Consider the following 41168-nt stretch of genomic DNA (forward strand, 5'->3'; position numbering starts at 1 on the left):
AAAGAGAAAAAAGCAAACAAGGAAACTTGAACCCTAACTTTGTCGCTCAGGCGTTGCGAAGCAACGTCTGAAGACAAAAGTAGGTCACATGCACTAATTTTTTTCTTCTTTTGATGCACTAATTTTATATATTCTAGCGCCTGAATAGTTTATGGACGAGGATATTATTGATTTTTGCAATTATCCTCGTAGATTTTTGAGCATTTATACGATGATAAAATTGATTTTTGCGATTATCCTCGTAGACTTTCGAGCGTTTGTACGATGATAAAATAGAATTTTGCAAATATCCTCGTACCTAAGCCCATTTCTATACGATGATATCTTTTATTTTTATATTTATCCTCGTTTCCAAATAAATTTAGCGTAAATTATAATAGAAAACTAATTCACTTATTTGTAGATTTCAAAATGTATTTAACATAACAATTAATGTATTTAGTATATAAGAATAATAAATAACAAGATTTATTCCTCCTTATATCTATATAATAAATCCCAACTAAAATATCCCTTTTTCTTTTCCTGACATCGGTGTTGGATAGTGTGTGTTCTTTAAATAAGCTTCATAAATAACTTTATTTTTTATAAAATACAAAAATATTTGACATCTCCATCTAATTATATTATTATATTTCCAACACAGAAAACACATTAAAAACATTGATAAGAAAAGTAGATTTTTGGAGACTGCACAGAGAGACTGCGTTTGGTGAAAGCAGGGGAGTTAAAGATTATCGAAAATGGTCTTTGAGTTGAATTTTCCGATATGTAGGAGATTTCGGGTTCACCCGTTATAGTGATAGAGTATGGAAGTACTTGAAGAGTGATTAATTGTGAGGTTAATCAGAATTAAGGTGGTAACACGGATTTTATATCTCGTCCTTTTATTGGGCGAGATTTTTTTATTTTAAATAAATAATTTGGAGGAGTTATGACATTTAGAGAGAGAATAGAAAAAATAGTAGATAGTAAATTGTGGAAATACCAAGACATTGCGTTAAAAATTCATGAAAAGCCAGAGGTTAGTAATTATGAATTTTTTGCTTGTGAGACATTGTCTAAGCAACTAGAAAATGAAGGTTTTGATGTGAAAGTTAATGTAGCGGGACATAGAACAGGGTTTGATGCGAGATATAGGTCAAAAAAGAGTGGTCCAGTAATCGTATTTTACGCAGAATATGATGCTTTAGCAGGACTTGGACATGGTTGTGGACACAATTTATTTGGTGCGACTTCATCACTAGCTGCAGTTGCACTTAAAGAAGTGATTGATGAAGTTGGTGGAGAAATCAGAGTTTATGGTACCCCTGGTGAAGAAGGTGGAGAGAATGGAAGTGCTAAAGGAAGCTTTGTTGATAACGGATTTTTTGATGATGTAGATTTTTCACTGGGAGTTCATCCAGGATGGAAACATACTGCAACATCGTCTTCTTTGGGCGTTGCGCCAGTTGATGTAGAATTTTTTGGAAAACCAGCGCATGCAGCGGCTGCACCAGAAGAAGGGATAAATGCCTTAGATGCGTTAATTTCAGTATATAACAATGTGAATGCATTGCGTCAACATTTACCATCTGATGTTAGAATACATGGGATTATAACTGACGGAGGACTTGCACCTAATATTGTACCCGAATATGCAAAGGCAAAATTTTATTTAAGAGCAGAATTTAAGCCTACATTAGATATGGTTTATGAAAAATTTGAAAATATAGTAAAAGCAGCTGCACTCGCAACTGGGTGTGAATATAAATTTGGGCTATATCAAAATCGTGTGGATAATAATATTCCTACACCTCTATTTGATGAAGTTTATGAGGAAGTTTTAAATTCTTATGGCCAAGAATTTACTCCGATAGATATTTACAAAGCTGTTGCTTCTTCAGATGTGGGAAATATTAGTCAAGTTGTCCCAGTAATTCAGCCACATATTTGTATTTCTGATGAAAAAATTATTGGACATACAGAAGGATTTAAGCAAGCTGCAAGAAGTGAAAAAGGGTTAAATTCAATTGGTTTTGGTGCTAAGGTGTTAGCTCAAACTGCATTGAAACTTATTCAAAATCCTGAAAGGCTTGAAGAAATTAAAAAGCAACATAGAGAGAATGTGTTAAGGCAAGGTGAAAAATGATTGAAATAAGAAATGTATCTAAAACTTTTAAGGTAAATAATAAAAATGTTGAAGCAGTAAAAAATGCAAACTTAACCATTAATAAAGGTGAGATTTTTGGATTTATTGGCTATAGTGGTGCGGGTAAATCAACAATTGTAAGATGTATAAATCTTTTAGAAAGACCCACAGAAGGATCTATATATTATGATGGCAAGGACATTACAAAACTATCAAAAAAAGATTTAAGATTGGTGAGAAAAGAGATTGGAATGATTTTCCAACATTTTAACCTTTTGAAATCCTTAAATGTGAGGGAGAATATTGCATTTAATTTAAAAAACTCTAATTTATCAAAAGAGGAAATAAATAGTAGAGTAGATGAATTGTTGCAACTAGTTGGCATTCCGGATAAGGCAAATTCTTATCCAGCTCAATTATCTGGTGGACAGAAACAAAGAGTTGCTATTGCAAGAGCACTTGCCAATAACCCGAAAGTTTTATTGTGTGATGAGGCGACATCAGCATTAGATCCGCAAACAACCACTCAAATACTTAAATTACTAAAAGAATTAAATCAAAAATTAGGATTAACTATAGTGATTATCACACATGAAATGCATGTAATCAAAAATATTTGCGATAGAGTTGCTGTTATGGAAAATGGAAAAATAGTTGAAATTGGTGAAGTTTTTGATATCTTTGCGAATGCTAATTCTCCTATTTCACAAGAATTTGTAAACTCAATTTCAAACCAAAATAAAATAATTGATTTAATTAAACAAGATCGTACTTTATTTGGAGCTGGAATGGATGATGAAATTTTACATTTAGATTTTGTGGGATCAAATACTAAAGATTCAATAATTTCAAATATTTCAAGAAAATTCAATATTGATTGCAATATAATTTTTGGAGATGTTGATGTGATCAAAAACAAAATATTGGGTAGAATGATAGTTTCTTTGAAAGGAGCAAACATTCAAGAAGCAAAGACATATCTGACTACACAAGGAATAAAATGGGAGGAAATTAGATGATTGAGACACTAAATAGATTCATTCCAAATTTAATAAAATATTCAGATGAATTTGTACAAAGCCTTATTGAAACGCTTTATATGCTATTTGTTTCAGGAATATTTGTCATAATAATCGGCTTATTAATAGGAATAGTGATGACTGTAACAAAAGAAAATAATATATTAGAAAATAAATTTATTTATAGGATTTTTGATACTATAATAAATATTTTTCGTTCCATTCCATTTGTAATTCTACTTACTGCCTTAATACCAGTAACTCAAAAAATTATGGGGACATTTATAGGGGTGAAAGGTTCAATTTTCCCGCTAATAGTTGGCGCGATTCCATTTTTTGTTAGACAGGTTGAACAGGCTCTGGCTGATGTAGATAAAGGTGTAATCGAAGCGGCAGAATCAATGGGACTATCATCATTACAAATAATATTTAGAGTTTATTTAAGAGAGAGCATTCCTCAATTAATAAGAGCAATTACTATAACAACAATAAGTCTTTTAGGTTTGACATCAATGGGTGGAGCCGTTGGTGGAGGAGGGATAGGTGCTTATGTTATTAGATATGGGCACAATAGAAGCTTCCATGATATAACCTATGTTTCAGTAATTGTAATCATAATTTTTGTAAGCATAATACAAAGTTTAGGTAACTATTTATCAAAAAAAACAAATCACGCATAAGGAGAAATATATGAAAAAATTATTATCAGTAGTATTAGCATTAGTTTTAACATTTAGTTTAGTTGCTTGTGGAAACAACAATTCAACAGACGATAAGAAAAATATTAAACTAGGTATAGTTGGCACAGATAGTCTAGTGTGGAAAAAGGTAGCAGAAAAAGTGAAAGACAAAGGAATAAATCTAGAGATAGTTTATTTTGATTCCTATCCATTACCAAATGCTGCCTTAAACTCAAAAGAAATAGATTTGAATGCATTTCAACATCACAGTTATTTAAATAAAGAAGTGGAACAATTTGGTTATGAAATAGAATCAGTAGCAGACACTGTATTTGCACCACTAGGAATATATTCATCAAAAATACAAAAAATTTCACAATTAAGTGAGGGACAAAAAGTAGCCATTCCTGATGATGTATCAAATGGTGGAAGAGCCTTAAAATTATTAGAAAAAGCAGGACTAATAAAAGTTAATCCAAAAGCAGGATTGTTCCCAACATTAAAAGATGTCCAAGAAAATCCTAAAAATCTAAAATTTATTGAATTGAGTGCGGCAAACATTCCTACAACATTAACTGAAAATGAAATAGCAGTGATAAATTCAGGAATCGCAACAGACAACGGCTTCACACCAACAAAAGATGCGCTAGTTTTAGAAGAAGCAATCGAAGGTGAAAATCCATACATCAATTTAATCGCGGCGAGAAAATCAGATAAAGATGCTGAATGGCTTAAAACAATACTTGAAGCATATCATACAAAAGAAGTTTATGACTTAATCATTGAAGACTCAAAAGGTGGCTCAATACCTGTATGGGAAGCAAAGTAAATAAAACAAAGTGCTGCTGCAAAACGACTATTAGAACGTTTTGCAGCAGCACTTTTCTATTTTTTAACTAAATATTCGTAATCATCTAATGTTTTTGGATTTATAACTTTAAAATCATTATCTTTATATTGATTATAATCAAATTCATTAATTTCATCTAATGCTAATTTATGAAAAGCATTAAAATATGGCCATTCATAATCCCCACCACAAAAAGTAGAATTTAGATAAGCTTCAGCTATTTCTATACCTAATTGTGGAGCTGTATAAAATCCTCCCATAGAAAGCATATTTACATCATTACCTTCAATTGCTCTAATTGCGGCAGAAACGTTATCGACATTCCCGGTTCTAACTCCTGGGCATTTACTGGCTGCAATTTGTATTCCCATTCCTGTACCACAAAAAATAAGAGCCCTTTCGAATTCACCTTCACTTATTAGTGAACCTGCTTTAAAACCAATTCTGTGGAATATTTCTCTTGGTTGTTCATTTTTATCTCTAATACCAACATCTGTAATTTTCCAGCCTTTATTTTTTAAATGTGCAACAATAGCCTCTTTAAGATCAAATCCTGAAAAATCAGCTGCAACAAGTAATTCTTTATCTTTTATTGTTTTCATTATTTTCTCCTTATTAAAATTCTATATCAATATTTAATTTTTCTAAGTGATTTTTCCATTTAGAAATTGGACATTTATCAGTAATAATATGGTCAATTTCTTTTAAATTTCTTATTTTGTACATGGATGTAATATTGAATTTTGTATGATCTGCAACTAAAAAAAGTTTAGAAGCTTGAGAAAGAATTTTACTCCTTAAATCAGCCTGTTCAATATTAGCATCTGTAATTGCATCAAAGTTTATTCCTCTACAAGAGATAAACGCTTTATCAAAATATAATCTATCTGCTTGTTCAATTGTTGTATTGCCAATAAATGAATTTGTTAAAACATCGAATTTACCTCCTAACATAATTAATTTTTTAAAATTTAATGATGAAGCGTAATTTAGTATTGCTAATGAATTGGATACAATTGTAATGTTTGAATCAACTGGAATAAACGTTACTATGTGATAAGCTGTTGTACTCGCATCTAAAAATACTACATCATCATTATTTATATATTTCACACATATTTTTGCCATGCTATCCTTATTCTCTTTAAATATATCTTTTCGAATTTCGATAGGTACTTCATTTTTTCGATTCGATATTAATTTAGCACCGCCATGTGTTCTAATAACCTTATTTTCTTTTTCGAGTAGGTTTAAATCTCTTCTTATCGTTTCATCTGTTACATTAAAGATTTCACTCAAATCTAAAACATTTACTTCTAAATGTGTTGATATTAATTCCATAATTTTTTCCTGTCTATCTTTGGGTGTCATTTTGTCTCCTTTATTAAAAAAAATTAACAATATATATTAACAAACAATTTCATATATTTTTTTCTCAAATTTAATCAACATTTATTATGTTGATTAACAAATAATTAATATAATGATTAAAGCTTAATTTTTGTTATATTTAGATAATTATAAATTCGTTACTTAGTAAATTCAACATACAACAATGCGATAATTTATTGATTATTTTTAATATCAACATTGAAAACGAAATCATATGTTGATATATTTATTATAACAATTAATACAAAATTGTAAAATTTTTCAGGAGGAAAAAATGAAAAAAAAGAGTGTAGAAAAAAATAAATGGTGGAAAAAACTTCCTCATACATATGTAATTTTATTTGCAATGATTGTACTATCTGCGATACTAACTTGGATATTGCCTGCTGGACAATTCGCAAGAGAAACTGTAGAAGGTTTGTCAAAACCGGTAGTTGTACCTGGTTCTTATGAGTCCTTACCACAAAGTGGAGTAGGACCTTGGGGAATATTTAAATCAATTCCTGTTGGTATGGTTGGTGCAAGTTCAATTATTTTCTTAATAATGATTTCAAGTGCAACATTTGGGATAATAAATCATACCGGTGCTCTTGAGTCTGGAATGGGTGTTTTATTATATAAAGTTGATAAAGCCGGCATTTCAAAAACAGCTGTTATTTGGGTTGTAACTTTTTTATTCTCAGCTTTAGGTATTATTGTTGGACCAGAAATACAAATACCGTTCACAATAATAGGAATTAATATAGCTTTAGGATTAGGATTTGATCCAATTGTAGGATTAGGAATGATAATGGGTGGTGGTTATGCAGGTTGGAATTTTAGTCCAATAAATGCATCTATTGTAGGAACAGCACATTCAATTACTGGATTGCCAGTTTTTTCAGGAATGGAATATAGATTTTTAACAGTATTTATTGCAACTGCAATTGTAGCAACAATCGTATCATTATATGCTAAAAGAATCTCTAAAGATCCTAAAAAGTCATTAGTATATGGTATGTCAACAGAAGGATTAGGAATGTCAAAAGACTTAAGTGAATATAAGCTTGAAGGCAAACATAAACTAGTTCTTTTAGTTTTAGTGGGAATATTTGCAGCAATAGTTTATGGTTCAAGTAAATTAGGATGGTATTTAGATGAAATGTCAGCTGTATTCTTAATAGGTGGATTAGTAGCTGGATTTGTTTATGGATTTAATGTTGATCAAATAATTGATTTATTTATTAAAGGTGTAAGTTCAGCTGCAAGTATTGCATTAATTTTAGGTATTGCTAGGGGGATTCAAGTTGTTTTAGAAAGTGGAATGATTATGGATACAATAATTAATACATTATCATCTCCATTACAAAATACAAGCCCAACAATAGGTGCAATATTAATGTCAATAATTACTGCAATTGTTCATTTCTTTATACCTTCTGGTAGTGGTTTGGCTGTTGCATTAATGCCAGTATTATCTCCACTTGGAACTATATTGAATATATCTCAACAAACTGTTGTATTAGCTTTCCAATTTGGCGCAACTATACCAAACTTTATTTTCCCTACAGTTGGAGCTACAATGGCAATGCTAGGTATAGCAAGAGTTCCTCTAGGTAGATGGATGAAAATTGCGTTAAAATTAACAGCTGCTATGTTTGTTATGGCATGGATATTAATTGCAGTAGCGGTAATGATAGGATATTAGAAAAATTGGAGAGATGAAATATGAAGAAACAATTAAAAGAAAATGTATGTGAAATTGCAAAAAAATCATATATAAACAAATTAGTTGCGGGAACAAGTGGAAATGTTAGTTACTACGATAGAGAAAAAAATAGAATGTTTATAACCCCAAGTAACGTGGATTATGAACTAATGAAACCGGAAGATATAGTAATATTAGATTTAGATGGAAATATTATTGAATCTGAATCTAATTTTAAACCTTCTTCAGAATGGAGAATGCATGCTGAAATCTATAAAAATAAAGAAGATATTAATTCTATAATTCACACTCATTCACCTAAAGCTACAAGTTTTGCTGTTGTTCATAAAGACATTCCTATAATTCTTGTTGAAATGATTCCTTTTATTGGAGGGGATATAAAAAGGGCGAAATTTTCTTTGCCAGGAACAGCAGAATTAGGAATAACAGCAGCAAAAGCTTTAGAGGATAGAAATGTTTGTTTATTAGAAAATCATGGTGTTGTAGCTGTTGGAAATAGTTTAGAGCAAGCATATATCAGAGCAGTTTATGCTGAAGATGCTGCTATCATTTATTTTAATGCATTACAAGTAGGAGAACCCGTTTTATTATCCGAAGAAACAAACAAAATTCTTTATGAAAAATATAAAAAATAGGATAAAAAGGTAGGTGAAATATGGAATTTGTCTTGCCAGCAATAAATAAATTCGGTAAAGATTCATATCAAGAAATATCAAATACTTTATTAAAAGAAAATAAGAAAAAAGGATTAATAATTACTACCAAAGATATATATGAATTAGGATTATTAAAAGATATATTGAATATTTTAGAAGAAAATCAAATTCAATATGAAATGTATACTGGAGTAGTACCAAATCCAACTATTAATAATGTTGAAGATTCTTCAAAATTATTTTTGGATAATAAATGTGACTTTATTATGGGAGTTGGCGGAGGTTCAGCAAATGATTGTGCAAAAGCAGTAGGTATATTAGTAAGTAACGGTGGAAATATTAAGGAATATGTAGGTTTTAATAAAAGTAGACATAAATCACCATTTCTTATTTGTGTAAATACTACAGCCGGAACAGCTAGTGAAATTTCTAGAGCGTTTTTAATAAATGATGAAGAAAATAAAGAAAAATTAATTTTTAAAGATATTAATGCTCTTCCAGATTTAAGTATTAACAACCCTGAAATAATGTTTGGTTTACCTAAAAAAATTACAGCTCAAACTGGTATGGATGCATTGACACATGCAATTGAAAGTTATATTTCAACTGGTGCATACACTCTTACTAAAGAATTTTCACTATCCGCAATAAAACTAATTTTTAATTCTTTAGAAAAAGTAATTGATGAGCCTAAAAATGAAAATCTTAGAAATGAAATGATTTATGCTCAATTTTTAGCTGGAATGGCTTTCTGTAATGCAGGTTTAGGCTTAGTACATGCTATGTCACATCAATTAAGTGCATTATATAATTTGCCACATGGTTTATCTAATGCAATATTATTACCTGAAGTTATGAGATTAAATAAAAAGACTTCAACTAAGGGATTTGCAGAGATCTATCAAAACATATTTTTAGATTCTTTTGAAGATGATGAAAAATCAGCTGATTTGTTAATAGAAAGGGTAGAAAATCTTTCTGATAAAGTAGGAACAAAAGTAAAATTATCCGATTTAGGAGTTTTAGAAGAAGATATTGATAAATTGATAGATATGACATTTAAAGATGGTAATCTACCAAGAAACCCATATCAACCAACTAAAGAAGATGTAAAAAATATTTTTAAGAAGGTAATGTAAAGTGGAATATATTGTAGAGTCTCCAAAAAATGAAGACATTATTAAGTTAAATAAAATAAGAACTGATGAAGATAATTATAGACAACTTCTTTCGCTTTCTTCAGAATCAATTATTGAGACGGAAAAGTATTTTTTTGATGATTCTAACAATAAAGAAAATATTATTTTAAGATGTGAAAATGAGGTTGTAGGTTATTGTCAACTAAGAAGAGACAAAGAAAAAAGAAGAAATCATAAAGCAACAATTTCAATTGCAATAGATTCTAATTTTCATAATAAGGGATGTGGTAATATTTTGTTAAAAAATATTATTTTTATAGCAAAAAATCAGTTAAGTTTAAGAAAAATATCATTAACTGTTTTGGAAAATAATGATAAAGCAATAGCTTTATATAAAAAAAATGGCTTCAAAATAGAGGGGCTTTTACTAAACGATACAATTGTAGATGGTGAATTGAAAAATGTATATATAATGGGTCTTCTATTATAAGCAAAATCATTTGGTTGTATAATTGGTTAAAAATATTAGTGAGTTATTTTCGTTAAGGAGGAATTAATGGAAATTAAAGAAAAAATATTAGATTATATTTTTGAAAATCTTGATATTTTTGAAAATAGAGAAAATGTTGAGATTAAAGAAGTTGGCGATGGAAATGTAAATTACATTTTTAGAGTTAAAGATGATAAAAAATCTGTTATTGTAAAATTTAGTGACGATTATATTAGAGGTTCAACAACAAGAAAGCTATCTTCAGCTAGAAGTAAAATTGAAACGGAAATTTTAAATTATCAGTGGAAATTATCAAATGGTTTAGTTCCTGAGATATATGATTATTCTGAAGAAAATAGTTTTATAATTATGGAAGACCTTTCAGATTATAAAGTTTTAAGAGAGTCGATAAAATTAAAAGAAATATATAAAGGATTTGGTAAAGAAGTAGCTAAATTTCTATATAATACATTATTTAAAACAACCGATTTAGTTATGAACATAAAAGAAAAGAAAGAAACTGTTGCTAGATTTGTAAATTATGATATGTGTGAAATCTCTGAAAGACTTGTTTTTACTGAACCTTACATGAATAATCAAGGGTTAAATTCATTCACAGGATCTAATAGAGACTTTATTGAACAAAATGTTGTAAATAATAAAAAGTTAATATTAGAAGTAGCAAAATTAAAATTACAATTTATGACTAACTCAGAATCAATGATTCATGGTGATTTACATTCTGGCTCTATTTTTATAAACAGTAATGGGATTAAAGTTTTCGACCCAGAATTTGCATTTTATGGACCAATGGGATATGACATTGGAAATATTTTAGCGAGTTTAATTATTTCATACAATGTTTCCTTTTTTGAAAATAATTATATTGAAAATGATTTTACAGAATGGCTTAAACAATCAATTTTAGAAATAGTTTCAGAATTTAAAAAGATATATAAAGAAAATTCATTGAATGATGTTAATACTTATATGTTTAAAAATGAAAAATTTTTAGAATACTATTTAAATAAGATACTTAGAGATACTGCGGGATATGCTGGTACTGAAATCATAAGAAGAACAGTAGGTGTAGCAAAAGTAATAGATATTGATAGAGTAAAAAATCATGATGGATATAAAGATGTAGAAAGAAAATTATTAAGTACCGGAATTGATTTAATTTTAAATTCTGATAAATATATTGATTCAGAAGTTTATAAAAAAATGTTAGAAATTTAATAGGAGTTTTAAATGGAAAGAATAGATCATGATCTTGCTTTTATGCTTAGATTTGAAAATGTAGCATGGTTTGAAAATGGTAAGGTTAAAATATTAGACCGTAGAATTTATCCAATGGAAGTAAAATATGTTGAATGTGAAACTCATGAAGAAGTAGTGAAAGCAATTCAAGATATGGTGACTCAAAGTGGTGGACCATATCTTGCTGCAACAATGGGAATGGTTTTAGCTGCTTATGAAACTAAGGTGAAAAATTTAAATAATTCAGAAACAAAAGAGTTTATGAAAAAAGCAGCAGATAAGATTGCCAATGCAAGACCTACAACTTCATCAAGAATGAGAAAAATAGTTGATAATGCATTGTCAACTATATCTGAATCTGATTGGGAAAATAAAGATGATTTAATTGGAAAATTCAGAGAATTTGCGATTTCAGAAGTTTCAAACAGGTATAAAAATATTGAAAAAATGGGAGATATTATTGCTGAAAAAGTTCCTAATAATGGTACTATAATGACACAATGTTTTGCTGAAACAGTTGTGGGAATGATTTGTAGAAAATTAAAAGAAAAAGGAAAAGATACAGTAAAATTTATTACTCCTGAAACTAGACCATACCTTCAAGGAGCGAGACTTACAGCAAGTGTTATAAAAGATATGGGATTTGATGTTCATGTAATTACAGATAATATGCCAGGCTATATATTAAAAAATAAAAAAGTAGACTTATTTACATCTGCATCTGATATGATTACGAAAGATGGTCATGTAATAAATAAAGTTGGAACTTTCCAAATAGCTGTATTATGTCATTATCATGGTATTCCATATTTTGTGACAGGAAATCCAAGTGAAGTACATGAATCGATAGATGATATTATTATTGAAGAGAGAGATGAAAATGATGTTTTATCACATTTAGGTAAGAAAGTAACCCTAGAAGGTGTTAGAGCATATTATCCTGCCTTTGATATAACTCCACCTCATCTAGTATCAGGAGTTGTAACTAACAAAGGGATGTATTCACCATATAATTTATCTGAATACTTTAAGGATTAATTGATTAAGAATTAAATTATTCTTTGTAAACAAACCCGCTGCAGCAAAACGAACTTAAGAACGTTTTGCTGCAGCGGTTTTTTACTTTCTTCCTTCCTATTTAAACTCTATGTTAAATCTATGTTAAATGTGTGTAAAATCCGTATTTTTAGCAATTTTTGCTATATAATAAGTTTAAGGTATATAAGGGAGGTTGTCATGAAGAAATATAGAATAATTTCACTTTTTTTGGCTTTCATTTTTTTTATTACTGCATGTGGTAAAGGTGAAAAAAAGACTAGCGAAGGGGCTCCTGATTTTACTACACAATCTGGGAGCGGGGATACACTTAAGATTGTATCAGGTTCTGAAAATAAGGTGTTGGAGCCGATAATTGAAGATTATGCAAAAAAGACTGGCAAAAAGATTGAAATGGATTATAAAGGTTCACTTGATATTATGAGGATGCTTCAGTCGAATGAAATTAAATATGACGCGGTTTGGCCTGCTTCCACAATTTGGTTAACAATGGGAGATACCAATCGTGTTCTTAAACATACGGAAACTACCTCAATCACACCGGTTATTTTTGGTATAAAAAAAACACTTGCTCAAGAATTGGGATTTGTTGGAAGAGATGATGTTAAATTGAAAGAGATTATAAATGCAATTGAAAATAATAAATTAAATTTCGCAATGACTTCAGCAACTCAATCAAACTCAGGGGCGAGTTCATATTTAGCTTTTTTAACGGCTTTAAGTAAAAGTCCTGAGAATGGGTTAACCTTAGAAGATTTAAAAGATGAGACACTGATTAAAAATATTAAAAGTTTACTTTCAGGAGTGAATAGGAGTTCGGGTTCATCAAATTGGCTAGTTGATTTATTTTTAATGGGCGATTATAATGCAATGGTAAATTATGAACAATTGATCATTCAAACTAATGTAGAATTGGAAAATCAAGGTAAAGAACCATTGTATGCGGTTTATCCGGTTGATGGATTATCAATAAGTGATTCACCATTAGCTTATATTAATAAAAATAATGAACAAAAAGAAAAAGATTTTTTAGAATTTCAAAAATATATTTTATCTGAGGAAGCTCAAACCAAAATTGAAAAAACTGGTAAAAGAGGCGCTTATTCTACAGTAAGTGAAAGTAGTAAAGAACTGTATAAGGCGGAATGGGGAATTAATCCAGATAAAATATTATCTCCAATTAGATTGCCTCAATCGGAGGTAATCACAGAAGCATTAAGCTTGTATCAAACAAGTTTTAAGAAACCGGCTTATACAATTTATGTGCTTGATTATTCTGGAAGTATGTCAGGAGACGGCGTAAAACAAATGCTTGAGGCATTAAAACAAGTTATGATTCCTGAAAATGCATCAAAAAATTTACTGTTGGGTACTTCAAAGGATAAGACAATATTGCTTCCATTCTCACATAAAACTTATCCAAAAGTTGAAAAAGAAGGGAATGATTTAACCGATTTATATAATAGTGCGATAGATACGCAGTTAGGTGGAGGAACAAGTTTATTTGAAGCGACAATCGATGCCTTAAAAATAGCTTCAAAAGAGAAAAAATTAAATAATTATACTCCTGCAATTGTTCTGTTAACTGATGGAATGGCTAACGGAAGTAAAAATATTAATGATTTAAAAGATGAGTATGGCAAATTAGGAATGGACATTCCAATATTTTCTATAAAATTTGGAAATGCAGTTGATGAGGAATTGGAGTCAATTGCAAACTTAACAAATTCAAGAATTTTTGACGGCACAAAAGATTTAATTGAAGCGTTTAGAGCGGTAAAGGGGTATAACTGATGAATAATAATGATGGAGCAAGATCAATTTTAAGTACGATAGTTTCTTCAATATTATTTTTGGTTACATTATTGTTATTTAAGTGGCATTTTTTAGTAAGTGCAGGATTGTCCATATTGACTTATTTTGGCGTATTACTTGTAACAGCTCCCATTAAAAAAATAGGGAATGTCTCAGTAGAAAAAATTGACCAAGGTGAAAGAATTAGTAGGATATATGAACAAGCTAATGAAAATATTAGACAAATAAATAAACAGCAAACATTAATAAATGACAAAGAGGTATTTGAGAAAATTGGAATGTTATCGGAAAAAGGAAGTAGTATAATGAACTATTTATCAAATAATTACAAGGCTATATCCGCATCTGAACATTTTCTAGAATATTATCTCGGCACTGCAAACAGGATAATAAAGAATTTCGCAGAAATGCAAAACACAAGTATTTCAGAATCTAAATCAAAACTTATTAGAAATGAAACTTTGGAATCATTAGACTATCTGCAAGATATTTTTACAAGACAGCTAGATAGTTATTATGAGGATAAAATATTAAGTTTAGAAATAGAATCTGACTTATTAGAGAAAACAGTAAAACTTGGAGGAGGTAGAGAATGAAGAAACAAAGGATTGGATTAATTTTACTACTCTCTGTAATAGTATTTGCTGGAATATATTTATTTATTCAAAACAATAAGAAACCTGGAGTAAAAATTGATGGACTAATTGGTGGAGAAAAAATTGGATTAGTGGAAAATGAAATATTTAAGGAAAATATTAAGAAAAATTATGGATTAACATTTGATTATAGAAAAGCAGGTTCTTTAGAAATGGTCCATGAAAACAACGAAAAATACGACTATCTATTTCCATCAAGTCAATTAGCTTTACAGCTGTATCAGAAAAATGGTGGTAAATACAGAAAACAAGATATTGTTTTTAATACTCCAATTGTTTTATATTCTAGAAAACCAGTTGTAGATAAGCTTGTCGAACAAAAAGTAGTTTCAAAACAAAATGATGTATATTATGTGGATATGCCAGCATTCGCAGAACTCTTAAAAAAAGGCACCAAATGGAGTGAGATAGGACTCAAAGATTTATATGGTCCAATGATCGTAGATACAACGGATCCAAATAAATCAAATTCAGGAAATATGTTTTTAGGTTTATTAGCGAATAGCTTGAATGGTGGAGAGGTTGTAAGAAAAAGCGATTTGGAGACAATTAAACCAATAATAAAAAATATATATCAACAAATTGGTATCATGCAATCTTCCTCATCTGACATGTTTAATCAATTTTTGAAGCAAGGAGTGGGAGCATATCCAATTATTGCTGGTTATGAAAATCAAATTCTAGAATTTTCAAAATTAGAGCCAGATATATATAAACAAATTAAGGAACAAATAATAGTTATGTATCCAAGTCCTACAGTTTGGTCCTCACATGTTTATATAGCTTTAACTGAAAAAGGAGAAATTGGTTTAGATTCTCTATTATCAAAAAATACGCAAGAAATTGCCTGGAAGGATCATGGATTTAGAACGATCGTTGCTGGAACAGAAAATAAAGGAGCTTTCGATGTACCGGGTGTACCAGAGAGCATATCAAAGGTAATGCCTATGCCGGACATAGACGTAATGAATGAATTAATGAACACACTTTTGGAGGAATAAAATGGCAGATTTAAAATTAGAAGATTTATTGAAAGAACAACCAAAAACTGAAACTAAAGAAATTTCAGAAAATGAAGCTAAGGAATTAGTTAAGCAAGAAATAAAACCACTTTCTCCTGAAGATAAGGAAAAAGTTGAAAAAATAAAAAACGAACTGGATTTAAGAGATTCATCTGCAGCTAACCTATTTGGTGTAAGTACACAAAATAGTATTGCTCAATTTTCAGATGAAATCCTTTCAAAAGTAAGAGCAAAGGATGCGGGTGAAACAGGTGAATTAATGACAGACCTACTTGTAAAAGTTAGAAATGTAAACTACGATGATGAAGGTGGAAATTTCTTATCAAAAATTTTCAATAGTGGAAAAAATAAAATAGAGAAATACATCGCTAGTTATGATGATTTATCTGGTCAAATAGATAGTATATCAGCTAAATTACAAAATGAACAAAAAGAGCTTATCAAACAAGTTCAACTATTTGATAGACTATATGAACAAAATCTAAATTACTACAATGATTTAGAAATATATATCATGGCGGGAAATGAAAAAATTGCAGATATGAGAGATAATCAAATCCCAAGATTATTAGAAGAAGCAAAAGCCTCTGATAATCCTATGGCATTACAAGTGGTAACAGACTTGCAGGACAATGTAAATAGATTTGAAAAGAAAGTTCACGACTTAAAAATTTCACAAACATTAGCGATGCAATCTGCACCTCAAATTAAACTAATTCAAAATAATGATCAACTTCTTGCAAATAAAATAACAGATGCAATAAATCACATTATTCCACTTTGGAAGTCACAAACAGTAATCGCTTTGGGACTTGCAAAACAAGAAGAAGTATTAAAAATGCAAAAAGCAATCTCCGATGCTACAAACGAAATGATTAGAGAAAATGCAAGAAAATTGAAGAAAACTACCATTGGAGTAAGAGAAGAAGCAGAAAGATCAACCGTGGATATTGAAACACTCGAAGAAGCAAATAAAGAATTAATAGAAGCAATAGAAGGTTCAATTGAGATATCCAAGAAAGCTCAAGAACAAAGAAAACAATCAGAAGAAAAAATGGTTCAAATCAAAACAGACCTAAAAACTGCACTAATGTCTGCTATGAATGAAGGCGTAAAATTATAATTAATATATAAAGGTTGCTGTCGTTACAGCAACTTTTTTATATGGTCGTTTTTATCTAAACATTATTGAAATGAAGAAACAAATTATAATTTACATGTCTAAACGGTCAAACTAAAAATACACATGTAGAAAAATATTGAAAATTACATGTGTAAAACGGAAAATGTGGAATGCACATGTAAATTTTTTTTGGGTCTACATGTGTGAATGGAAAAAGGTCTTTTACACATGTAAAATGGCTAAAAATCCTACATGTGTAAATTAAATATTTTAAAATAAGCATGTAAAAATGGTGATATAAAGTAATTTCCTGATTAAACCGAAAATCCCAAAAAAATCAGGAAAACCAATCAAAAAACTTTCCTGATTAAATCAACATTCCTAAAATAATCAGGAAAACCCGCTAAACCTAATAGATAAATTAATTTGTCATTAAAAACTTCCCCACATATATTAATTTTTATTTAGCTTTTGTATTTATCAACTAAAGTTGTATAATGAATATTGTATAAAATAATAAAATGAGATTTATTTATATTATTTAATTAAATAAGGAGAGATTATGAAAAGAGAAGAATTTAAAGATGTAACAGAAAGATTTTTAAGATATGTAAAAATAGATACACAATCCGATCCTGATAGTGAAACATTCCCAAGTACAGAAAAACAAAAGAATCTATTGAGATTATTGTTTGAAGAGTTGCAAGATATGGGTGTTGAATCAGAAATGGATGAAGTTAATGGATATGTTTATGGTAAAATACCTTCAAATATAGAAGATAAAAATGATCCTAGAAATCAAAAGACTATTGCCTTTATTTCTCATGTTGATACTTCTCCAGAAGTTTCTGGAAAAGATGTAAATCCACAAATTGTAAAGAATTATCAAGGTCAAGTAATTAAATTAAATGAAGATTTAGTATTAGATCCGGAAGAGTTTAGTTCATTAAAACAATTTATTGGTCAAGATTTAATCACAACAGATGGTAGTACTTTATTGGGTGCGGATGATAAATCTGGAGTTGCAGAAATTATGACAATGGTGTCATATTTTGTAAAACATCCTAAAGTGGAACATGGAAATATTGCCATTTGTTTTACTCCTGATGAAGAAATTGGAAAAGGGGTTGATAATATTGACTTAGATAAGTTGGGAGCTGATTTTGCTTATACTGTTGATGGCGGAGTGTTAGGAGAATTGGAGTATGAAAACTTTAATGCTGCAGGAGCAAAGATTGTAGTGAAAGGTAAATCTGTTCATCCTGGATCTGCAAAAGGATTAATGATAAATGCATCTGATATTGCTGCGGAATTTGCAAGTTTAATGCCTAAAGATCAAGTGCCACAAAATACTGAAGGATATGAAGGTTTTATCGCTCTTATGGGAATGTCTGGTAGTGTTGAAGAAGCTACTCTTACATATATAATTCGTGATCATAATATGAAAAAATTTGAAGCGAAGAAAAAATTAGTTGCCAATGCAGCTGAAAGATTAAATGAAACATATGGAAAAGATGTGGTAAAAGCAATAATTAAAGATTCCTATTATAATATGGAAGATAAAATTAAACCACATATGTTTTTAATTGAAAGAGCAAAAGAAGCGATGGAAGAGATGGATATTAAACCATTAATATCTCCAATTAGAGGTGGTACAGATGGTGCAAGACTGTCATTTATGGGATTACCAACTCCAAATATTTGTGCAGGTGGAGTTAATTTCCATGGAAAATATGAATATGTAAGCATTCAATCAATGGAAGCAATTTCTGAATTAATTACAAGAATTGCAATGAATGTATTTAAATAGATAAATTTTCTTATCTTAAAATAAACAAAAATTAAGCATTTTAGTGTATCATAAAGAATTTAATTTATGATATAATACCAATTATATGAGGTGAACATGATAATAAAAGTTGATAATTTTATTAGAAAAATGAATACAGAGTTAAAATCGAATATAGAAAAATTAGAATTTATTCCAAAACTTCAATTAGTTAGAATTGGAAATGATATTGGTGCAAAATCTTTTGAAAAATCTATTTTCAAAGAAGCGAAAAAAATCGGTATTGATGTTGATGTAAAGATATTTTACAAATGTGATAGTGAAAGTGAAATTATTGAGTTTATAGAACAGGTAAATGAAGATAACACTATAAATGGTATTTTATTATTTTTACCTATCGATAATAAATTTAATCAGAGAAAAATATTAAATACAATTTCTCCTAAAAAAGATGTAGATGGATTAAATATCAAATCATTGGCGAAATTATTTATAACTGATGAATACAGAAATGTACCAACTACTGCACTTTCAACATTAGAATTTCTACAATCTTTAACTAATCTAGAAGGTAAAGATGTTTTAGTTATCAATAGATCACTTATAATTGGTAAACCATTGTATTTTATGCTCTCAAATGAGAATGCAACTGTACAAATGGCGCACTCTAAAACCGCAGATATTTACGAAAAAATGGCTAATGCAGATATTATTATTTCCGCTATAGGTAAACCTAAATTTTTTAAAACTGAAAAGTTTAAAAAGGATGCAATAATTGTTGATTTAGGAGTATCCACTTTGGGTGGATTGCTATATGGAGATTTTGATTCATCAAATTATGAAAATTTAGATATTAAATATGTACCTTCAATTGGTGGGGTAGGAAAGATTAATTCAAATATGATATTAAAAAATACATATAGAAATGGAGTAGAAAATGACTGAAAATAAAAAAGTTGTTTTAAGTTTAGTGCAACCAACAGGTGATTTAACTATTGGAAATTACTTAGGTGCGATACAAAATTTTATTAAATTACAAGAGAAATATGAATGTTATATCGGTATAGCAGATTTGCATTCAATTACTGTGCCACAAGTACCTGCAGAATTGAGAAGAAGGACAAAAAGTGTTCTAGCAACATATATGGCGCTTGGACTTGATCCAGAAAAAGTTGCTTTATTTGTACAATCCCACAATCTAGACCATTTGAAACTATATTGGGTACTAAACACAATTTCATATATGGGTCAATTATCTAGAATGACACAATTTAAGGAAAAATCAGAAAAAAATGAAGAAAACAAAAATGCTGCATTATTTACATATCCAGTGTTAATGGCAGCAGACATTTTAGTTTATAATGCTGATTTTGTACCAGTTGGTATAGATCAAAAACAACACTTAGAGTTAACAAGAGATTTAGCAATAAGATTTAATAGTAGATATTCTGATACATTTAAAATCCCAGAACCTATAATCAATGAATCTACTAGAAAAATTATGTCATTAAAAAATCCTGAAAAGAAAATGAGTAAATCAGATGAAGATAAATCAGCATCAATTTTCTTATTAGATGATCCAAAGAGTGTAAAGAAAAAGATTATGTCAGCTGTTACTGATTCCTTTATGAACTTTGCATATACAGAAGACCAACCTGGATTAAAAAATTTAATTGATATACACTGTTCTTTCTCTGGAGAAAGCCCAGAAAGCATAGTAGAAAGATATAAAGGAAGAGGCTATGGAGAATTCAAGAAAGAATTAGCGGAAGTAGTTTCTACATTTATAGAAGAATTCCAAGAGAAATATAATGAAATACTTAAAGACGATGATAGACTTGAAAAGATTCTAGAAGAAGGATTACAAAAATCATTAAGAAAAACTAGAAGAATGATGGATAAAGTATATAGAAAAGTAGGATTTTTGCAATTAGGAAAATAATAATAAAAAAAGGAATGGCTATTTAAGTTCTATTCCTTTTTAATTTAAGGAGCAGATATGTTAACATATAAAATGATAGATAGAAATGATAAATATATTAGATATAAATATTTTCCGTATGGCAAAGATATAAAAGTTGCAGGGGGAATTATAAAAATAGATTTAATAAATAATCAATATATTATTGAAGAATTAGCTCAATTAGATAAACGTGAAGAATTCTCTGATGAAGAAATTATGCAAATGTTGGAATATATTAATTCTGAAAGGAAAAAGGGCGATTTCCCATTATTAACAAAAGAAGAGTTTATAGAAAAGAATTTAAATTATGTATTTTCTACTAAATTGGTTGAAGAAATATTTAAACAAATACAAAAAAATAATATTAAAGAAAAAGGTATACTTTTTTAAATAATACAGAAAATTAATAAAATCGAAGAAATTGTAATTATTTTGTAACAATTTGTTGAAATTTTAAGTAAAAAGTAATAATATAATTATTGCTGAATAATTTTTATAAATCTAATTTGAAGAGGTAAACATGAAAATAGAAAAAATATTAAAATCATTTTTAATGTTAGTGATAACAGCGAGTATTATATTTACAAGTTCATTTTACTCAATAGCTGCACAAACATATACTTTACACAATAGTGTTAAGACATATAAAACTGCAGATGAAGCTAAAAACAAGACAAATCCAGCAGGCACATATCCAGCTGGCGAATATTTCGTTTTTAGAGAGTATACTAATGGCATGATTAATATTTCAAAAGCTCCTAATCAAGCTGGAGCGTGGATTAATCCTTCTGATAATATTGATCAACCAAGTAATGTGGAAACAGATAAGATTCCAGAAATTTCAGCAACCGATTTTGAAAAAATTTCTTCAGAATATGCAGCAGGGATATTTACATTAAACTCAGAAACTAAAACGTATAAGACTTTTGAAGATGCTTTAGCTGAAGCAAATTCAAATGGTAAGTTAGTTTCAGGAAAATACTATATCTATGAATCTAGAGATGGTATGTTAAACATTTCAAATGTTAATGGACAAATGGGTCAATGGATAAATCCTGGCGAGGCTATGGTGGATGTAATAAAGTATTTAGAAAGAATTCAAATTGAAAGTCCAGAATTAAGGATTGAAAGTGAATTACGCGGGACAACATATTATTCAGTATTTGGCACTATTAAAGGGTATTCAACATCTCAAGATGCTTTAAGAAAAATTAATAGTGTAAAAACAGTTGAACCGGGAACTTACTATATTTATAAACATGCAGACAACATGCTAAATGTAACTACTGATATTAGTCAACCTGGTACTTGGATTAATCCGAGAGAAAATAATACTATGATTCGTATTAGACCAGAAGCTAATCCAACAGAATATGTAAATAAAGTTGGACCAGTCGCTCAAAAATTGACATCAAATAAAGATTTATATGCATCAGTAATGATCGCTCAATCAATGTTAGAATCAGGTTTTGGTACTTCACATTTATCAAGTGAAAAATTTAATAACTACTTTGGTATTAAAGGATATTTCAAAGAGCAAGCAGTTGCCATTCATACTTTTGAGTACACATCAAAAGGAGAATCATATTCAGTAATTGCACCATTCAAGAAATACAATTCAATTGATGAATCATTTGCAGATTATATTGACTTTTTAACTGGTTCAAACAATCCAGAATCTTGGAGATATAAATTATACTATGGAGTAAGAAAATCTCAAGCAAAAACATATAAGGATGCAGCAAACTACTTAACTGGTAGATATGCAACTTCACCAGAGTATGGTACTGTATTAATAAAACTTATTGATCAATATGATTTAACAAGATTTGATACTTATAATGGTGGAAATGAGCCAGAAGAACAAAGTGGTTGGAAGAAAATTGGTGATAAATGGTCATATATAGATGAATCTGGAAAACAAGTTATTTCATCATGGAAGAGAGTTCAATTATTAGATTCTAATAATATGCCAACTGGTGATTATAATTGGAAATACTTCAATGCAAAAGGTGAAAGTATTGACCAATTCTATAAAGAAAATGGTTTAGTTTGGTTATCTAAAGAAGGACCATATAATCCATATCACAAAGGCTGGTGGACAGATCCAAATAGTGGATATAAATATTTCTTCAGATTAACTTCAGGAACAAGAGTTTCTGGTAGACAATATGTAGATGGTGGCTGGATTTATTTCAGAGAAACTGGCTCATTAGCATTGGGATGGCAATATTATCAAGGTGCTTGGAGATACAATGACCCAGCAAATAATGGTAAAGAAGTTACTGGCACATGGAAATGGCTTCCAATTAAAGATAAAGAAGGCGTAAAAAACTGGAAATTCTTTAATTCAAAAGGTGAAAGCATGGATCAATCATATAGAGAAAATGGATATGTATGGCTTTCACAAAAAGGACCAGCTACAGAGTACCGTAGAGGATGGTGGTATAATCCACAAAATAAATCCAAATACTTCTTTAGATTAAAAACTGGAAGTATGGTAACTGGAAAACAATATATTGATGGTAACTGGAGATACTTCAGATCATCTGGTACATTAGCTACAGGATGGCAATATATAAATGGTCATTGGAATTACTACATCTCTGAAACTGGAGCAATGGTTACAGGAAGAAAAGTAATTGATGGAAAGACTTATACTTTTACTAAAGATGGAAATCTAATAGGAAGAAAATAGAAATTATTGAAATCAAAAGTGAAAGAACTCTATTTTATAAAAACTAAAGAGCACTTTCACTTTTTTTTATAAAATAAATCGTTATTTAATGTTTATAATATTAAACATGGGTATACATATAATGTATGTAAATATTTGAAATTAAATTCTAAAGGGAGGAATTTATGAAATTTGAATTACCAAAATTACCGTATGCATTTGATGCATTAGAACCACATATTGATGCGAAGACAATGGAAATCCACCATGATAAACATCATGCGACTTATGTAAATAAATTAAATGATGCACTTGAAGGTCATGAAGATTTACAAGATAAAACATTAGAAGAATTAATTAGTGATATTGATGCATTACCATCAGATATTCAAACAGCAGTTAGAAACAATGGTGGAGGACATGCAAACCATTCATTCTTCTGGGAAGGATTATGCAATGATGGTTGCGAACCACAAGGTAATCTAAAAGAAGCTATTGAAAAGAAATTTGGTTCAATCGATGAATTTAAAGATGAATTTTCAAAAGCTGCAGCAGGAAGATTTGGTTCAGGTTGGGCATGGTTAGTATTAAATAATGGCGAATTAGAAATTATTTCAACACCAAACCAAGACTCACCATTAATGGAAGTTAAAACTCCAATAATCGGATTAGACGTTTGGGAACATGCATACTATCTAAAATATCAAAACAAAAGACCAGAATATATTAAAGCATTCTTTAATGTATTAAATTGGGAAAAAGCTGAAGAAAGATTTAATGAAGCTAAATAAATAAATTAGACGGTTGCAAAGTAACATTTTTAGTTATTTTGTAACCGTCTTTTTTTTGCCTTAAAATTATAATTAACATTTTTTGATGTAAAATTTTTAATATATTTTTAGCTTTACTATATGATTAATAAAAAATATCATATTTTTATTGTATATTTCATATAATAGTAGAATATATTCATACTTAGATAATATTTAATCAAATAGTATAATTCTAAATTAAAGAAAGGAAGGTGTTTATGGTTGGTATTATTATAGCAAGTCACGGTTCATTAGCAGAAGGTATACTTCAAGCTAGTGAGATGATTTTTGGTAAACAAGATAATGTCGCAGCGTGCACATTATTACCAAGTGAAGGTCCTGAAGATATCAAGAGAAAAATTGAAGAAGCTATTTCTTCTTTTGATAGTCAAGATGAAATACTAATACTTGCTGATTTATGGGGCGGTACTCCATTTAATCAAGCATCTCAAGTAATAGCAGGTCATGAAGACAAATGGGCTATAGTTGCAGGAGTTAATCTGCCGATGGCAATAGCTTCTTTTTGGAAAAGATTCGCTGAAGAATCAGCTCAAGCAATTGCTAAAAATGTTTTAGGAGGAGGTAAAAACGATGTTAAAATTAATCCGGAATCATTAGTTCCTAAAGTTGAAACAAAGGCAAAAGAAGTTAAAGTTGTTATAGGATCAATTCCAGAAGGTACAGCTATTGGAGATGGAAAATTCAATTATGTATTGGCACGTATTGATACAAGACTTTTACATGGACAAGTTGCAACCGGTTGGACAAAATCTACTAATCCTGACAGAATCATTGTAGTAAGTGACAAGGTAGCACAAGATGATTTAAGAAAAAATATGATTATGGAAGCTACTCATCCATAAGTAACATCTCGTGTAGTTCCTATTTGGAAAATGATAGAAGTATCCAAGTATCCAAGTATCCAAGATTCGGAGGAAATAGAGCGATGCTTATTTTCGAAACTCCTTAAGATATATTAAAAGCTATTGAAGGTGGAGTGGATATTAAGGAAATTAACTTAGGTTCAATTGATTACTCATTAGGAAAAGATGTTATTACAACTTCAGTTGCTATGGGAAAAGAAGATTACGAAGCTTTAGATAAATTAAGAAAAATGGGAATCAAATTTGATGTTCGTAAAGTGCCGACTGATAAGGGCGAAAATTTTGATAACATGATGAAAAAAGCAAAAGAACAACTTTATTATGAGGGTTTTATGAGTACAATGCAAATTATTCTAATTTTTCTAATAGCATTTTTAGCAGGCACTGAAGGTGTATTAGATCAATTTCAATTTCATCAACCAACTGTAAGCTGTACTTTGATTGGTTTGGTAACAGGACATTTAAAAGAAGGAGTCATTTTAGGTGGTTCCTTACAACTTATAACTTTAGGATGGGCAAATGTTGGTGCTGCAATAGCTCCAGACGTTGCTTTAGCTGGTGTATCAGCTGCGATTATCATGGTTTTAGGTTTACAAAGCGGTGATGTTTCAAATGTAAATACAGCCATTAACACATCAATTTTTATAGCTGTTCCTATTGCTATCGCTGGTCTATTCTTAACAATGATAGTTAGAACAATTAGTATATCATTAGTTCATGGTATGGATAGAGCTGCTGAAACAGGAAATTTCAAAGCCATAGATGGGCTAAGTATTTTAGCTGTGACACTACAAGGTTTAAGAATTGCTATCCCAGCATTAATTATTTGTTTAATAAGCCCAGAAGTTGTTACAAATGCTCTTAATTCAATGCCTAAATGGTTAACAGAAGGTATGGTAATTGGTGGTGGTATGGTTGCTGCTGTGGGTTACGCAATGGTTATTAATCTAATGGAAACAAAAGAAACATGGCCATTCTTTGCTCTAGGTTTTGCGATTTCAGCATTATCAGAATTAACATTAATCGCTTTAGGTGTAATCGGTATTTCTTTAGCATTAATTTACACAACATTAAAAAATGCAAGCAAAAATAACAACTCAGGTAATGGTGGTTCAGGCGATCCACTTGGCGATATACTGAATGACTATTAAAAGGAGGCGTCATAATGACTGATAAAAAAATTAAATTAAGCAAATCTGATAGAATTAAAGTTGCATTTAGACATCAATTTTTACAAAGTTCATGGAATTATGAAAGAATGCAAAATGGTGGTTGGGCATTTTCTATGATACCTGCTATCAAAAGATTATATACTTCAAAAGATCAATAAATTGCAGCTTTAAAGAGACATTTAGAGTTCTATAATACTCATCCTTATGTTTCATCACCAGTTTTAGGTGTAACTTTAGCTTTAGAAGAAGATAGAGCGAATGGTACTCCAATCGACGATGCAACAATACAAGGGATTAAAGTTGGTATGATGGGACCTTTAGCAGGTGTTGGTGACCCTCTATTTTGGTTTACATTAAGACCAATTTTAGGTGCTTTAGGTGCAACTCTAGCTTTAACAGGTAATATTTTAGGACCAATCATATTCTTCTTTGCGTGGAATATTATAAGAATTGCATTTGAATGGTACACACAAGAATTTGGATATAAAGTTGGTAGAAAAATTACAAATAACTTATCGGGCGGATTATTAGGAACAGTTACTCAAGTTGCTTCAATACTAGGTATGTTCATAATAGGAGCGTTAGTAAATAGATGGGTAAATATCTCATTTGCACCAGTTGTTTCATCTATCCAACAACAGCCAAAAACATTCATAGATTGGGCGAATTTACCAGCTGGACCTGAAGGGATTAAACATGCATTATCAATGTATGATTCAATTGGAAGCACTGCTCTTGATCCAATAAAAACAACAACTCTTCAAAATAACTTAGATCAATTAATTCCAGGTCTGCAGCACTATTATTAACATTGTTATGTGCTAAATTGCTAAAGAAAAAAGTATCTCCTATTTTAATAATTCTAGTATTATTTGCAGTAGGTATTTTAGGACATTTAGTAGGTTTACTATAAAATGGCAAGTTCATTAAATACTAAAGTAACTTATACAACTAAAGCTACATCTTATCTAAGATTAAGTAGTTACGGAAATGTTATGATAGGAAATAATGCTTTTGAATTTTATAATGAAAAAAATCCTAATGATTTTATCCAAATTCCATGGAATGAAATTGATCACATTTCTGCAAGTGTCATTTTCAACAAATGGATAAGTAGATTTGCAATATTTACAAAACACAATGGACACTTTACATTTTCAACAAGAAATAATAGAAGAACTCTTCGAGAAGTAAAAAAATATTTCGATGAAAAGAAAATGCTAAAATCAATGTCTATATGGAAATATATTAAAATGAAGATGTTTAAATCAAAATAAATATTTTTAGATTAAATTAAGATACATTTATATATCTTGATTTGAGAAATAATAATGAGGTTAGATTTTTCACTAATCTCATTATTGTTTTAAATTAAAATACTGTTAATGAATTATACTCATAAATATATATTATTATTATTAATATTATTTATTATTTTTTTTTTTTTTTTTGCTTATTTTCAATTAATCTCTTTAAGTTATATTTTTTATATATGTCACATAAAACTAATGATTTTGATAAATAGTCATTTGCAAATTCAGTATTTTCGATTTTTTTATAATTAATATAATTCAAATAATATAAAAACGGTAGATAAGTAAAGTTATTTACTTCACAGCAAGTATCAATACAATTATTTGTAATTTCAATACTATAATTGAAATCTTCTTCTCTTGATTTTAGTGTTGCATATTGGATAGTAACGATAAAATAGCTAGTATTAATCTCTTGAAGACTATTATAACAAAATTCAACAATTTCTTTATACATTAGTTTATTTCCTTGTGATAAATAAGCTTTAGATAAAGCAATTAAAGCACGTAGTTCTATAGAAGAGTAAGAAAAGTGTTTATAGTTATTTATTGTAAAATGCTTATTAGAAATCATTAGTCCAGTGAGTAAATGTTCTATAGATTTATTATAGTTTTTTTCTTTGGAATTTAAATAGTAGAATCCATAAACAAAATTATAATATTGCTTAATAAAAGGGTTTGATATTGAAATTTGTTTTAAATTATCAATTTTAATTTTTACTTCATCATATCTCTTATCAGAAATAAAATTTTCTATCTCATTTATGCTTGATTTAATATCTATATTATGGAATTTATTATAGTCATAAAAAAGGTGTATTAATTCAATCTTGTATATATTAGATAAAGTAATAAGGTCTTCAATACTAGGGATCGAATTATTGTTTTCAATATCGATTATTTTTCTTCTACTAATTCCTGATAAATCTGAAAGTTCAATTTGTGTAAGATTCCTCTGTATCCTTAATTCTTTTAATTTCTTAGAAAAGGCAATTAAGTCCATACTATTCTCCCTAAATATTATGTGCAGATTTTTGCACTTTTAAAAATGTTTTATTATATATTATTATATTAACATATATATTAATTGATTAGGAGTAAAATATGAAAAAAAAATTAATAAATAAAATAGTAATATATTTAGTATTTTCTATATCATTGTTAAGCATAAATTCAAAATATAATCAGAATCTTAATGTAATAATTTCAAATAGTGAAGATGATAATGGTGAATATATTACTCCAGATAATGTAAAAATTCGCAATTATTTCATTTAAATAGATATTAATTTAGGGGAGTTTATGTCAGATTATAGGAAAGTATACCATAAACATTGTGGTAATAATAAATTTTATATAAATAAAAAGTATAATGGAGAAGAAAAACTTTTTGAAAAAATAAAAAATATGTTTAATTGGAATAATACATATTCTATTAAAAAGTTTCCTTGGAGGATAATCCATTTCAATGAAAATGTTTCAAGAAAAATAACGGCCGGTTGGAAAATACATATATCTTCAACTAAAGAAAATTATATGGAAGTATTATATAAATCAATTAAATATTTAATTAATAATAGAATTGACTTTAAGTTCATATCATCGGAAAATGGTTACCTATATATTAACAGCAAACAAATAAGTACAGTTTCGTCTGGAAAATTTATAACAATTTATCCAAGAGAGCATGAATTTTTAAAAGTAATTGAAGATTTATATTATATTTTAGAAGGATATAATGGAAGTTATATTCTTACAGATCAAGCTTATAAAGATTCTAAAATTGTATTCTATAGATTTGGTGAACACTATCCGATTAATACAATAAATAAATTTGGAAATATAGAAAATATAATTTTAACTTATAATGGTGAATTTGATAAAGACATTCGTGAGCCTTATTATAAGGAGTATGATTGGACTGAAAAATATAACTTTGAGTACGATGAGAATGAAATATCGAATTTAATTAATAAGTATGATATTAAAGAAATAATTTCAAGTGGTGGTGCAATGACATCATTTTTAGGTTACAACAGGATAAACGGTGATAAATGTTTTATTAAAGAAGCAAGGCAATTTTCTGGATTAGATGATAAAAATAAATATTCTCAATATAGAATTAGAAAAGAATATGAATATCTTAATAATTTATCAGGTAAAAATTATGTCCCGGTAGTAATTGATTTTATTGAAGAAGGGGGAAATTCATACCTTGTGGAAGAGTTTATTGAAGGACAAAATTTAATACAATGGTTAAATTTAAATAATTTTTTATTTAAGCCATATAAAACAGAAGAATATATTTATCAATATATAAAAAGAATAGATAAAATCCTACAAAATATTGTAAATATTTTTATAGATTTAGATAAAAATGATATATATATTAATGATATTTCCCCAAATAATATTATTATATGCGATAATGATGATGTAAAAATTATTGATTTTGAATATGCATATTCAAAAAATAGTGATGACATAGCTAATGTATTTACTCCTGGTTATGATTCCAAATTATATTCACATTATAGAGAAAAAGAGCTAGATAAGTTTAGAAAAATTATTTTATTTTTATTTTTCCCATTTACAAATATGTATGATCTAAATGAGGATAAATTCAAAGAGATAATTCTATGGTTTTATAAAAACTATAGTAAGTATTTAAATAATTTTATTAAAAAAGTGTTAAAAATGTTAATAGTCAATGATTTGCCAGAATTTCTTGACTATATTATTTACGATGATAACAAAATTAAATTTTCGTTTGTTAATATAAGAGATAAAATTAATAATGCACTTATTAAAACCTCATTTAATGAAATCATAAATAATGCAAGTTTTGAGGAATCGAATGAATATATATTTCCATCTGATGTAGAAGTATTTTATACCAATAAATTTGGTTTAAAAGTAGGTGCTTTAGGAGTATTATGGGGATTAGATTATTTATCTAATTCAAATCAATATTTAAATAATGTTCAGATAAAGGATTTTATAAGAAAATCCGTTAATTACTGCATAGCAGGAATAATTAATAATATATATCCTCAAAAAGGTTTAGATGTTGGATACTATGGTATGGCATTAGCGTTATTAGAATTGGGGAAAATTGATTCAGCAAAATATATCCTAAATATAGCTAATAGTTTAGATTATGAGTATAATAACACCATGTCATATGGGAATTCTGGGCAATTAATTACTAATATTAAGTTTTATAATGTTACTAAAAACAAAGTTTATAAGGATACATCAGATCTATTAGGTAAACATTTAATTAATTCACTTTTACCTATCGAATATACTGGTATAGGAGAAGGTAATACAGGTATTGCATTAGCTTTATTTTATTATTTTTTATTAACAAAAGATATAACTTTATTAGAAATAATAGAAAGTAAATATAAACTCGATATTGATAAATTTGATTATTATAATTACTATCATAATAATTTTCAATTTTTAAATACAAAATATGAAGAAAAAAAATTGATGTTTTCTCCCTATGTGTATGATGGCACTGCAGGTATTGGAATGCTATTGGTTAGATTATATATAGTAACAAAAAAACGAGATTATTATGAAGAATTGATTAGAATCATAAAATTTATGGATATTGAGGTAACATATATGGCTACTTATTCTAAAGGGTTGTCTGGTATCTTAGATTTCTTATTGGATTGTCTTTATGTGGTGGAAGATTATGATGTACTAGATTTTTTAATTAATTTAATAAAAAGAGTATCTAATAGTATTATGTTATTTTACTCAAAAGAAAATAAGTTATTTTTAGGAGAGCAATTATTTCGTCTTTCTACAGATTTATATTCAGGTAGTTTAGGGATAATAATTGTATTAAAAAGATATATTCGTTTGATAGAAGAAAAAATATTAGAACCCAGTTTCTTTTTTTATTTAGATAAAGATTTTAATATTTTTTCTGATAAAAAAATATATTTTAATTTTTAGGAAGGGGGGTGAAATTGTGAAAACTTTGAGAAATTTACAAAAATTGCCAAAAGAAGTAAATAGAATTGAAATGGCAATAAGTTGTACATCATGTGGAGAGGGTAGTTGTAACGGAAATTAAGGAGGAAATAATGAAAAAATTGAGAAGTTTACAAAAATTACCAAGAGAAGTGAAAAGAATTGAAATAGCAATAAGCTGCACATCATGTGGAGCAGGAAGCTGTAACGGAAATTAAGGAGGAGATAATGAAAAAATTGAGAAGTTTACAAAAATTACCAAGAGAGGTGAACAGAATTGAAATAGCGATAAGCTGCACATCATGTGGAGCAGATAGCTGCAATGGAAATTAACACAAAATAATAAAAAATATAAATCTTCTCAAAACCATTTTAAAGAGTAAATAAATTGGTAAAAAGCATAAATTTTACAAAATGTAGAGAAGATAGCTGTTATAATTAAAAATCTTGATTTAGATAATCTTATATGAAAAACTATAATGTATAAGATTATCTATTTTAATATATAATCCTAACAATGAAAGGATAAATTATGAAAATTATAAATATGTTAAATAAAAAAATATTAGTACTATATATTATTTTGGCGGTCTTGATGTCTTTTGATAATTTAGTTTTGCCAATGGCAGTAGAAAATATTATTAAAGCTGCAGAAAGTTCAGATGTAAATAGGTTAAAGTATGTAGTAATAATTAGCACATTAACTTGGATATTATCTAAAACTTTATCTTATCTTTTTAATAGAAATAAACACAAGCTTTCTGAAAATTATCAAATTACAATGAAATCAAAATTATATAACGCTTTTATTAATTTAAATATTAGTCCAGAAAGTTTTCAAAATATTATATATAAAGATATTAATTTGATTGAAGAAAATTATCTAAATTCAATTTTTGGAGTAATAGTATGTGTTTTTTTATCAAGTATATCTTTAGTCTATATGTTTCAATTGGATTTTTATCTATCCTTAGTATTTATTATAATGGCGATTTTTCCTGTAATATTTTCAGGAGTATTTGATAAAAAAATTATTTCATTAGGTGAAATTGTTTCTATAAATAATGAAAAATATATAAAAGATATAAATGAAAATATTAAGGGGATCCAAATACTTAAATATTATCAAAGAAAAGACTATTTTAAGGAAAAGAATTTTACAATATTAAATAATTTAGAAAATTCGAATTTTAAGAAAAAAGAACTTTTGAGTAGAGTAACAATGTATGTATTAATAATTTATGGATTTTCTTATATATTACCAATAGGATATGGAGCATATAGAATAATACAAGGCAAATCAACTGTAGCTGCATTGATGGGAATATATTTAATAGCGGATAAAGCTATATCTCCATTAACTAGTATTGCATCATATTTTAATTCAATGAAATCTGTAAAAACTATTAAAGATAAATTGACTAAAACAATTGAACAGTCAATTGAATTAGAAAATGCGAATATAGGTTCTGAAATTGAAGATATTGTAACATTAGAATTAAATTCTGTAGGTATAGGTTATGGATTTGAATTATTTAATATTAGTGAAGTAATTAGTAAAGGAGAAAAAATTCTACTAATTGGAGACTCTGGATCAGGAAAATCATCGTTATTTAAAACTTTATTCAAGGAAATACCTTTATTATCAGGAAGTATTAGAATCAATGGTATGGATATATCAAAGATTGAAAAGAAAAGTTTATACAAAAAGATTGGATATATTCCACAAGAAATTATTATTTTTGATGAAACTGTTAAATTTAACGTTACACTAGGGGAAAACTTTAGTGATGAAGAAGTAATCTATGTATTAAACTCTGCTGGATTTAACAGATATGATTTAGATAATTTTATAAGAAAAGAAGCTGGAGATTCAGGAAAAAACTTATCAGGAGGAGAGAAAGCGAGAATATGTGTTGCAAGAGCGTTAATTAGAAATTACAATATTCTTTTAATTGATGAGTTTTCAGCAGCTTTGGATAAAAATGTTACCAAAGAAATTAGACGTTTATTATTGGATATGGATATTACAATAATAGAAATAGCTCATCACTATGATAAATCAGATATAAAATTATTTGATAAGATTTATGAGATAAAAAATAAGAAATTTTTAGTTAAATAATGATGTTGAATTTAGAAAGTAGAAAGTTATGGTTCTTTGTCAAATAATGTAGATGAGGAATAAAAAATAAATATGAAGTTAGATTTTACTATAAATCAAATAAGATGTTATTCCGATTATTTAATAATATTATTTTACAAAGAACCGATTATTATCTTTTAATTTATTAACAAAATAAAAGATAATAAAACAAAAATTAATATTTAAGTTTTGAAATTCTTTCTTGAGCATCTTTATACACTTTAGAGTCAGCTCTTGCTCCAATTATAATCATTAATTGCTTCTTCAATAAAAATGAGTTTATAATTCATTCGATTTCATCCTCATCAATTGGAGAAATTTCATCAAAGTTTACGTTAAATTTTTTTCAAATTCTTCCAAAGTAACTATTTTTTCTTTGTCATATGAAGAAATTCTTTCATTTGCAAGTATGATATCTCTAGCGTTTCTATTCACAATCTTGGCAACAATAAATGTCACGACAACTGAAAGTAATACGGTGATAAATATGCCTACTAATTGTCCTATAAATATATTTTTTATAAATAAAATGGTACCTAAAGAACCTAATAATCCGCCAAAACCATTCATAGCAAATGAATCAACTACATCGTCAAATTCAAATTTTTTGTTTATAGATTTCATAATAAAGTAAGTGAAGAAACTTGCGAAAAATACTATTAAAATAATTTGAAATGTATTGACATATCCTACACTAGAAGTGCTTGTTACAAGTCCAACAATCATTCCATTTAATAAGATGTCGGTTTGTATATCTTTTTCTAAAATATAATTTCCAAGTGTCCAAGAAATACCACCAGCAATGATTGCTAAAAGTGATTTTAATAAGATTAGAGCGGATTCACCATTAAGTTCTCCGACTGGACCTGCATTAAACATAAACCAACCGAGAGTGATAAATACCATTCCGATGTAAATCCAAGCGTTTCTTGGTTTTGATGACTTAGTATTACTTTTACCCAAAATTAACGCAAGAATGAAACTTGAAATACCAGCGGACAAGTGAACTACCATTCCTCCTGAAAAGTCCAAAGCTCCTAATTTATTTATGAATCCACTATCTGTCCAGAAAAAATTTACTAATGGGGTGTAGACGAAAACTCCCCAAATCGGGACGATAATTATAACTTGTTTTAGAGTGATTCTATCTATGACTGATCCAATCAACATAACAACAGCATATAGGCAGAAACATAGTTGAAACAATATATTAATTATTTTATCGAAGTTATTATCGTTTAATGAAAGAATAGTATCAAACTTTCCTTCAAACGCAATAAAATATGCTCCGAAAAGCCATGTAAGGGTGGCGATTAGAATGGATAATGTAAATATTTTTATGATATGTTCTTCCTTCTCTTTATTTACAATACCATAATATAGACATCCAACGCCAAATATCATCAACCACATCATGAAAATTCCAATTAATAAAAACATTTTACCTCCTATATCTAAATGAGAATCATTTGCAATTACAAAATATAAGATATATAATATAGAAAACGATGAAACATGTCAAGGAGAAGTTTATGAGAGAATATAAAATTATAGTAATAGGTGCTGGTGCGGCTGGTATAGGTGTCGCAACAACTATTAAACATTTTGGATTTAAAAATGAAGACTTTTGTGTGATAGAGAGAGGTGAAATAGGAGAATCTTTCTTAAATTGGCCAGAAGAGACTAGATTTATAACTCCTTCTTTTACAACTAATGGGTTCGGATTTGTTGATATTAATGCTGTAATTCCTGATACATCACCTGCTTATACATTTGAAAAAGAGCATTTATCAGGTAAAGAATATGCAAAATATTTACAAATGGCGGCAGAGTATTATGAATTACCAATTATGGAAAATACTGAAGTGTTGTCTATTGAAAAAACGAGTGACGATAAATATGCGTTAAAAACAAATAATGAAGATTTTGAAGCGAAATATATTATAGTTGCTACAGGTGAATTTCAAAATCCTAATAAGAGTATTATCAAAGGTTATGAATATGCAATACATTATGGAGAAGTTTCTAGTTTTTCAGATTTTAAGGATGGCGAATATTGCGTAATAGGTGGAAATGAAAGTGGTGTAGATGCTTTGGTAAATCTAGTAGAAAATGGTAATAAAGTGAATCTATTCACCAATAGTTTTGGTCCTAATGAAGATAATCCTGATCCAAGTGTTTCACTTTCTCCGATTACAAAAACAAGATTATATAATTTAAATAAAGAGAAATACAATGTACATGAAGGTAAAAAATTAATAGAAATAGTCAAGCTAGATGATGGTTATAATTTGATTTTTGATGATAATACCAATTATTTTACAAAAAACAAACCAATATTATCTACTGGATTCAATCCTTGTGTGCATGAGATTAAAGGAGATATTTTTGAATACAATAATGAAGGATTGCCAATAGTTAGCATAAAAGATGAGTCAACAATTGCTGAAAATATATTTTTAGTAGGGCCAAGTTTAAGACAAAATAATATAATTTTCTGTTATATTTACAAGTTTAGACAAAGATTTGCTACAACTATTATGGAAATAGCGCAACGAGAAGGCATAACAATAGATAATCAAATTATAGATCTATATCGTAGAAATCAAATGCTATTAGATGATCTAAGTTGTTGTGATGTTTCATGTAATTGTTAAATAAATAGAATATTTTCGTAAAAAATCCCTAATGAATATTTAGGGATTTTTTTTATATAGTAAAGAATTAAATGGTACAATATAAGTAGTAATGAATGATAAATTTTCAAATAATTAAGAGGATATTATGAAAATATTGATAATTGAAGATGATAGATTAATACGTAATTTGCTAAAAAGAGAGTTGGAAAAGTGGGATTATCAAGTTGAGATAGTTGAGGATTTTAATCAAACTATAGAAATGTTCAATAAAATAAAGCCACATCTTGTATTAATGGATATAAAATTGCCTGTTTTTGATGGCTATTATTTTACGAGAGAGATTAGAAAAACTTCAGACATTCCAATTGTATTTATATCTTCAAAATCTGATAATATGGATCAAATAATGGCAATCGAAATGGGAGCGGATGATTTTATTGCTAAACCATTTGATTTAAATTATGCCATTTCTAAAGTTAAAGCAAATTTTAGAAGGGCATATACATATGATATTTCTGAGATAGCTACAAGCGATAAATTTCAATATGATCCTACTAAAATGGAGTTTGAATATAAAGGAAATAAAATTGAGCTTACAAAGACTGAAAATACCATTTTGGATTTATTGATAAAAGATATAAATAATTTTGTTACAAGAAGTGAATTGATGCAGGCGTGTTGGCAAGGAGATGACTATATTGATGATAATACTTTATTTGTAAATATTAGTAGATTAAGAAAGAAATTGTCATCTTTGGGATTAGAAGATGTTATAGAAACTAAGAAAAATGTAGGATATAGATTCAATGAAGAAAATATTTGAAAATATTAAAATGAAAAGTAAAGAATTATTATTTGTAGCATTAAACTTGATAATGTTTTTTATAATAATGTGGCTATTTGATGTTAGAAAAGAAGTATTTATAGTATTGAGTTTAATGAGTTTTATATCCATTATTTTTTACTTACTCTCTACATTTGATTCATTAGAAAAAGAAAAATATACTAAAGAGAGAATTGTTGATTTAGAGAAAAAAATTCGAGAACTGGAAGAAAAAAATACAGAGACAAGAAATGATATTAAAGATTATTTTCTATCTTGGATTCATCAGATAAAGACACCCATTACCTCATTAAATTTATTAGCGGAAACCTTAAATGAAAACGAAAGAAATCAGATAAAGATGATTTCTTTATCAATAGAAAATTACACAGATATGGCTCTTTCCTATTTAAATCTTTCAGATTTTTCTGCTGATATTAATATTAAGACGTTCGAATTATCAGATATAGTTAAGAAATTAATTAGAAAATATAGAGTACATTTTATTGAAACAAATACTAAGCTAATCTTTAAGGATTTTAATAAAATGGTTATAAGTGATAAAAAATATTTAGAACTTATGTTAGAGCAGATAATCAATAATGCGGTAAAATATGCGAGTGGTAAGGAAGTGTATATAGGATATAAAGATAATTATTTATATATAAAAGACACGGGTTATGGTATAAAAAATGATGAAATAAAAATGATATTTAATAGGGGATATTCTTCAGAAAATAGTATTAACCCAAATAAATCTTCCGGGATAGGTCTATATATCGTAAAAAGAATATCTCAAAAACTTAACCATAGAGTTTTGGTGGATTCAACAATTGGTCATTCCACAGAGTTTAGAATATATTTTAATGATTAAGCTTACAAAACTGTAAGGTTAAAATTATAATTTGTAATGTTAGATAAAAGCGCTAAATACTTAAGCTAACTATAATATAAGTATAAAGTGAAAAAAGGAGTTAGCAATGAAAGTATTAGAAGTAAAAAATTTAAGAAAAATATATAAAAAGACAAATACGGAAGCTTTGAAGAATGTAAACTTTTCAGTAGAAAAAAATGAATTTGTTGCAATTATGGGTGAAAGTGGTTCTGGAAAATCTACCTTATTAAATATAATTGCAACTTTAGATAAGCCAACATCTGGAAGTGTGCTGATAAATGAAAATAATATAGAATCATTAACTTCTGATAAATTAGCAAATTTTAGAAGAGAAGAATTAGGTTTTGTATTTCAAGATTTTAATTTGATAGATACATTTAATGTAAAAGATAATATTTTATTACCTCTTGTCCTTTCAAATGTAAATCATAAAAATTTTGATGAGCGATTAAATGAAGTGGCAAAAGAGTTAAATATTTCAGAAATAATAAATAAAAATGTTAATCAATTATCTGGTGGTCAAAAGCAAAGAGTAGCTATTGCAAGAGCTTTAATTACAAATCCTAGCCTAATTTTAGCAGATGAACCTACAGGACAATTAGATAGTAAATCTTCTGAAATAGTAATGAATACTTTTGAAAACATAAATAAAAACAATAATACGATTTTAATGGTTACACATTCCATAAGATCTGCATCATTTGCTCAAAGAGTGTTATTTATAAAGGATGGGATTCTTTTTCATGAGATTTATCGTGGTGAAATATCTAATATAGATTTCGCGGAAAAAATTTCAAATTCATTGACCCTATTAAATAGAATGGGGGAATAATATGATTACTAAATTAGCGAAGAAGAATTTACGAGCAAATTTAAAAAACATTATTCCATTTATAATATCAAATGCAATAGTTTATGCGGTTTTGTTTGTAATGGTGTCACTTACTCAAAACGAATATGTAAGGACAAGACATGTAATGTTAAAAACAATGATGCAATTTGGTGCTGCAATTACATCTTTTATTGCCTTAATATTTACCATTTATTCCCAACGATCCATCATGAAAAGAAGATATAGAGAGCTTTCTTTATATCAAGTTTTAGGATTAGAAAAAAAACATGTAAGCAGTATGCTATTTAAAGAATCCCTAATAATCTTTGTAATTGTAAGCATATTATCAGTTTTGACAGGTTATGTTTTTGGGATATTTTCTTTCTTAGTGTTAAGGAAATCCCTTAATTTTACATTAGATGCCTTTAATATTTTTAAGTTTGAGACAACTGCTTTAATTTTCACAATTGGTATATTATTAGTAGGATTCATTTTAAATATCATTATTAATATTTTTAAGATATCAAGAAAAAGTCCTACCGAACTAATGCAATATGAAAAAGAAGCTGAAAAAGAACCTAAAATTAATTTTATTACACTGATTATTGGCTTGATTTGTTTAATAGTATCTTATATAGTTGCAAATAAAATAAAATTACCAGAATCATTCATTGGTTTATTTATTTGCATATTTGTAATAGTTATCGCAACTTATTTATTATTTTCTTCTTTATCAATTTTTATATTAAAAGCAAAAAGAAAAAACAAAAAATATTATTATAAACAAGAAAATTTTCTATCAATTTCAAACTTATTATATAGAATGAAATCAAATGCTATTAGTTTAGCAACAATAACAGTTTTGTGTTCAGGAGTTATTATCGCTTTATCAGTATCATATACGCTTGGAAGATCTATGGCCGAGATGAAATTAGATGCTGATTATCAAATTGATTATCATTTTAAACCAAATGAAATGTTAAAAAAGGATAGAGATGATAAAATTAAATATTTTGATAAAGAATTAGAAAAAGTAAATGACAAAAAATACTTTTTATATTATCAAAATATGGTAAAAATTAACAGTGAAGGAGAAATTGAAAATCTTGCTATTGAAGATAATATGTTTTCTCCAAATTCTGTTAGTTTAACAGTGACAACTTTTGATGAATATAATAAATTATATAATTCTAATCTTGAAAAACTTTCTAATAATGAAGTATATCTAAGTACAGAAATTAAAGGGATTAAACAAATAAAGCTTGGAGATAAAACATTTATTCCTAAAAAATTTTCGGGAAAACAAGATCCGTTCATGGCTATGAATCAATCATATATTCTTGTAAATGATACAAATATTATTGATAATTTTATTAATAAATTAAATGAAAAGGAATCAAAAAATACTAATTATTCCCTAAAGATATTAGTTAATGACAATAAAGATGAAAATCTTGAATCATATCTAACTAATTTTGCTAAACAACAAAATTTAAGATTCACTTCAAATAGAGAATTATGGCAATTTGTTCAAGAATTTTCAGGCGGATTTTTCTTCTTAGGAGTTTTAATCTCGATAGTGTTTATGGTGGTTACATCATTAGTATTATATTTCAAACAACTGTCAGAAGCCTATGAAGATAAAAATAATTATATAATACTAAAGAAATTAGGTGTTTCCGAAACAACAGCAATAAACACAATAAAAAGACAGATGAAATCAGTATTCATTTTGCCGGTCCTAGTTGCTGTTATCCATAATATTGTACTAGTCAGAGTAGTATCTCAAATGCTTGCTCTATTTGGTACACGTGGAAATACTTATCTTATCAACTTAATCATACTCTCTGCAATATTTACAATAGTTTATATAATAATATATTCAATTGTACAAAGGTCATATAAGAAGATTGTGTGGGGGTAGAAATTTGTAAAAATAATATAGCTGCGTGGCTCAAAAAATGAGATGATTGAATCATCTCATTTTTTTTGCGCATTCCTCGCTTAATATTATTTTTACAAATTTAATAGAGGTATCGTGGGTTTGGGGAATTGATGGAGGCCTTAAGGGTAGAGTATAAGGCGAAATGGTACTAAAATTCATATTATTAAATTTGGTACCATTTTTTTAGAGTGAATTTGGAACCAAATTTGATATTTTAAGATTTAGTACCAATTTCGACGAAAATTTTTGGAACCAAATTTGATATTTTAAGATTTAGTACCAATTTCG

General features: G+C 28.0%; 35 protein-coding genes, 1 pseudogene and 1 other annotated feature. Of the genes and pseudogenes, 32 read left to right on the forward strand and 4 right to left on the reverse strand.

The features are described 5' to 3' along the window. Positions 1 to 654: 654 nt before the first annotated feature. Positions 655 to 890 (forward strand) — a binding site (T-box leader). Between the two features lie 44 nt (positions 891 to 934). From HMPREF9709_RS02475 to HMPREF9709_RS02490, 4 genes are read left to right on the forward strand one after another with little or no spacing between them, the layout of a single operon-like run. After that, the gene (locus tag HMPREF9709_RS02475) at positions 935 to 2131 is read left to right on the forward strand and encodes a M20 family metallopeptidase (protein WP_005397617.1); all 1197 of its coding nucleotides are present in this window, start codon (positions 935 to 937) and stop codon (positions 2129 to 2131) included. Further along, positions 2128 to 3150 carry a methionine ABC transporter ATP-binding protein gene (locus tag HMPREF9709_RS02480; protein WP_005397619.1) on the forward strand — a complete coding sequence of 341 codons (1023 nt, stop codon included), beginning with the start codon at positions 2128 to 2130 and terminating at the stop codon, positions 3148 to 3150. The genes HMPREF9709_RS02475 and HMPREF9709_RS02480 overlap by 4 nt, the downstream gene beginning before the upstream one ends. Then, positions 3147 to 3830 (forward strand): methionine ABC transporter permease, encoded by a 684-nt coding sequence (locus tag HMPREF9709_RS02485; protein ID WP_005397620.1) that lies wholly within the window; start codon positions 3147 to 3149, stop codon positions 3828 to 3830. Before HMPREF9709_RS02480 ends, HMPREF9709_RS02485 begins: the two co-directional genes overlap by 4 nt. Positions 3831 to 3840: 10 nt before the next feature. Further along, entirely contained in the window at positions 3841 to 4659 is an 819-nt protein-coding gene (locus tag HMPREF9709_RS02490) for a MetQ/NlpA family ABC transporter substrate-binding protein (protein WP_005397622.1), read from the forward strand. Between the two features lie 56 nt (positions 4660 to 4715). Here the strand turns inward: HMPREF9709_RS02490 and HMPREF9709_RS02495 are convergent, their stop codons facing one another. Both HMPREF9709_RS02495 and HMPREF9709_RS02500 read right to left on the reverse strand, forming a co-directional pair. Next, positions 4716 to 5282 carry an RpiB/LacA/LacB family sugar-phosphate isomerase gene (locus HMPREF9709_RS02495; protein ID WP_005397624.1) on the reverse strand — a complete coding sequence of 189 codons (567 nt, stop codon included), beginning with the start codon at positions 5280 to 5282 and terminating at the stop codon, positions 4716 to 4718. 13 nt (positions 5283 to 5295) lie between these two features. Beyond that, on the reverse strand, positions 5296 to 6051 hold the full coding sequence (locus HMPREF9709_RS02500; RefSeq protein WP_005397627.1) for a DeoR/GlpR family DNA-binding transcription regulator: 756 nt from the start codon (positions 6049 to 6051) through the stop codon (positions 5296 to 5298). Between the two features lie 295 nt (positions 6052 to 6346). Here HMPREF9709_RS02500 and HMPREF9709_RS02505 point away from each other — a divergent pair, with 295 nt between their 5' ends. From HMPREF9709_RS02505 to HMPREF9709_RS02600, 20 genes and pseudogenes are all read left to right on the forward strand, one after another. After that, a complete protein-coding gene (locus tag HMPREF9709_RS02505; protein ID WP_005397629.1) occupies positions 6347 to 7759 on the forward strand; it encodes a YfcC family protein in 1413 nt (470 codons plus the stop codon). A 20-nt stretch (positions 7760 to 7779) separates the two neighbouring features. Next, positions 7780 to 8415, forward strand: a complete 636-nt coding sequence (locus tag HMPREF9709_RS02510) for a class II aldolase/adducin family protein (RefSeq protein WP_005397630.1) — start codon at positions 7780 to 7782, stop codon at positions 8413 to 8415. 20 nt (positions 8416 to 8435) lie between these two features. Then, positions 8436 to 9575, forward strand: a complete 1140-nt coding sequence (locus HMPREF9709_RS02515; RefSeq protein WP_005397632.1) for an iron-containing alcohol dehydrogenase — start codon at positions 8436 to 8438, stop codon at positions 9573 to 9575. A 1-nt stretch (position 9576) separates the two neighbouring features. After that, a complete protein-coding gene (locus HMPREF9709_RS02520; protein ID WP_005397634.1) occupies positions 9577 to 10065 on the forward strand; it encodes a GNAT family N-acetyltransferase in 489 nt (162 codons plus the stop codon). 66 nt (positions 10066 to 10131) lie between these two features. After that, entirely contained in the window at positions 10132 to 11304 is a 1173-nt protein-coding gene (gene mtnK / locus HMPREF9709_RS02525) for an S-methyl-5-thioribose kinase (protein ID WP_005397637.1), read from the forward strand. A gap of 12 nt (positions 11305 to 11316) precedes the next feature. Continuing rightward, positions 11317 to 12363 carry a s-methyl-5-thioribose-1-phosphate isomerase gene (locus tag HMPREF9709_RS02530; protein ID WP_005397639.1) on the forward strand — a complete coding sequence of 349 codons (1047 nt, stop codon included), beginning with the start codon at positions 11317 to 11319 and terminating at the stop codon, positions 12361 to 12363. Positions 12364 to 12561: 198 nt separating this feature from the next. After that, a complete protein-coding gene (locus tag HMPREF9709_RS02535) occupies positions 12562 to 14175 on the forward strand; it encodes a VWA domain-containing protein (protein WP_005397641.1) in 1614 nt (537 codons plus the stop codon). Continuing rightward, positions 14175 to 14792, forward strand: a complete 618-nt coding sequence (locus HMPREF9709_RS02540) for a 5-bromo-4-chloroindolyl phosphate hydrolysis family protein (RefSeq protein WP_005397642.1) — start codon at positions 14175 to 14177, stop codon at positions 14790 to 14792. Before HMPREF9709_RS02535 ends, HMPREF9709_RS02540 begins: the two co-directional genes overlap by 1 nt. After that, complete coding sequence (locus HMPREF9709_RS02545) at positions 14789 to 15853, forward strand: substrate-binding domain-containing protein (protein WP_005397644.1); 1065 nt, start codon at positions 14789 to 14791, stop codon at positions 15851 to 15853. Before HMPREF9709_RS02540 ends, HMPREF9709_RS02545 begins: the two co-directional genes overlap by 4 nt. 1 nt (position 15854) lies before the next feature. Beyond that, on the forward strand, positions 15855 to 16997 hold the full coding sequence (locus HMPREF9709_RS02550) for a toxic anion resistance protein (RefSeq protein ID WP_005397645.1): 1143 nt from the start codon (positions 15855 to 15857) through the stop codon (positions 16995 to 16997). Between the two features lie 562 nt (positions 16998 to 17559). Further along, positions 17560 to 18807, forward strand: coding sequence for a peptidase T (pepT, locus tag HMPREF9709_RS02555; protein WP_005397647.1), 1248 nt, complete (start codon positions 17560 to 17562; stop codon positions 18805 to 18807). Positions 18808 to 18903: 96 nt separating this feature from the next. Next, positions 18904 to 19731: a bifunctional 5,10-methylenetetrahydrofolate dehydrogenase/5,10-methenyltetrahydrofolate cyclohydrolase gene (locus HMPREF9709_RS02560; protein WP_005397649.1), complete on the forward strand. Its 828-nt coding sequence runs from the start codon at positions 18904 to 18906 to the stop codon at positions 19729 to 19731. Beyond that, entirely contained in the window at positions 19724 to 20728 is a 1005-nt protein-coding gene (gene trpS / locus HMPREF9709_RS02565; RefSeq protein WP_005397651.1) for a tryptophan--tRNA ligase, read from the forward strand. The genes HMPREF9709_RS02560 and trpS overlap by 8 nt, the downstream gene beginning before the upstream one ends. Positions 20729 to 20785: 57 nt before the next feature. Next, entirely contained in the window at positions 20786 to 21139 is a 354-nt protein-coding gene (locus HMPREF9709_RS02570; protein WP_005397652.1) for a hypothetical protein, read from the forward strand. Positions 21140 to 21269: 130 nt separating this feature from the next. Beyond that, positions 21270 to 23447: a glucosaminidase domain-containing protein gene (locus HMPREF9709_RS09505; RefSeq protein WP_005397653.1), complete on the forward strand. Its 2178-nt coding sequence runs from the start codon at positions 21270 to 21272 to the stop codon at positions 23445 to 23447. A gap of 164 nt (positions 23448 to 23611) precedes the next feature. Then, complete coding sequence (locus HMPREF9709_RS02580; protein ID WP_005397654.1) at positions 23612 to 24217, forward strand: superoxide dismutase; 606 nt, start codon at positions 23612 to 23614, stop codon at positions 24215 to 24217. Between the two features lie 239 nt (positions 24218 to 24456). Beyond that, complete coding sequence (locus HMPREF9709_RS02585; protein ID WP_005397655.1) at positions 24457 to 25101, forward strand: mannose/fructose/sorbose PTS transporter subunit IIA; 645 nt, start codon at positions 24457 to 24459, stop codon at positions 25099 to 25101. 134 nt (positions 25102 to 25235) lie between these two features. Beyond that, positions 25236 to 26273: a mannose/fructose/sorbose family PTS transporter subunit IIC gene (locus HMPREF9709_RS02590; RefSeq protein ID WP_005397656.1), complete on the forward strand. Its 1038-nt coding sequence runs from the start codon at positions 25236 to 25238 to the stop codon at positions 26271 to 26273. Between the two features lie 14 nt (positions 26274 to 26287). Further along, positions 26288 to 27207, forward strand: a pseudogene (locus tag HMPREF9709_RS02595) (PTS system mannose/fructose/sorbose family transporter subunit IID). A gap of 1 nt (position 27208) precedes the next feature. After that, on the forward strand, positions 27209 to 27571 hold the full coding sequence (locus HMPREF9709_RS02600) for a DUF956 family protein (RefSeq protein ID WP_005397663.1): 363 nt from the start codon (positions 27209 to 27211) through the stop codon (positions 27569 to 27571). Between the two features lie 154 nt (positions 27572 to 27725). On the opposite strand, the gene HMPREF9709_RS02605 is transcribed toward HMPREF9709_RS02600, so the two are convergent. Further along, the gene (locus HMPREF9709_RS02605; RefSeq protein WP_005397665.1) at positions 27726 to 28610 is read right to left on the reverse strand and encodes a helix-turn-helix transcriptional regulator; all 885 of its coding nucleotides are present in this window, start codon (positions 28608 to 28610) and stop codon (positions 27726 to 27728) included. A gap of 101 nt (positions 28611 to 28711) precedes the next feature. Here HMPREF9709_RS02605 and HMPREF9709_RS09915 point away from each other — a divergent pair, with 101 nt between their 5' ends. The 3 genes from HMPREF9709_RS09915 to HMPREF9709_RS02615 all read left to right on the forward strand — a co-directional run bounded on the left by HMPREF9709_RS09915 (position 28712) and on the right by HMPREF9709_RS02615 (position 33725). Then, on the forward strand, positions 28712 to 28885 hold the full coding sequence (locus HMPREF9709_RS09915; protein WP_005397666.1) for a hypothetical protein: 174 nt from the start codon (positions 28712 to 28714) through the stop codon (positions 28883 to 28885). A 24-nt stretch (positions 28886 to 28909) separates the two neighbouring features. Further along, positions 28910 to 31582, forward strand: coding sequence for a class III lanthionine synthetase LanKC N-terminal domain-containing protein (locus HMPREF9709_RS02610; RefSeq protein ID WP_005397669.1), 2673 nt, complete (start codon positions 28910 to 28912; stop codon positions 31580 to 31582). Between the two features lie 550 nt (positions 31583 to 32132). Further along, positions 32133 to 33725, forward strand: a complete 1593-nt coding sequence (locus HMPREF9709_RS02615; RefSeq protein WP_005397670.1) for an ATP-binding cassette domain-containing protein — start codon at positions 32133 to 32135, stop codon at positions 33723 to 33725. Positions 33726 to 34076: 351 nt separating this feature from the next. Here the strand turns inward: HMPREF9709_RS02615 and HMPREF9709_RS02620 are convergent, their stop codons facing one another. Continuing rightward, positions 34077 to 35186, reverse strand: a complete 1110-nt coding sequence (locus tag HMPREF9709_RS02620) for an ammonium transporter family protein (RefSeq protein WP_005397672.1) — start codon at positions 35184 to 35186, stop codon at positions 34077 to 34079. A 92-nt stretch (positions 35187 to 35278) separates the two neighbouring features. Between HMPREF9709_RS02620 and HMPREF9709_RS02625 the strand changes: the two genes are divergently transcribed. The 5 genes from HMPREF9709_RS02625 to HMPREF9709_RS02645 all read left to right on the forward strand — a co-directional run bounded on the left by HMPREF9709_RS02625 (position 35279) and on the right by HMPREF9709_RS02645 (position 40859). Then, entirely contained in the window at positions 35279 to 36403 is a 1125-nt protein-coding gene (locus HMPREF9709_RS02625) for an NAD(P)/FAD-dependent oxidoreductase (RefSeq protein WP_005397674.1), read from the forward strand. 127 nt (positions 36404 to 36530) lie between these two features. Continuing rightward, positions 36531 to 37208 (forward strand): response regulator transcription factor, encoded by a 678-nt coding sequence (locus HMPREF9709_RS02630; protein ID WP_005397676.1) that lies wholly within the window; start codon positions 36531 to 36533, stop codon positions 37206 to 37208. Next, entirely contained in the window at positions 37192 to 38082 is an 891-nt protein-coding gene (locus HMPREF9709_RS02635; protein WP_005397678.1) for a sensor histidine kinase, read from the forward strand. Before HMPREF9709_RS02630 ends, HMPREF9709_RS02635 begins: the two co-directional genes overlap by 17 nt. 106 nt (positions 38083 to 38188) lie before the next feature. Further along, positions 38189 to 38935 (forward strand): ABC transporter ATP-binding protein, encoded by a 747-nt coding sequence (locus HMPREF9709_RS02640; protein ID WP_005397680.1) that lies wholly within the window; start codon positions 38189 to 38191, stop codon positions 38933 to 38935. 1 nt (position 38936) lies between these two features. Next, positions 38937 to 40859: an ABC transporter permease gene (locus HMPREF9709_RS02645; protein WP_005397682.1), complete on the forward strand. Its 1923-nt coding sequence runs from the start codon at positions 38937 to 38939 to the stop codon at positions 40857 to 40859. Positions 40860 to 41168 lie beyond the last annotated feature (309 nt).

It is taken from the genome of Helcococcus kunzii ATCC 51366 (assembly GCF_000245755.1).
In the GTDB taxonomy this organism is placed as follows: Bacteria; Bacillota; Clostridia; order Tissierellales; family Peptoniphilaceae; genus Helcococcus; species Helcococcus kunzii.

Excerpts from the sequence above, each read along its gene's own strand:
- HMPREF9709_RS02475 (WP_005397617.1), top strand. The coding sequence starts at position 935 with ATGACATTTAGAGAGAGAATAGAAAAAATAGTAGATAGTAAATTGTGG.
- HMPREF9709_RS02480 (WP_005397619.1), top strand. The coding sequence starts at position 2,128 with ATGATTGAAATAAGAAATGTATCTAAAACTTTTAAGGTAAATAATAAA.
- HMPREF9709_RS02485 (WP_005397620.1), top strand. The coding sequence starts at position 3,147 with ATGATTGAGACACTAAATAGATTCATTCCAAATTTAATAAAATATTCA.
- HMPREF9709_RS02490 (WP_005397622.1), top strand. The coding sequence starts at position 3,841 with ATGAAAAAATTATTATCAGTAGTATTAGCATTAGTTTTAACATTTAGT.
- HMPREF9709_RS02495 (WP_005397624.1), bottom strand. The coding sequence starts at position 5,282 with ATGAAAACAATAAAAGATAAAGAATTACTTGTTGCAGCTGATTTTTCA.
- HMPREF9709_RS02500 (WP_005397627.1), bottom strand. The coding sequence starts at position 6,051 with ATGACACCCAAAGATAGACAGGAAAAAATTATGGAATTAATATCAACA.
- HMPREF9709_RS02505 (WP_005397629.1), top strand. The coding sequence starts at position 6,347 with ATGAAAAAAAAGAGTGTAGAAAAAAATAAATGGTGGAAAAAACTTCCT.
- HMPREF9709_RS02510 (WP_005397630.1), top strand. The coding sequence starts at position 7,780 with ATGAAGAAACAATTAAAAGAAAATGTATGTGAAATTGCAAAAAAATCA.
- HMPREF9709_RS02515 (WP_005397632.1), top strand. The coding sequence starts at position 8,436 with ATGGAATTTGTCTTGCCAGCAATAAATAAATTCGGTAAAGATTCATAT.
- mtnK (WP_005397637.1), top strand. The coding sequence starts at position 10,132 with ATGGAAATTAAAGAAAAAATATTAGATTATATTTTTGAAAATCTTGAT.
- HMPREF9709_RS02530 (WP_005397639.1), top strand. The coding sequence starts at position 11,317 with ATGGAAAGAATAGATCATGATCTTGCTTTTATGCTTAGATTTGAAAAT.
- HMPREF9709_RS02535 (WP_005397641.1), top strand. The coding sequence starts at position 12,562 with ATGAAGAAATATAGAATAATTTCACTTTTTTTGGCTTTCATTTTTTTT.
- HMPREF9709_RS02540 (WP_005397642.1), top strand. The coding sequence starts at position 14,175 with ATGAATAATAATGATGGAGCAAGATCAATTTTAAGTACGATAGTTTCT.
- HMPREF9709_RS02545 (WP_005397644.1), top strand. The coding sequence starts at position 14,789 with ATGAAGAAACAAAGGATTGGATTAATTTTACTACTCTCTGTAATAGTA.
- HMPREF9709_RS02550 (WP_005397645.1), top strand. The coding sequence starts at position 15,855 with ATGGCAGATTTAAAATTAGAAGATTTATTGAAAGAACAACCAAAAACT.
- pepT (WP_005397647.1), top strand. The coding sequence starts at position 17,560 with ATGAAAAGAGAAGAATTTAAAGATGTAACAGAAAGATTTTTAAGATAT.
- HMPREF9709_RS02560 (WP_005397649.1), top strand. The coding sequence starts at position 18,904 with ATGATAATAAAAGTTGATAATTTTATTAGAAAAATGAATACAGAGTTA.
- trpS (WP_005397651.1), top strand. The coding sequence starts at position 19,724 with ATGACTGAAAATAAAAAAGTTGTTTTAAGTTTAGTGCAACCAACAGGT.
- HMPREF9709_RS02570 (WP_005397652.1), top strand. The coding sequence starts at position 20,786 with ATGTTAACATATAAAATGATAGATAGAAATGATAAATATATTAGATAT.
- HMPREF9709_RS09505 (WP_005397653.1), top strand. The coding sequence starts at position 21,270 with ATGAAAATAGAAAAAATATTAAAATCATTTTTAATGTTAGTGATAACA.
- HMPREF9709_RS02580 (WP_005397654.1), top strand. The coding sequence starts at position 23,612 with ATGAAATTTGAATTACCAAAATTACCGTATGCATTTGATGCATTAGAA.
- HMPREF9709_RS02585 (WP_005397655.1), top strand. The coding sequence starts at position 24,457 with ATGGTTGGTATTATTATAGCAAGTCACGGTTCATTAGCAGAAGGTATA.
- HMPREF9709_RS02600 (WP_005397663.1), top strand. The coding sequence starts at position 27,209 with ATGGCAAGTTCATTAAATACTAAAGTAACTTATACAACTAAAGCTACA.
- HMPREF9709_RS02605 (WP_005397665.1), bottom strand. The coding sequence starts at position 28,610 with ATGGACTTAATTGCCTTTTCTAAGAAATTAAAAGAATTAAGGATACAG.
- HMPREF9709_RS09915 (WP_005397666.1), top strand. The coding sequence starts at position 28,712 with ATGAAAAAAAAATTAATAAATAAAATAGTAATATATTTAGTATTTTCT.
- HMPREF9709_RS02610 (WP_005397669.1), top strand. The coding sequence starts at position 28,910 with ATGTCAGATTATAGGAAAGTATACCATAAACATTGTGGTAATAATAAA.
- HMPREF9709_RS02615 (WP_005397670.1), top strand. The coding sequence starts at position 32,133 with ATGAAAATTATAAATATGTTAAATAAAAAAATATTAGTACTATATATT.
- HMPREF9709_RS02620 (WP_005397672.1), bottom strand. The coding sequence starts at position 35,186 with ATGTTTTTATTAATTGGAATTTTCATGATGTGGTTGATGATATTTGGC.
- HMPREF9709_RS02625 (WP_005397674.1), top strand. The coding sequence starts at position 35,279 with ATGAGAGAATATAAAATTATAGTAATAGGTGCTGGTGCGGCTGGTATA.
- HMPREF9709_RS02630 (WP_005397676.1), top strand. The coding sequence starts at position 36,531 with ATGAAAATATTGATAATTGAAGATGATAGATTAATACGTAATTTGCTA.
- HMPREF9709_RS02635 (WP_005397678.1), top strand. The coding sequence starts at position 37,192 with ATGAAGAAAATATTTGAAAATATTAAAATGAAAAGTAAAGAATTATTA.
- HMPREF9709_RS02640 (WP_005397680.1), top strand. The coding sequence starts at position 38,189 with ATGAAAGTATTAGAAGTAAAAAATTTAAGAAAAATATATAAAAAGACA.
- HMPREF9709_RS02645 (WP_005397682.1), top strand. The coding sequence starts at position 38,937 with ATGATTACTAAATTAGCGAAGAAGAATTTACGAGCAAATTTAAAAAAC.